The sequence below is a fragment of the Kaistia dalseonensis genome, assembly GCF_030814715.1.
Taxonomy (GTDB): domain Bacteria; phylum Pseudomonadota; class Alphaproteobacteria; order Rhizobiales; family Kaistiaceae; genus Kaistia; species Kaistia dalseonensis.
Genome location: NZ_JAUSVO010000001.1, coordinates 1,258,818 through 1,316,488 on the forward strand (window position 1 = coordinate 1,258,818; position 57,671 = coordinate 1,316,488).

The following is a 57,671-nucleotide window of genomic DNA, read 5'->3' on the forward strand; positions in this document are numbered from 1 at the left end:
CGATCTGAACCGCACGCCCGGCGGGTCCTCGGCCGGTGCCGCCGCCGCCGTCGCGGCCGGTTTCGTGCCCTTCGATATCGGCTCGGATATTGGCGGCTCGATCCGCGTTCCCGCGCATTTCTGCGGCCTCTATGGCCATAATACCAGCTATGGCGTGATCCCTTTGCGCGGCCATGTGCTGGAGGGACGGCGCGCCCGCATCGACTTCTCCTGCCCCGGTCCGATCGCGCGCTCCGTCGCCGATCTCGAGCGCGGCCTCGCCGTGATGGCGGGTCCCGATGAGGATGAAGCCGTCGGCTACAGCCTGACGCTGCCGCCGGCGCGCCACCGTGCCCTGCGCGACTACCGTGTCCTGGTGCTGACGCAGCATCCGCTGATCCCGACGGATCCCGAGATTTCCGGCGCCGTCGAACGGCTGGCCGGCGCGCTCGGGCAGGCTGGCGCCAGGGTGACCGCGGCCGAGCCGATCATTCCCGATCTCGCCATGCTGACGCGCAACTATATCGAGCTCCTTTCTGCGGCGCTGACCGTGGCCGACACCGATGAAGGCGCGGCGCAGCGCGCCGAGGCGCTCGCCGCTCTGTCACCCGACGACCAGAGCTTCCGTGCGCTGCGCCTGCGCGGCGCCGGCACGGCGCATTATGAGTGGCTGCGTGCCAATGAGGTCAGGGCCAAATTGCGGCACGCCTGGCGCCAGGTGTTCATGGATTATGACGTCCTGATCTGCCCGCCCTTCCCGACCACCGCGCCGACCCATGCCGAGAGTGCCGAGCCGACCATCACCGTTGACGGCCGGATGATCGACCGCAGTGACCAGATCGCCTGGTGCGCACCGGCGACCGGCTCGGGCCTCCCCGCCACCGTCGCACCGATCGCGCGCAGCCGAGCGGGCCTGCCGATCGGCGTCCAGATCATCGCGCCCTATCTGGAGGACTATACCGGGCTCCGTTTCGCCGCGCTGATCCGCGAGCTGACGGGGTGAACCGGATTGACAGTTCCGGGAACCGCCTCGAAACTTGTTTGACTACGAACAAGTTTGGGAGCGCTCCATGGCACCGCGAAAACTGATCCTCGACGTCGACACCGGCACCGACGACGCCGTCGCCATCATGCTCGCGGCGCTGCACCCCGATCTCGAACTGGTCGCCTGCACGACCGTCAACGGCAATCGCGAGATCGAGCACACGACGGAGAACACGCTGCGCACGCTCGACCATATTGGTCGCGGCGATATTCCCGTTCATGCCGGGCTGGCGCGCCCGATCGCGCGGCTCGATTTCCCGATTCCACGCGCCCAGCGCGATCCCGGCGTCCATTTCGTCGAGATGCCGCTCGCCAAGGCGACATCGAAGGTCCAGGCGACGAATGCCGTCGATTTCCTGATCGATTTCTACCGCAACACGACCGACGCAGTGACGTTGGTTCCCGTCGGACCGCTCTCGAACATCGCGACCGCGCTGTCGCTGTTCCCGAAGCTGGTCGATTATATTCCCGAGGTGATCATCATGGGTGGCGGCCATGCCATCGGCAATGTGACCTCCTCGGCCGAGTTCAACATCTGGGCCGATCCCGAGGCCGCGGCCATGGTTTTCGCGGCCGGCTTTCCCAACCTGACGCTGGTGCCGCTCGACGCCACCCACAAGGCCGTCATCAGCCTCGACCAGTGCAAGACCTTGCGTGCGTCCGGCAAGCCGGCGGCGGAAGCCGCGGCTATCTTCGTGGAGAAGCGCGTCGAGGGTTACCGAAACTACCAGCGGCTCGACAATCCCGATGCCGCGCCGATCCACGACGCGCTCTGCATCGCCGCGATGATCTACCCTGAGGTGATCACGACGGAGGACTATTTCGTCGATGTCGAGACAGAGGGTCGGCTCACGGTCGGCCGCACCGTGCTCGACGTGAACAAGCGCGCCAAGCGCGACCCGAACGCCCATGTCGCGATGACGGCCAACACGGCGCTGTTCGGCAATTTCGTGCTCGATACGCTGATCAACAACTGACGGAGCGCCCGAGCGCTTCCAAACGAACTGGACTTCGGCTCGCGTGAAGGAACCGCGATCGATCGAATTTAGGTCGCCGGCTTCCTGATCCGCGCGATCGTCTCTTCGAGATCCTGCCAGCTCGCGCGATCCGGCGCGAAGCGCTGGCGGAGATAGCGGATCAGATCGGCGAGCTGCCTGTTGTCCAGCGCTGCGCCAAAGGCCGGCATGGTGCCGCTATGGCCCTCTATGCCGCCTAGGATCGCGCGGATGACATTGTCGGGCTTGGCGGCATGCAGATTGGTGTTGAAGCCGAGCGCCGGGCCGGCATTGACCAGGATCGCGCCACGCCCCGCCTCGTGGCAGGAGGCACAGCCACCGTCATAGAATCGTGCGCCGGTCGACGAGGGTGGCGCGGCGCTCACCGATGTCGCGGCGCTGATATGGGCGGCGCGGCTCTCGACCTCGTCGAGCGCCATCGGATCGCTGAAGCTCGCCAGATAGACCGACATGGCGCGGATATCCTCATCCGGCAGCGCGCGCAATTCGGCTACGACCGGCGCCATGGGACCGGCAGCCGTGCCGTGATGCAGCGATTTTCCGGTTCGGAGATAGCGATAGATGTCGGCCTCGGTCCACGGGATCGGCGCATGCGAGAGGTTCGTCAGCGCCGGCGCCTCCCACCCTTCGGCGACGCCACCGGCGAGATAGGACGCGCCCGTCTTCTCGGCGCCGAGCGCGTTGCGCGGCGAGTGGCAGGCGCTGCAATGGCCGAGCCCGTCGACCAGATAGCGGCCGCGATTCCAGGCCTCTGATTGCGCCGTGTCTGCCTCGATCGTTCCCGGCCGGTTGAAGAGCAGGTTCCAGCCGGCCACCAGCGGACGGATGTTGAACGGAAAGGTCATCCGCGTCGGCGCATTGGCCTTTGCCACCGCCGTCTGGCTCATCAGGAAGGCATAGAGCGCCTGGAGATCCGCCTCGTCGGCCTTGGCGAAGTTTGGATAGGGGAAGGCCGGATAGAGATGGCGGCCATCACGATGCAATCCCTCGCGCATGGCTCGCTCGAAGGCCGGATAAGACCAGTTGCCGATGCCGGTGGAGACATCGGGCGTGATGTTCGTGCTCATCACCGTTCCGAACGGAGTCTCGATGGCGAGCCCGCCGGCATAGGCAGCGCCACCCGGGGCCGTGTGGCAGACGGCGCAGGCGCCGAGCGACGCCATCACCCGGCCGCGCTCGATCGTCGAGGCGGAATAGGTCGTCGGATCAGGGCGCGCGATCGGCGGGATCGCCGCGCGGATCGGCAACGCCATTGCCGCGAAGCCCGCCAGCCCGACCGCGAGTGCGCCGAGCCCGCCGAAGAATGCAAAACGGCGTCGCTTCCTGGCCGGCGCCGCCGTCTTCTGTGGCAAGCGGCCGAGACCGGCCAGCACGCGCTCCGGCGTCAGCGGCAATTCTCGAAAGCGCACGCCCGTGGCGTCATAGACAGCATTGACGATCGCGGCGGCGCTCGGGACCGAGGCGGATTCGCCGGCGCCGAGCGGCGGCTCATATTGCCGGTCCATCATCAGCACGTCGACCGAAGGCAGGTCGGGAAAGCCCAGGATCGGATAGGCGCCCCACTCCCGGCTTGCGACGGCCGTGGTCTCGCTGAAGGACACCTCCTCCTTCAGCACCCGGCTTGTCGACTGGATGACATTGCCGTGGATCTGGTGGCGCACGCCGGCCGGATTGACCATCATGCCGGTATCCTGGCCGACCACGACGCGGGTGACGTTCACCTCGCCCGTCACGCGATTGACAGCGACCTCCGCTGCCCATGCCGACCACGCCGCCGCCGTTCCCGGCCATTTGCCATGGACATAGCGGGCTTGCGCGAAGCCGCGTCCGCGCACGATCTCCGTGCCGTCTTCCTGCGGCGCCGGACCGACGCGCGGTGTCCAGCCCGCCCGTTCGGCGGTCGCGCGGGTGAGCTCGGCAGCGCGCGGATCGGTCAGATGATCGAGGCGGAAGGCGACAGGGTCGGCGCCTGCCTCTTCGGCGAGTTCGTCGATGAAGCTCTCATGGGCGAAGACATTCGGCATGGCCGAGACACCGCGCAGCCATGAGGCGCGGACGATCGGCGCCATGTCATGAACCGTGACGCGGATGTTCTCGTAATCATAGGCGGGGCGGCTGGTGCGGTCGCCCATCTGCGCAATGAAGGGACGCGGCGACACTGCGCCGGTCAGCAGCAGCGCCAAGGTCGGCGCCAGATTGGAGGGATAGCGCGTCTCGAAATCATAGGCCGCGAGCGATCCGCCCGGCCCGAGCGCACCCGAGACATCGATCAGCTGGGCCGCACCCTTCGGCTCCCAGAGATGCTCCTGCTCGCGCGTCAGCTGGACCCTGACCGGACGACCGACGCCGCGCGAGAGCAAGGCCGCGTCGGCAGTGACGTCATCGGCGCAATTGCGGCCATAGCAGCCAGCCGCCTCGATGCGGATCACCTCGATCCGCTCTTCCGCGAGCCCCATCAGCAAAGCGAGATCGGTCCGCATCGGATAGGGGTTCTGCGTGCCGGACCAGACGCGGAGGCCATTCGGCTGGAAGTCGGCAACCGCGCAGGACGGGCCGATCGAGCCATGCATCTGATAGGGCCAGACATAGGTCCGGTCGAGCCGATGCCCTGCGATGGCGAGCGCGGCGTCGACATCGCCTTCATCGACCAGCCGGCGCGACTGGACCGGCTGAGCGCGCAGTGCGTTCTCGACATGGCCGAGATCGGCACCGGCAACCCATGGCTTCCATGTTACCTTGAGGGCGGCGGCCGCCTCGATCGCCTGCTCCTCGCGCTCGCAGACGACGCCGATGAAATCGCCCTGCACCACCACCGCGACGACACCTGGCACATGAGCGATCGACGCCTTGTCGACCTCCTCAAGGCTGCGCCCGACGAAGTCGCCGGCATCGATGCCTGAATAAGGCGGGCGGACCACACGGCCATGCAGCATGCCCGGCACGCGGACATCATGCACATAGACGAAGCTGCCGGTGACCTTGTCGGGAATATCGACCCGGCCGACCGATCGGCCGACAATCCGGTAATCCGCGACGTCCTTGACCGGCGTTTCCGGGTCGAGCAGCAGATGGATCTGGCGGTTCTGCAGCAATTCGCCAAAGGGGAGCGCGATGCGCGCGTCTTCCCTGGAGCGCAGAATCCCGTCGCGGATAACGAGATCGTCCGTTGGCCGGTCGAGCATGTCCGCGGCAAGGCCGAGCAGATGAAGCCTTGCCTGCGCGGCGGCGATGCGCAGCGGACGCGCGCTGATCTGGATCGTCTCGCTCGCGATCGTCGGGCCCTGGTCGGGCGTGTTGTCGGTGTCGCCGAGCGCCATCGTGACGGTGTCGATCGCGACATCAAGCTCCTCGGCGACGATCTGCGCGAGGGCGGTCCGGATGCCTGTCCCGAGATCGACATGACCATTGAAGGCGTAGACCGCTCCTTCCTCGGTCAGGCAGAGATGGAGATCGAGCGCGTCCGGATCGAGAGCATCGGCGGCACTGGTACGCCGCTCGACAATGGCGAGCACGCCGCTGCGCTGCAGCAAGGCCCGGCGGTATGGCGTCTCCATGCGGGTCGGCGTTTCCGTCATGGCGCCGCGCTCGCGCCTTCGCGCATCCGCCGCGCGGCCGTCATCACCGCGCGCAGGATCTCGATATGCGTGCCACAGCGGCAGAGATTGAAGCGCAGTTCATTGCGGATCGAGGCCTCGTCGGGGTCAGGATCGCGATCGAGCAGCGCCTTGGCCGTCATGATCATGCCATTCAGGCAATAGCCGCATTGGGCAGCCTGCTCCTCGATAAAGGCCGCCTGCACCGGATGGAGGTGGTCGATCGTCCCGAGACCTTCGAGCGTCACGATCTCGCGCCCTTCGGCCGAGGCGGCCGAAACGACGCAGCTGCGCGCCGCGATGCCATCGATGATGACCGTGCAGGCGCCGCACTCACCGAGGCCGCAACCATATTTCGGGCTGTTCAGGCAGAGATCGTTGCGGAGCAGGAAGAGCAGCGGCGTGCGTGGCTCGGCCTCGACGACATGCGCCTGACCGTTGACGCGGAGCTGGATCGGCCGCGCTGCCCTCATGGCGCCTCGTACCCATGGCCGGCCATCGCCCGCCACGGTTTCCCGATCAGCCACCACCCTCGCCCAGTACCAATCCCCTCGCCTGCCAACATGGGCGGCGCCCCTGCATTTTTGTTTGTACACACACAAGATGACCCAAGCCGCGGAGACTGGCAATGCGTGGCGCCATCTCAGATGCCTACGCAGGAAAGCCGACTTATCGCTTGGTGCATTCTCGGCTAAACTCCGTCTCTTCGACGCCTTTTGGGCGGCGGCGAGGGGAAGGAAAGTCGTCGGTAGAGGGATCGCATGTCGGGCATGACACAGCATCCCGGCGCAAGAACTTGGCGGGATAGAGGTTTCGAGCGACATCGAAGCTTCAAACAAGCATGGTAGCGTTCACGATAGACGGCTTATTATCGACGGGTCAGGGGACCCGCTCGGGGAACTTCGGCGACTATTCGCCAAAGGGAGAAAGAAGAATGACGACGAACTGGATGCGTTTGACGGTTTCGGCGCTCGCGATCTGCGCCTCGACCAGCCTGGCCTTCAGCCAGAGCCTTGACGAGCTCGTTGCGGCCGCCAAGAAGGAAGGCTCGCTCACGACCATCGCGCTGCCGCATGACTGGTGCGGCTATGGCGACGTGATCGCCGGCTTCAAGGCGAAGTATGGCCTCGAGGTCAACGAGCTCAATCCGGACGCCGGTTCGGGCGACGAAATCGAGGCCATCAAGGCCAACAAGGGCAATACCGGCCCGCAGGCTCCCGACGTCATCGATGTCGGCCTCTCCTTCGGCCCCTCGGCCAAGGCCGAAGGCCTGATCCAGCCCTACAAGGTCTCGACCTGGGACACGATTCCCGACAGCGCCAAGGATGCCGACGGCTATTGGTATGGCGACTATTACGGCGTGATGTCGTTCGAAGTGAACACCGACATCGTCAAGGACGTGCCGAAGGACTGGGCCGACCTGCTGAAGCCGGACTACGCCAACGCGGTCGCGCTCGCGGGTGATCCGCGCTCGGCTAACCAGGCGATCCAGGCCGTCTACGCCGCGGGCCTCTCCGCCGCCAAGGGCGACGCCGCCAAGGCCGCCGACGAGGGCCTGAAGTTCTTCGCCGAACTGAACAAGGCCGGCAATTTCGTGCCCGTCACGGGCAAGGCCGCCTCGCTCGCCCAGGGCGCGACGCCGATCGTGCTGCGCTGGGACTATAACGCGCTCGCCGACAAGGACACGCTCAAGGGCAACCCGCCCGTCGAAGTCGTGATCCCGGCCTCCGGCGTCGTCGCCGGCGTGTACGTCCAGGCGATCAGCGCTTTCGCGCCGCATCCCAACGCCGCCAAGCTCTGGATGGAGTATCTCTATTCGGACGAAGGCCAGCTCGGCTGGCTGAAGGGCTATTGCCACCCGATCCGCTTCAACGACCTCGCCAAGAACGGCAAGATCCCGGCGGACCTGCTGGCCAAGATGCCCCCGGCCGAAGCCTATGCCACCGCCGTGTTCCCCTCGCTCGCCGAGCAGAACGCGTCGAAGGAGATCATCGCCAAGCAGTGGGACACCGTCGTCGGCGCCAGCGTGGCGAAGTAAGTTCGTTTGCGATGAAAGGCCTTGCAAGGATCGCGGCTTCGGTCGACCCTTCCCGGGGTTGACCGCTGGTCGGGCTTATCCTCGCAGGGGCCGTAGTGTCCGGCTCCCTCGCCTCGGCGGGGGAGCCTTCATGTGACAGGTCGATATGACGAACAGTTCGATTACCGACACGAATTTCAGCACCGCGGCCGTCCGGCCGCGCCCGATCTCGTGGTCGTGGCTCGGTGTCGTTCCGTTCCTCCTCTTCACCTTGATGTTCCTGCTGCTCCCGGCGGCAAACCTGATCATCGGCGCCTTCCAGGACGCTGCCGGCAATTTCACGCTGCAGAACATCGCCAATCTCTCGCAGCCGACGATCCTGCGCGCCTACCAGATGTCGATCGGCATCAGCGCCGCCTCGGCCTTTCTGGGCGCAGTGATTGGTTTCGCGCTGGCGCTCGCCGCCGTGCTCGGCCGCCTGCCGCGCTGGGTGCGGCCCTCGCTGATGACGTTTTCGGGCGTCGCCTCGCAATTTGCCGGCGTGCCGCTCGCCTTCGCCTTCCTCGCGACGCTGGGGCGCACGGGTCTCGTCACCGCCCTGCTCTTCAACATCTTCGGCATCAACATCTACCGCTACGGCTTCAACCTCCTGAGTTTCTCCGGGCTGACGCTGACCTATCTCTATTTCCAGATTCCGCTGATGGTGCTGATCCTCACGCCCGCGCTCGATGGCCTGAAGCGCGAATGGCGCGAGGCATCGGCGATCCTCGGCGCCTCGACCTGGCAATATTGGCGCATGATCGCGCTGCCGATCCTGTGGCCGAGCCTACTCGGCGCCTTCATGCTGCTCTTCGCCAACTCCTTCGGCGCGATTGCGACGGCCTATGCGCTGACCGGCTCCTCGCTCAACATCATCACCATCCTGCTCTATGCGCAGATCCGCGGCGACGTGTTGCATGATCCCAATCTCGGCTACGCGCTGGCGCTCGGCATGATTTTGATCACCGGCATCTCCAATGGCATCTATATCTGGCTGAGTTCGCGCACCGGGCGGTGGATCCGATGAAACAATCCCGTATCGCGCCCTGGATCGGCGTCATCTTCGGCGCGATCTACTTCCTCGTTCCGCTGATCGCGACCTTCGAATTCTCGCTCAGGATGGAGCGTGGCCGCTATTCGTTCGAGGCCTATCGGATCGTCCTCGGCGACCCGAATTTCCAGGCGAGCTTCGGCTATTCGGCCTTCATCGCCGTGTGCACGATCATCGTCGGCGTCGCGCTCGTCGTGCCGACCGCCTATGTCGTGCAGCTGAAATTGCCGAAGCTACGGCCGGTGATCGAATTCCTGACGCTGCTGCCGCTCGTCATTCCGGCGATCGTCATCGTGTTCGGCTATCTCCGCATGTATAATTCCTCGTCCTGGCTGCCCCTGACCGGCAGCGCGCGCGGAACCGATGTCCTGCTCACCTTCAGCTATGTCACGCTCGCCCTGCCCTACATGTATCGCTCGGTCGATACGGGCCTGCGCGCGATCGATGTGCGCACGCTGACGGAAGCCGCGCAGAGCCTGGGCAGCTCGTGGCCGCGCATCCTGCTGACCGTGATCCTGCCCAATGTGCGCGTCGCCGTGCTGTCGGGCTCGTTCCTGACCTTTGCGATCGTGATCGGCGAGTTCACCATGGCGAGCCTGTTGAACCGCCCGGCCTTCGGACCGTATCTCCAGCTCATCGGCGCCAATCGCGCTTATGAGCCCGCGGCACTGGCCATCATCGCTTTCGCCATTACATGGGCTTGCATGGGCCTGATCAATCTTTTCGGCGCCATGGGTCAGCAGACCCAACGCCGCTGATATCTCTCCAAGGAATCGAACATGGCATTCCTGTCGATCGAGAAGCTGGTCAAGACCTTCGGAACGCAGACGACGGTGAAGGGTGTCGACCTCGCCGTCGAGCGAGGCGAGTTCGTGACCCTGCTCGGGCCGAGCGGCTGCGGCAAGACGACGATCCTGCGCATGGTGGCGGGATTCGAGACCGCGACGAGCGGCACGATCCGCATCGACGGCAAGGATGTGACCGATCTGAAGCCGAACCAGCGCAATATCGGCATGGTGTTTCAGGCCTATGCGCTGTTCCCGAACATGAGCGTCGCCGACAACATCGCCTTCGGCCTGAAGGTCGCCAAGAAGTCCTCGGCCGAGATCGCGGCGCGCGTCAAGGAAATGCTGGAGCTGATCAAGCTGCCGCAACTCGGCGAGCGCTACCCCTATCAGCTTTCCGGCGGCCAGCAGCAGCGTGTGGCGCTTGCCCGCGCGCTGGCCGTCAAGCCACAGATCCTTCTCCTCGACGAGCCGCTTTCCGCCCTCGACGCCAAGATCCGCATCTCGCTTCGTGACGAGATCCGGGCGGTGCAGCGCTCCCTCGGCATCACGACGATCTTCGTGACGCACGACCAGGAAGAAGCGCTGTCCATGTCGGACCGCATCTGCGTGATGAATGAGGGCCACATCGAGCAGCTCGGCACGCCGTTCGAAGTCTATAATTATCCGACGACGCGTTTCGTCGCCTCATTCGTCGGCACGCTCAACATCGTCAATGGCAAGGTGGCGGATTCGGCCACGGGCAAGCTGCTGGTCGACGGGCAGGAAATCGTGACCTCGCGCAGCCTCAATGGCGCCAGCACGGGCGATGCCCTCTCGCTCGCGCTCCGACCCGAGGCGCTGACCATGGGCCGAGCCAACGGGCTCAGCAACAATCTCGACGGCACGATCGACGAGGTGCATTTCCTCGGCTCGGTCGTGCGCATCCGCGTCAAGTTCAAGGACAGCGCGATCTCGCTCGACACCTTCAACAAGCCGCACCTGCCCCCGCCCGAGCGCGGCCAGCCCGTGACGGTGAACTTCGGCCGTGAGGACATTCTCGTCCTCGACGGCGCCCCGAACTGAAAGCGCGGCTTAGGCCGCCGCCTTGTCCCGGTCGAGCAGCCGATCGATTTCGCTCATCACATCCTGAGCAAGCGGCCCCTTGTGGAGCGCGCCGGCATTTTCCTCGATCTGCTGTGGCGTGCGCACGCCGGGAATCGGCAGCGTCGTAGCCGAGCGCGCCCAGAGCCACGCGATCGCGCCCTGCGTCAGCGAGCGTCCGTCCGATTGCAGCAAGTCGCGGATCTGTGCCAGCCGATGCGCAAAGGCCGGCGCGACCTGACCATCCTTGAAATAGGTCAGCCATTCGAGCCCGGCCACGCGGACATCATTGGCCGGCAGCCGCGCGCCGTGATCGAACTTGCCGGTGAGAAGGCCCATCGCCAGCGGCGAGCGGTTGATCGACGTCAGCCCTGCCCGCTCGATCAGCGCGATCATCTCGTCCGCGGGATCGAAGACGTTCATGGCATGCTGGATGGAGACGAACCCATCACGTCCGGCAAAAGCCGCAGCGCTCTCCGGCGTATCCGTGCTCCATCCGAAGGCGTCGATCTTGCCGGCTTTTCTGAGACGGCCGAGCGTGTCAAAGACCGACTCGGCATCGGCGATGCTCAAGCCGCCGAGATGAAGCTGCAGCAGATCGATCCGCTCGCGACGCAGCCGCTTCAATGAAGTCTCGACGCTCTTCTCGATATAGGCGGTGGAGTAATCCTCGCCCGTCATCTGCCGCGTCGCCGGATCGGAGACATAGCCGAACTTGGTCGCGATGATCGCATCGGGGTGGCCGGCGAGCGCCTCGCCCAGGACGACTTCGGAATGGCCGGCGCCGTAATTGCTCGCCGTATCGAAGAACCGGATGCCGAGATCGAGCGCCCGGTGAATGGCCGCGATCGACGTGCGATCATCGACATCGCCCCAACCGAGCGGAACCGAGCCGGCAAAGAACGGCCCGCCAATGGCCCAGCAGCCGAAGCCGAGCGCCGGGATCGTCCGGCCATTCCAGAGAGTTCGTGTGAGCATGGCGCAATCCTTGTTCGCTAAACCGGCATATTACAGAATTGGAACGATGATCAGTCGAGAGTGCCCTTGGCGAAGCACTCGTGGGCGTTGAGACATGACGATCAACATTTCATTGGTATAGAACGAACCGCATTGCGGGCAAACCAACGATGCCGCAAGGATCATTTCAAAAATGAAAGACATCGACTGGCAGGACCTCAAACTGTTTCTCGCCGTGGCGCGCGCCGGCGGGCTCGGCCCCGCCGCGCGACTGGTCGACGCCAGCGCGCCAACGCTCGGGCGGCGCGTCACAGCCCTGGAACAGGCGCTAGGTCAACGGCTCTTCACACGTCGGCAACAGGGCTATGAACTGACCGAGGCGGGACGGAGCCTGCTCGTCCATGCGCAGGAGGTCGAGGCCGCGACAGCCGCAATCGAGCGCTGGCGGGCAGGAACCACCACGCGGCCGAGCGTCCGCATCTCTGCCGGTCACTGGATGACATCGTTTCTCGCCGACAATATCGCCGCGATCTGGACGACGGCCGATGCCTGGTCGCTGGACTTCGTGACGGCGAATGCACGGCTCGATATTGGCCGCCGCGCCGCCGATATCGGCATCCGCAACCGCCGACCCGAGGAGGGCTGGCTCGCCGGCCGCAAGGTCGCAGTCACGGCCTTCGCCGCCTTTTGCCGGCGCGGCGGGAAGGCGGAAGAGACCCTGCCGTGGATCGCTTTGGCCGGCGACGCAGCCATCACCCCCTCGGCGCAATGGGTGGCGCGCCATCATGGCGAGCAGGTCGCGATCAAGGTGAGCGACCCACGCAGCCTGTTCGATCTCGTGCGGAGCGGTGCCGGACAGGCGGTCATGCCCTGCCTCGCGGGAGATCGCGAGCCGGCGTTCGAGCGGGCCGGACCGCTGATCGGCGAATTGACGGCCGAACAATGGCTGGTCACCCATCACGAGGACCGTCATCATCCCGCCATCCATGCGACGGTGGAGCGCATCGCCCGCCTGATCGGCGCGCATCAGGGCCTCTTCGCGGGTCACGAAACGAAAACGGGCGCCCCATAGGGACGCCCGTCCTGATTGCCTGCTCCCTTTCGGGAAAGACTACGGCAGCGTGTAGGCCGTCTTCACGGTCGTGAAGAACTCGACCGCATACTTGCCCTGCTCGCGCGGGCCGTAGCTCGAACCCTTCCGCCCGCCAAACGGCACATGATAGTCGACGCCTGCCGTCGGCAAGTTGACCATGACCATGCCAGCTTCCGCATTGCGCTTGAAATGGGTCGCATATTTCAGGCTGGTCGTGACGATGCCGGCCGACAGGCCGAACGGCGTGTCATTGGCAACCGCGAGCGCCTCTTCATAGTCCTTGACCTTGATCACGCTCGCGACCGGGCCGAACACTTCTTCCTTGTTGATGCGCATGTCCGGCGTCGTCTCGGTGAAGAGCGCCGGCTGCAGGAAGAAGCCCGGATTTTCGCGGGTAACGCGATCGCCGCCGGCGACGAGCTTGCCGCCCTCGTCCTTGGCGATCTGGATGTAGCGCTCATCCTGGTCGAGCTGGCTCTGGTCGACGACCGGGCCGATATGCGTGCCCTGCTTGACGGCATCATCGACCACGAGGTCCTTGATGCGGTTGGTCAGCGCCTCGACATACTGGTCGTGAATCTTCTCGGTCACGATCAGGCGCGACGATGCCGTGCAGCGCTGGCCGGTGGCGAAGAAGGCGCTGTTCGCCGTGCTTTCCACGGCCGTCTTGAGGTCGGCGTCATCGAGCACGATGGTCGGGTTCTTGCCGCCCATTTCGAGCTGGAACTTGCGCATGACCTGGATCGAGGCTTCGGCGACCTTCTTGCCGGTGCCGACCGAGCCGGTGAAGCTGACGGCGTTCACCTTCGGCGATTCCAGGATCGCCTGGCCGACGACCGAGCCACGGCCCATGACCAGATTGACCACGCCCTTGGGCAGGCCGTTGCGGACGAGGATGTCGACGATCGTCCAGGCGCAGGCGGGAACCAGATCGGCGGGCTTGAGCACGACGGTGTTGCCGTAAGCGATCGCGGGCGCGAGCTTCCAGGCCGGAATGGCGATCGGGAAGTTCCACGGCGTGATCAGGCCGACGACGCCCACCGGCTCGCGGGTGATCGTGACATCGATGCCGGGGCGCACGCTCGGCAGGATCTCGCCTGCAAGGCGCAACGTTTCGCCGGCAAAGAAGTGGAAGATCTGCGCGGCGCGGATCGTCTCGCCAATGCCCTCGGGAAGGGTCTTGCCCTCCTCGCGCGAGAGCAGGCGGCCGATCTCGTCCTTGCGCGCCAGGATCTCGTCGCCGGTCGCCTTGAGGATGTCGTGGCGCTGCTGGATGCCGGAATGCGACCACGTCTTGAAGGCATCGGCCGCAGCGTCGATCGCTGCCTTGGCGTCCGCAGCGGTGCCCTGCGCGAACTCGCCGATCACTTCATTGGTGTTGGACGGGTTGATGTTCGGCCGTGCGTCGCCGCCGACCCATTCACCGCCGATATAGTTCTTGTGAAGCGCGCTCATCACGAAATCCTTGCAAACCGTTGAAATGGATGCATCGCCCCAAGTGATCGGGGCAACGTCGAGGCTGGGAGGAATTGGATTGGAACCGGGCCATCCTTCTATCCCTCCCCGCCCGCAAGGCCAACCCGCAAAGCGGTCAGCCTTCAAGAATGAGGGAAACCCTCAGAGCTGAATGACTTTAACGTCCTCGGCTGGCGCGAAGGCCAGCGCATTGCGCAGCGGCAGGCCGAAGGCCTCGGCCTCGATCTCGAACACGTCGCCCGGCTCCGTCTTGATGCCGGCCGCAACGCTCAGCGTCGCGGTGCCGTAGGTATGGACATGCACCTGGCCGGGGCGGCGGAAGAAATCATACTTGAAGTGGTGGTGCTCGAGATTGGCGAGCGTGTGGGACATGTTCGCCTCGCCCGAGAGGAAAGGCTCGTCGAAAATCGCCTTGCCGTCACGGATGACCTTGGAGCGGCCGCGCACGTCGTCGGGCAACGCACCGATCAGCAGCTCCGGTCCGACGGAACAGGGCCGCAGCTTGGAATGGGCGAGATAGAGATAGTTCACCCGCTCCATGATGTGGTCGGAGAACTCGTTGGCGAGCGAAAAGCCGATCCGATAGGGCTGGCCGTCATCGCCGACAATGTAGATGCCGGCGATCTCGGGCTCTTCGCCGCCATCCTGGGCAAAGGACGGCGCGGTCAGCGGCTTCTCAGGTCCGACGAGCAGCGCGCCGTCGCCCTTGTAGAACCACTCCGGCTGCACGCCCGTCTGGCCGGCGGCCGGCTTGCCGCCCTCGAGGCCCATGCGGAACATCTTCATCGAATCCGTCAGCGTCTCTTCGGCCGCCGCGACGGTCTTGTGCATCGCGTCGCGGGCCGAGGCGGAACCGAGATGCGTCAGGCCCGTGCCGGTGATCAGCAGATGGGCAGGATCGGGATGATCGATCGGCGCCAGCACGCGGCCCGAGGCCAGCAGCGCCGCACGATCGACGGTCTCGCTCACGCCCGAAATCGACGAATTCACCAGTGCCTCGATGCCGGTCTTTGCGGCGATCGCCGCCTTGGCGATCTCATAGACCGTGTCGTAGCCCGGCACGATCACGGAACGCTCGCCCACGGTAGCCACGACCGCGCGCTTGCCGGCTTCGGTCTCGATCTGCATCAGTCGCATCGATAGTCCTCCTGTCAGCCTTTGGCGGGGCCTTCGCCCTCCGCCATTATGAGAATGAGCCGCTTCCCACGGAGCGCTCAGCGGATTTCGTTGCCGTCCCCGGCCTCGACGCTGCGCCCGATCCAGATCGAATCGAACACATTGCCCTTGGCGTTGCGAAGCAGGCGACGCATGGCGAGATAGGCTTCGTCGGGATTGTGATCGCGGATCGCCTCATAGACGTCGCGGTGCTGAAACACGGCGTCGTCACCCATCACGGTGCGCCAGCCGAGCGAGAACGAGATGACGAGGCCTGATTCGATCAGCCCGCCGACCGAACGGATCATCGGATTGTGCGAGGCTTCGAGCACCGTCATGTGAAAGGCGAGATCGGCCTTGATCTGGTCGGCGCTGCCGCGGTCGCGGTTCTGGATGCCGTCGAGCGCAAGGCGCAGTGCCTCGATCTCGGCCGGAGTCGCCCGCTCAGCCGCGCGCGCCGCTGCGGCCGGCTCGATAATCTCGCGCATCTCGAACAGAGAATGGATGAACTCGTCGCTCGGGCGCTGGTCGATCTGCCATTTGAGCACGTCGGGATCGAGCATGTTCCAGTCGGTGCGCGGACGCACCTTGGTGCCGATCTTCGGCCGGGACACCGTCAGGCCCTTGGCCGACAGTAGCCGCACGGCCTCGCGCACCGCCGTGCGCGATACGCCAAACTCTTCCTGAACCTTGGGTTCGGTCGGCAAGGTCTCGCCGGGCTGATAATGACCCGATACGATCCGGCGCCCGATCTCGCTCGCCACCCTGTCCGACAGGCTGCCCGAGCGGTCCCGCCCCGGCGCCGTCCCTGGTCGCGTGGTATCGCCGCCGCCGCGCATCGTCAGTTCGTTTCCCCATCCTCGCGCCAAAACGCGGAGCGGCTCATCACGGCCACGCTATCATAGTATGTTTGATGGAGAATAGATTCAACCGGCCTGAGACACGCCCGCAGGAGCTACGCACAGCGCTCTCCAATCGGGCGGGTATCGCCGAAGCCGACGGAAGCGGCGAGACGAAATGGGAGTGTCCCCTGCGCCGCACATTCGTCGTATGTTTCTCAGCCGGACAGCAAGACAGCCTCGCAGGGGAACCCGCGAGGCTGCCTGGATGATTGAAGATCAGGTCAGCGGGCGCGCTGATTGAACAGGATCTTCTGCGCTTCCTTGTCATCGGCGAGGCTCAAGGGAGCGACCGGTGCCTTGACCGCCATGCCGCGCTGGACGCCGGGGCGCGCATTCATCGCGTCGATCCAGCGCTTCACATGCGGGAATTCCGACGTGTCGAACTGCTGGGTCTCCCAGCCAGCGGCCCAGCCGAAGATCGCCATATCGGCGATCGAATAGGCGCCGGCGACGAATTCATGGTTGGCGAGGCGGCGGTCGAGCACGCCATAGAGGCGGTGCGTCTCGTCCTGGTAGCGCTTGGTGGCGTAGGGAATGCGCTCGGGTGCATAGACCGAGAAATGGTTGCGCTGGCCGAGCATCGGGCCGAAGCCGGCCATCTGCCACATCAGCCATTCTTCGACGGCTACGCGCTCACGCTCGGCCGTCGGATAGAACTGGCCGAACTTGCGGCCAATATAGAGCAGGATCGCGCCGGATTCGAATACCGAGATCGGAGCGCCATCCGGACCTTCCGGATCGACGATCGCCGGCATCTTGTTGTTCGGCGAAATCTCGAGGAATTCCGGCTTGAACTGGTCTCCCTTGCCGATGTTGATGAACTTCAGCTCATAGGGAAGACCGAGTTCCTCGAACAGGATCGTGATCTTCTTGCCGTTCGGCGTCGGCCAGAAATAGAGATCGATCGGCTTGGTCTGCGTAACCGTCATGAGGCACCTTTGACTGAGGGAGACGAGTGAGAATTGGGCGATCGCGCGCTTATTCCAGGCCGAGCTTCTTCTTGAGGATGTCGTTGACGGCCTGCGGATTGGCCTTGCCGCCCGAGGCCTTCATGATCTGGCCGACAAACCAGCCGGCAAGCGTCGGCTTGAGCTTCACCTGCTCGACCTTGTCTGGATTGGCGGCGATGATGTCGTCGACGACCTTCTCGATCGCGCCGGTATCGGTCACCTGCTTCAGCCCGCGCGCCTCGACGATGACCTTGGGGTCGCCGCCTTCGGTCCAGACGATCTCGAACAGGTCCTTGGCGATCTTGCCCGAGATAGTGCCATCGCTGATCAGGTCGACGATGCCGCCCAACTGATCGGCCGAGACCGGGCTCTCGCTGATGTCCTTGCCGTCCTTGTTGAGGCGTGCAGCGAGCTCCTGCGTCACCCAGTTCGCGGCAAGCTTGGCATCGCGCCCCTTGGCCACCGCCTCGTAGAAATCGGCCGTGTCCTTCTCCAGCACCAGGACGTGCGCGTCATAGGGCGAAAGACCGAGATCGGCGATGAAGCGTGCCTTCTTGGCGTCTGGCAGTTCCGGGAGATGGGCCGCGAGGTCGTCGACCCAGGCCTGGTCGAGCACCAGCGGCAGCAGGTCGGGATCGGGGAAGTAGCGGTAGTCATGCGCCTCTTCCTTGGAACGCATCGACCGGGTCTCGCCCTTATTGGCATCGAACAGACGCGTTTCCTGCGTGATCATGCCGCCATCCTCGATGATGCCGATCTGGCGCCGTGCCTCATAGTCGACCGCCTGGCCGACGAAGCGGATCGAGTTCACGTTCTTGATCTCGCAGCGCGTGCCGAGCGGGTCACCGGGCTTGCGCACGGAAACGTTGACGTCGGCGCGCATCGAGCCTTCATCCATATTGCCGTCGCAGGTGCCGAGATAGCGCACGATGGTTCTGAGCTTGGTCAGATAGGCCTTGGCCTCGTCGGCCGAGCGCAGATCCGGCTTCGACACGATCTCCATCAGCGCGACGCCCGAGCGGTTCAGGTCGACGAAGCTCATTGTGGGATGCTGGTCGTGCAGCGACTTGCCGGCATCCTGCTCCAGATGCAGGCGCTCGATGCCGACGGTCACGCTCTCGCCGCCGTCGAGATCGATCACGATCTCGCCCTCGCCGACGATCGGCTGCTTGAACTGCGAGATCTGGTAGCCCTGCGGCAGATCCGGATAGAAATAGTTCTTCCGGTCGAAGACGCTGCGATTGTTGATGACGGCCTTGAGGCCGAGGCCGGTGCGCACAGCCTGGGCGACGCATTCGCGGTTGATCACCGGCAGCATGCCGGGCATGGCCGCATCGACGAGGCTGACATGCGAATTCGGCGCGCCACCAAACGCCGTCGAAGCGCCCGAGAAGAGCTTGGAATTGGAAAGCACCTGCGCGTGCACTTCCATGCCAATCACGACCTCCCAATCCCCGGTTGCGCCCTTGATGAGCTTCTTGGGGTCGGCGGTGCGGACGATGGCGTTCATGGGCAGGCTCCGGATTTCATTCGTTCAACGGGTTAGTGCCTCACGCCCGGCTCTGCAAGATGTCACGCGTGAGGGCCGGCGCGCTGCCTGTGCCGCGCACCGGCACCTTCGGCGCTTCAGTCGAGATAATCCTTGCACTGCACGGCCGGCTTGTCGCCCCACGGCATGATCGGAACCGTCGAGATCGAGTTCTTCGGGCTGCCGTCGACGAGCTTGTCGGAATAGACGAGGTAGACCAGCACATTGCGCTTGGCATCGCAGCCGCGCACGATCTGCATCTTCTTGAACCAGAAGGAACGGCGCTGGCGGAACATCTCGTCGCCCTGCCCGACCTTGCCCTTGAAGGCGATCGGCCCGACCTGGCGACAGGCGAGCGAGATATCCGAGGTCTCTTCCGCGACGCCGAACATGCCGGAGACGCCCCCCTTCTCAGGGGCCGCGAAATGGCAGGCGACGCCATCAATGTCGGGATCGTCAATGCCGTAGACAGCGATCTTGTCGTTCGGCGTCACCCATTTGAACGTCGTCGATTCCTTGAAGATGAGATCGGGATCTTCGGCGAGTGCGGGTCCACCGAGGACCAGCATGGCGAAGGTGACGACCGAAGCAAGCAGACCAAGGCGCATGACGCTCTCCCGCGACCAATGATGGCCGCTATATAGGCGCGCCCGATGACGGCGCGAAGAGCACCGCCATGAATGACCGGTCATTCATTCCAGACCGCAGTCAGGACGCCTCATAGGCGAGCCGCGGCGGCGTCTCGAGCCCGAGGCGCCCGCGCCTCAGCCAGCGGACCAGCATCAGCGTCGAGACGGTCGCGAGGCCGCTCGCAAGACCGATCCAGATGCCGATGCCGCCGAGCTTGAACCCGAAGCCGAGCAACACGCCGCTGCCGAGACCGACGCCCCAGAAGCCGATCGCCGCAAAGATCATCGGCACCTTGGTGTCGTGCAATCCCCGCAGCATGCCCGACCCGATCGCCTGCGCGCCGTCGAACACCTGGAACAGCGCTGCAATGCCGAGGAAGGACACGCCGATGGCGACGACCTCCGCATTGGCCGGATCGAAGCGATCGATGAAGATCCCGATCAACTGCTCCGGAATGAAGAAGATCGTCAGCGCGGTGCAGCACATGAAGCCGACGCCGAGCACGAACGGTGTCCAGCCGGCCCGGCGGATGCCCTCATGGTCGCGCGCGCCATAGGCAATGCCGACACGGACGGTCACGGCCTGGGAGAAGCCGAGCGGCACCATGAAGCAGAGCGCCGCGATCTGGATCGCGATCGCATGCGCCGCCACCGAAGCCTCGCTGATCAGACCCATCAGGAAGACGGCCGCGTTGAACACGGTCACCTCGAAGCCGACTGCGATGCCGATCGGCAGGCCGAGCTTCCAGAGGCCGACGAAGCGGGCCCAATCCGGCCGCCAGAAGCGGCCGAACAGATGATAGCGGCGAAAGCGACGATGGCGCATGCAGACGATCGCCATGCCGAGGAACATCACGGTGGAGGAAAGGCTGCTGCCGATACCGGCGCCGACGATGCCGAGCGCGGGAAAGCCGAACTTTCCGAAGACGAGCACCCAGACCGCCAGCGCGTTGAGCGCAACCCCGATCACGCCGACGACGACCGACCAGATCGGCTGCTCCAGCGCGGCCACGAAAGCCCTCAGCACCAGATACCAGAGGAAGGGCAGCATCGCCCATTGCAGGCCACGCATGTAATGCGCGGCGATGCTGGCGAGTTCGGGCTCCTGCCCGATGGCGATCAGGATCGGCTCGGTGTTCCAGAGGATGATCCAGAACGGGATCACCAGCGCCACGGCGGCCCAGAGCCCCTGCCGCACTGTGCGACGGACGTCGCGCACCGAGTGCTTCTTGCGGCCGATCTCCCGCGCGATCATGGGCGAGACGGCCGAGACGAGACCAATGCCGAAGATCAGCAGTGCGAAATAGAGATTGGTGCCGAGCGCGCCGGCGGCCAGCATGCGTGAGCCGAGCCAGCCGATCATGATGACGTCGGTGACGTTGATGAGGGTCTGGGCGAGATTGGTCAGGATCAGCGGAAGGGCGAGCGCAATGGTAGCGCGCGCCTCCTCGGCCCAGGGCCTGATCGGCGCATCGTCATGGGCGGCGATGTCACGTGCGGTCATGGAAATCGAACTCTCGGACGGGCCGCGGGGACATGCCCGCCGGCCGATTGAGCGCCCAATAGGCATATTGCCTCTGGAATGGCCACCAAAACATCGTGATGGCTGCGATCAGGCCCGTGAATGAATTCACAAGATCGTCAGTCCTGGGGGAGACTTCCGCCTTTGGGACGCCCTGCGGATGACCGCCGGGCACAATCATGCTAGGACCAACATGATTAAGGTCGATTTCTCGGTTGCGACCGGGGCCGTGATAGAGACCATAAAATGAGCGTCGATAGAGTATTCTTGCGTGTCGCCATCGCGGCGATGTTTCTGGGCATGGGCGGCGGTCTGGCCGAGGCTGCGTCGGCGGTCTGCAACAGCCTGGAATCACGCCTTTCTTCCCTGCAGCGTGGCCAGAGCGGCGGCGCCGGGCAGGCTGCCGCGCTCGATGGCGCGCTGAACCGCCAGCGCGCGGAGCTCAATGCGGCCAATGCGCAGGCGCGCAATGCCGGCTGCCGCGGCTTCCTGATCTTCAAGTCCAAGGCCGGCCCGGAATGCGCTTCGATCAACAAGAACATCGCGCGCATGGAAGGCAATCTGGCCAAGCTGCAGGGCCAGCGCGGTCGTGTGAACTACGATCCGGCGAGCAGCAACCGCCAGCGGTCGGAGTTGCTGCAGCAGCTCGGCGCCAATAATTGCGGTCCGCAATATGCGGCCTATGCCAACAGCCGCCCGCGCAATCTGCTCGACATGATCTTCAACCCGAATGGCAACGTCTACGCGCCGCAAGCGCCGCAGGGCGAGGTGGCTCGCATCGACCAGGGTGGCCTGACAGAACCCGGCGACAATACAGGCGGCTATGATCGCGGCTTCGGCGGCGGCAAGTATCGTACGCTCTGCGTGCGCACCTGCGACGGCTATTATTTCCCGATCAGCTTCTCGACCACCCGGGCCGGCTTCGCGACCGACGAGCAGATCTGCCGTCAGATGTGCCCCGGCACCGACGTTGCGCTCTATGCCCACCGTAATCCCGGGCAGGACAGCCGCCAGGCGCTCTCGACCACCGACACGACACCCTATAGCGAACTGCCAACCGCCTTCGCCTATCGCACCAGCTTCAATCCGATCTGCACCTGCGGCAAGCCTCAGGCGCTCGACAGCGTCGCGGGCGGCTATTCTCCGGCGGCGATCGGACCCTTCGCGTCCAATCTCGCGCCCGTTCCCGTCTCCGCGCCTTCGCTCGGCGAAGATCCGGAAACACTCGCCAACCGCGCCGGCAATCTGAGCCCTGTCGATATCGGCAAGCCGAACGTGGCGACGCCGGTCGCCGGCCTTACTCCGCTGCCGCCGCGGAGCGGAGCCGCTCGCCGAGTCGGTCCATCGTATTTCTACGCCCAATGAGCGGCAGCAGCGCGGCGAGCTCCGGCCCGTGATCGAGGCCCGTTAGCGCCAGCCTCAGCGGCATGAACAGCGCCCTGCCCTTGCGACCGGTCGCCGCCTTGATCGCGTCGGTCCAGCGCTTCCACGTCTCGCCGTCGAACGGCTCCTCGGGCAGCAGTTCGATCGCGGCCGCGAGGAGCGGCGCGTCGCCAGCGTCCGCCGGCGCCATCTCGACGAGCGGCCCGGTCACAACCTGCCACCAGCCGCGCGCGTCGGCGAGCTTCACGATGTTGGCGCGCGCAATATTCCAGAACGCTTCACCGCCGCCGACACCCATTGCTCCCAAACGGTCGGCCACCGCGGCAAATCCCGTTGCGTGCAACAGCTTGGCGTTGAGCCCGTCCAGATCCGCCGGGTCGAAACGGGCCGGGGACTTCGAGACCATGGAGAGATCGACCGTCTCGGCCAGCGTTACGAGATCCGGCACGGCCTCGACAGGCGCGGACGTGCCGATCAGCACGGCGAGCGAGGCAACTGCCATCGGCTCATAGCCCGCCTCGGCGAGCGAGCCGAGCGACAAGGCGCCCGTACGCTTCGAAAGCCCCTCTCCGCTCGCCGTGGTCAAGGTGTTGTGGTGGCCGAAGACGGGCACGAAATCCGAAAGCGCCTGGAAGATCTGGATCTGGACGCCGGTATTGGTGACATGATCATCGCCGCGGATGACATGCGTCACGCCCATGTCGACATCGTCGACGACCGAAGGCAGCGTGTAGAGGTAGGAGCCGTCCTCGCGGACCAGCACCGGATCGGAGAGCGAGCCGATATCGACGCTCTCATGGCCGCGCACCAGATCGTCCCAGGTCACATGGCCGGCCGTCTCGTCGAGCTTGAAGCGCCAATGCGGCTTGCGTCCTTCAGCCTCCAGCGCCGCCTTCTCGGCATCGCTGAGCCGCAGGCCGGCGCGGTCATAGATCGGCGGCAGCCCGCGCGCCATCTGGCGCTTGCGACGGCGGTCGAGCTCGTCCGCCGTCTCGTAGCAGGCATAGAGCCGGCCAGCCTGCTTAAGCCGGAGCACGGCCGCATCATAGGCAGCGGTCCGCAGCGACTGGCGCTCGAAGCGATGCGGCTTGATGCCGAGCCAGTCTATGTCGCGCAGGATCGCGTCGGCATAGTCCTCCCGCGAGCGCTCGCGATCGGTATCGTCGAGCCGCAGGATGAAGCTGCCGCCATGGCGGAGTGCGAACAGCCAGTTGAACAGGGCCGGACGCGCATTGCCGATATGGAGATAGCCGGTCGGCGACGGGGCGAAACGGACGGTGACGGATGAGTGGGGCGTGGCGGCTGAATGGGACATGGCGAGCGGTTTAGCGCGCGGCCACCAGCCACGCAATCAAGCCTAGCGCACGATCGTGATCTTCTCGGCGGCGCGCGTGATGCCGGTGTAGAGCCAGCGGTCACGATGCTCGCGAAAAGCGTAGCTCTCGTCGAAAAGGACGAGGTCATCCCATTGCGAACCCTGCGACTTGTGCACGGTCAGCGCATAGCCATAGTCGAACTCGTCCGAATTGCGCCGCTGCGGATAGGAAAGATCCTCGCCGCCATTTTCGAAGAAGTTCGGATGGACGGCGACCTTGACGGTCTTGCCGCCCTCCTCGGGCCCGACACTCAGGCGCAACAGGCTCTTGCGCGGCGCGCCGAGCGCCGAGACCACCCAGGTTCCGCCATTGAGCAGGCCCTTCTGCTTGTCGTTCCTGAGGCAGACGAGCTTGTCGCCGACAGCCGGCATTGGGCTGAGCAGTCCCTTCAGTTCGCGAATGCGCTGGTTGTAGAGCCTGCGGGTCTTGTTGGTGCCGACGAGGACCTGATCGGCGGAGAGGATCTGCGCGGCGTCGATCTCCTTCCGCGAGATCACACGGCTTTCGCCATGCTCGCCATAGTCGATCGTCTCGCCGGCGCGGACCTGCATGGAGAGGCGGATGATCGGATTGTCCTGCGCCTGGCGGTGAACTTCGGTCAGCATGTGGTCGGGCGGCGCCTCGGTGAAGAAGCCCCCGCCCTTGACTGGCGGAAGCTGCGCTGGATCGCCGAGCACCAGCACGGGCGTGCCGAAGGAAAGCAGATCGCGGCCAAGGTCTTCATCCACCATCGAGCATTCGTCGATGATGATCAGTTCCGCTTTCGATGCCGCACTCTCATGGTTGATGGCAAAGACCGGCTGCTCGTCATCCTCACCGGCGCGCGGCCGATAGATGAGGCTGTGGATCGTGCCCGCCCCCTCACAGCCCTTGGAACGCAGGACATGCGCCGCCTTGCCGGTGAAGGCCGCAAAGGCCACGGTGCCGTCAATATCCGCCGCTATATGCTTGGCGAGCGTCGTCTTGCCGGTGCCGGCATAGCCGAACAGGCGAAAGACCGGCGAATCGCCGCGTCGCAGCCACGACGCTACGGCACTCAAGGCGTCTTCCTGTTGGGGCGACCAGCGCATGGGTTCTCCTGACGAGTGATCCGCTCCTGATAGCCGATTCACGGCATGTGGCAGAAGCCCGACGGCAGTGATCTCGTGACATTTGAGCAACAGTCACGATGCTTGAATGCAACATGAGCCAAAAAGTCTTTGCGTGCCTTGGTTTCGGCCAATCTCGGCCGCAGAGAGACATGATCGAAGAATGAGACGTTTGCAGCCTCGATGATTGATCTGTCCTGTGGCGGAATTGTCATTGCGGCGACGGTGGAAAGCAATCAGTAAGGATGCATGTCATTTATTGGAGCAAGCGCCGTGGCGACCCGGCGAATCAGTTGGCCTTCTGGGCCGACTCGCTGGTGATGTCATTGTATTCTCTCAATTCTTCCCCACTTCGTGCTGAAAGGGACAGGCTTTGAACGAACCGAAGCCTCTGAAGACGACTGGCAAGCTCAGCCGTCGTGCATTTGTGATCGGCATGCCTGCCCTGCTCGCTGCCTGCCAGACCTCCCAGACCACCGCGCCCGGCATCGCCGCGGCCAGCCAACCCGCATTCATCGATCAGGGCTTTGCCCAGATGTATGCCGCCATCGATACGGAGCCCTTCCCGGTTCCCGCGGTCGACGTCTCCAAGATGGATCCGCAGTTCCTGCGTCAGGTGGTGTCGATACCGGCTGGAATGCAAGCCGAGCCCGGCACAATCGTCATCGATCCGCCGAACCATTTCCTCTATCTCGTCTTCGAGAACGGGACCGCCATCCGCTACGGCGTCGGCGTCGGCCGCCAGGGCTTTGCATGGTCGGGTGACGCCTCGATCCAGGCGAAGCGTGAATGGCCGAAATGGCATCCGCCCAAGGAAATGATGGCCCGCGACCCGGAAGCGGCGAAGTGGCCCGACGGCATGCCCGGTGGCCCCGGCAACCCGCTTGGCGCCCGCGCCATGTATCTCTACCAGGGCAAGGTCGACACGCTCTATCGCATCCATGGCACGACGCAGCCCTGGTCGATCGGCAAGTCGCTCTCCTCGGGTTGTATCCGCCTGATCAACCAGGACATCATCGACCTCTACAGCCGCGTTCCGATCGGCACACGGGTGACAGTGCTCGGCAATGTCGAGCCGGATCCGGTCGCCGTCTATCAGAGCCATGGCGGCGCGGTCCCGGACCCCGTCGTGCCGCGCACATCGTCCAATACGACGATGCCGTCCGGTGGCGCCAACGGCTGATCGCCGCGCCCATCCAACGATTGATCAAGGCCCTCTTCGGAGGGCCTTTTTCTTTTCGGGTATCCCTGCCTGGAAAAGACGCGGCGCAGCCGGGATTTGCGGTTGAACAGTCGGGGCGTTGCCTCCACTTTCGAGGGGCCCTCGATCCACCCGAACCGAAAGCTGATACGTGCCGCACTACACGCCGCTCATCGCGACGATCGTCATTGGTCTCGTTCTCGCCTTCATCCTGGGGCTCATCGCCCACAGGTTGCGCATTTCTCCGCTGGTTGGATATCTCCTCGCCGGCGTGCTGGCCGGACCGTTCACGCCGGGATTCGTCGCAGACCAGAACCTCGCCAATGAACTCGCCGAGATCGGCGTCATCCTGCTGATGTTCGGCGTCGGATTGCACTTTTCGCTCAAGGACCTGATGTCCGTCAAAGCGATCGCGGTGCCCGGCGCCATCGTGCAGATCGCGGTGGCCACGCTGCTCGGCGTCGGCCTCGGCTGGGCGGTAGGATGGTCCATCGCCGGCAGTGTCGTCTTCGGCCTGGCGCTGTCGGTCGCCAGTACCGTGGTGCTGCTCCGCTCGCTGCAGGAACGGCGGCTGATCGACACGGATCGCGGCCGGATCGCCGTCGGGTGGCTCATCGTCGAAGACCTCGCCATGGTGCTGGCACTGGTGCTGCTGCCGGCGCTGGCCGAGATCCTGACCGGCGGACAGGCCTCCGGCGCCGGCCTCGCCGCACGCAGCGGCTATGGTCTGATTGGCATTCTGGCCATCACGATCGGCAAGGTCGTGGCCTTCGTCGCGCTGATGCTGATCGTCGGACGGCGGGTCATCCCCTGGCTCCTGCACTATGTCGCCCATACCGGCTCACGCGAATTGTTCCGCCTGGCGGTGCTGGCCATAGCGCTTGGTGTTGCCTTTGGCGCCGCAACGTTGTTCGGCGTTTCCTTTGCGCTCGGCGCCTTCTTCGCCGGCATGATCCTGAGCGAATCCCCGCTGTCGCAGCGCGCCACCGAGGAGACGCTGCCGCTGCGTGACGCCTTCGCAGTGCTGTTCTTCGTTTCGGTCGGCATGCTGTTCGATCCCAGCATCGTGCTGCGCGAACCGCTGCTGCTGGTCGCCACGCTCGCCATCATCCTGGTCGGCAAGTCGATCGCGGCGTTCCTGATCGTGCGCGCCTTCGGCTATGCGAAGTCGACGGCGCTGACGATCTCCGCCAGCCTCGCGCAGATCGGCGAGTTCTCGTTCATCCTCGCAGCGCTCGGCGTCGATCTCGGCCTGCTGAACCAGACCGGCCGCGATCTGATCCTCGCCGGCGCCATTCTTTCGATCCTCCTGAACCCGCTCGCCTTCGCCTTCGCCAAGCTGATCCTGCAGCGGAGCGATGAGAAGAAGAAGGACGCGCCGACGGTGGCGCCGCCCGCCGAGGCGCCCGCCCCGGCCCCCGCCGCCGAGGCGCCCGTTCACGAGGACGCCCCGGCCCTTGTGCCGACGGCGCTGACCGATCACACGATCGTCGTGGGTTTCGGCCGCGTCGGACGCATCGTGACGGAGAAGCTCAAGGAGGAAGGCCGCGCCTATCTCGTGATCGAGAATGGCGGCGAGCGCGCCAAGGAGGCCCGCGAGGCCGGCGCGGAGGTCATCGTCGGCAATGCCGTCGAGGCCGAAGTTCTCGCGGCGGCGAACCCGACTTCGGCACGCCACCTGCTGGTCGCCATTCCGGACGCCTTCGAGGCGGGCCAGATCGTCTCCAAGGCCCGGGCGATCAACCCGCTGATCGAGATCATTGCGCGCGGCCGCACCGAGGCGGAGGTCGCCCATCTGGTGAGCTATGGCGCCAATCTCGCCATTATGGGCGAGCGCGAGATCGCGCTCGGCATGGTCGCCTGCATCAACCAGGTGCCGGAGGGCGCCCCGACCTCCGCATCAGAGCCTGGACCCACGACAGAGGCCCAGCCGCCGGCATCGGACGATATCGCGGCTACCGACGTCACCAGTGCGGCCGAAGCCCCTGGAGCGGAGACGCCGTCCGAGATGCCGGAGGCAGCCAGGGAAACCATCGAGGCCGGCGAGCCGGAACCGCTCGGCGGGAGCCCCGAAAAGGGCACCGAGCCGGCCTGACAGGTCCGCTCGGCCCAAAGCGGCTTCGATCAGTCGAAGCGGTACATATCCATGGAAAGCGCGCCATATTCATAGGAATTATGGATGCGCGTTCCCTTGGCGTCCTTGCCCGCCGCGCCGAGCGCGACGAAGAACGGCAGGAAATGATCGTCTTCCGGATGCGCCATGGCGGCATGCGGCGCGCGGGCGCGGTAATCGATCAGGCTTTCCGCATCGCCCACTGCGGCGCGGGTGGCGACCCAGTCGGCAAACTCCTTCGCCCAATCGACCACCGGCGCATCGACGTCCGGTCGGCCGGCCGGGTTGCGGAAGAAGAGCCCCAGATTATGGGTGGCGGCCCCGGTGCCGATGATCATCACACCCTCGGCGCGCAGCGCCTCGAGCGCTCGGCCGAGCGCATAATGATAGGCGGCATTGCGGTGCGGCTGGATCGAAAGCTGCACCAGCGGCACCTTGGCATCCGGCCAGATCAGCGAGAGCGGCACCCAGGTTCCGTGATCGAAGCCGCGCTTCGGCGCAACATCGGCCGGCAGGCCGGCCGCCTTCAGCAGATCGTAGACCTCCTGCGCAATGACGGCATCGCCGGGCGCCGGATAGACGATCTCGTAGAGCGGCTTCGGAAAGCCGCGGAAATCATAGATCATGTCGGGGTGCTGGTCGGCGACCACCGTCGGCTCATCGGTCTCGAAATGGGCCGAGACGACCAGAACCGCGCGCGGACGCGGCAGGCTGGCGCCGAGCGTCTGCAGGAAGCGGTGCGCCGACGTGTCGGTGAGCGCGAGCATGGGCGAGCCATGCGAGAGAAACAGGGTTGGGAGAGACATGAAAGCCTCCTTGGCTTGCTGCTTCCAGATGTAGTGCAGACTTGCGGTAGCCGTAAGATGCACGATCGAGCACGCAGCGTTCAGCCATATTGACCAATCCGGAAGCCGGCCCGGGCGTCGCTCAGAGGCTGGCGGCGATCAGCCGATCCGCGACGATCGCGACGGATCGCGCCGGCCCGCCCTCGCCGAAGAGCTGCCCGGAAACATAGGCGCCCTCGATCAGCAGCAAGAGGCCATCGCCGAGGACCTCCGGTTCGGCGGCGCCCATGGTGCGGGCCATCTCGACCAGCCGCCGGCGCAGCTCGCGCTTGTTCCCCTCCGCGACGCGGCGCGCGGGCGTCTCCGGCTCGGGATATTCGACCGCGGCGTTGGTCATGCCGCAGCCGCGATAGCCGTTCAGCGTCGCGCGCAGGGCGAGCGGCTCGAGAAAGGCGCGGATCTGTGCGCGCGGATCGCCTGGATGGAGCGCCACCGCCGCATCGAAGCGCACCCAGAATTCGGCCTCGTAATCCCGCATATAGGCAGCGGCGAGTTCATCCTTGGAGCCGAAGCTGCGATAGAGCGTCGGCTTGGTGACACCAGCGCGCGCGACGATCTCGTCCACGCCCACCGCCCGGATGCCCAGACGATAGAACAGGTCTCGCGCCGTCGCCTTGATCCGGTCCGCTGCACGTGGCGACGGCGCAACAGCCCCCGCGTCAATCTCCGACTTGCCCGACATGGCCTTCCGAAATCCATCTTGACGATGTAACAGACCGGTACGTATCATAGCGCATCATCAAATGGAACGGTCTTCGCCATGAAGTCAGTCGTCAAGCGGCCATTTGGCCAGAAATACGCCTTTGTTGTCGCCGGCGTCATTTTCGTGGCCCTTCTGGCCTCGGCAGGTTCCCGTGCAACGCCTGGCGTCCTGATGCTGCCGCTCGAAGGTGCGTTTGGCTGGGACCGCAGCACGATCTCGCTGGCGGCGGCAATCGGCATCTTCCTCTACGGGCTGACCGGCCCGTTCGCCGCAGCCCTCATGCAGACCTTCGGCGTTCGCCGCACGCTCATCTGTGCGCTTCTGCTGATGTGCGTTTCGACCGGGCTCAGCGCCTTCATGACCACGCCCTGGCAATTCATCGCCACCTGGGGCGTGCTGTCGGGCGTCGGCTCGGGCGCGGTGGCGCTCGTCCTCGGCGCCACGATCGTCAACCGCTGGTTCGTGACCAATCGCGGCCTGATGATGGGCCTGCTGACGGCGAGCACCGCCACCGGTACGCTGATCTTTCTTCCGGGTCTGGCGGCGCTCGCCACCTGGGGCGGCTGGCAGGCCGTGGTGATCACGCTGTCGATCATCATGGCCGCCCTCGTGCCGCTGGCCTATTTCCTCATTCCCGAGCGGCCGGAGGATGCCGGCCTCGTGCCCTATGGCGCCGATCCGGACGCCCCGCCGGCAGCAGCTGCGCCGCAGGGCAACGCCTTCGCCAATGCCATCAATGCGCTGGTCGAAGCCTCGAAGACCAAGGTCTTCTGGTATCTCTTCGCCACCTTCTTCATTTGCGGCTTCACGACCAATGGCCTGATCGGCACCCACATGATCGCCTTCTGTGGCGACATGGGCATTCCCGAGGTTCAGGCCGCCAGCATGCTCGCCATGATGGGCCTGTTCGACCTGATCGGAACGACCGGCTCGGGCTGGCTCACCGACCGCTTCGATCCCCGCAAGCTGCTATTCATCTATTATGCCTTCCGCGGACTCTCGCTGATCTACCTGCCCTTCACCGATTTCTCGTTCTACAGCCTCTCCTTCTTCGTCGTGCTCTACGGCCTCGACTGGATCGCCACCGTTCCGCCGACCGTGAAGCTCGCCAACGAGGCCTTCGGCGATCGCAGGGCACCGATCGTCTTCGGCTGGATCGCGGCCGGCCACCAGCTCGGCGCGGCCTGCGCCGCGTTCCTGGGTGGCTATATGCGCACGGTGCAGGGAAACTATTTCGACGCTTTCATCATCGCCGGCTCGACCGGCCTGATCGCCGCCGTCCTCGCGCTGATGATCGGTCGCCAGAAGCGCGCGGCCGAACCTGCCGTAGCGTGATCGCGACTTTCGGAGGTATCCGACGCTACGGAATGTTGACGGATTCCGCTCCGTGCTGCATAGCAGACAAAGTTGCTGCGACGCAGCACGGCGCTAGATTGCTCAACTAGCCAACGGTCGAGGCGGACATGGCGACTATAACGGGAACCAGCGGAAACGATACCCTGACGGGGACCTCCGGTACCGATATCATCAACGGCCTCGAAGGTGATGACATCATTCATGGCGGCGCGGGCAATGATATCATTGATGGCGGCCCCGGAGCAGACCAGCTTTATGGCGATGACGGCAATGACATCATCAAGTCATGGCGCTTCGAAGGGCCTGACTATATCGATGGCGGCGATGGTATAGACCAGCTGTGGCTGAAGCGCAGCTATGTCTATATCAACGAACAGATCGATATATCGACGGCCGACAAGATCGCGACAGTTCAAGACCTCGGCGACGGCACACTCATCGTCAACATTGAACAGCTCAACGTCACCGGCGGCTATGGCGACGACTGTTTCGTTGGCGGGGCGCTCGACGATACGCTTTATGGCTGGCACGGCAACGACACACTGATCGGCAATGACGGTAACGACTATATCGATGGCGGCTCTGGCGACGACGTCATCTATGGCGGCAGCGGCCACAACACGCTGATTGGCTATTCGGGCAACGACACGATCTATTCGGGGCCGGATGCGGTCGACAAGATCGATGGCGGCACCGGCATCGACCTTCTCGTGTTCGACCGGACCGGATCGAACATCGGCATTACGCTCTCCATGGCTATCGATCCGGCCGTGGTGCAGACCCTCGCCGACGGCAGCACGGTGACCGGTATCGAGCGTCTCGAATTTCATGGCGGCAGCGGCAATGACGTCGTCACGGCCGGAACTTTGGCCGCCGTGATCTACGGCGGCGACGGCAATGACGAATTGCACGGCGGCGACGGCAGCGACGTGCTGAGTGGCGATGACGGCGATGACTGGATTTTCGTCAGCGCCGGGGCTGGATCGCATGACGTCATCAGTGGGGGCGCGGGCAGCGATACGCTGGACTTCTCCGCGATCACCGGTGGCGTCACTTTCGCACTCGCAAGTTCCGGCACTTTCGTGGATGAGAGCCAGAACATCAGCTTCGACTATTCGGGCATAGAGAACGTCACCGGCACGAGCAGCGATGATATCCTCACAGGGAATAGCGGTTCCAACGTTCTGAAGGGCGGGGCCGGTAACGATGTCCTCGTCGTCACGGCGGGAGCCGGATCGCACGACGTGCTCGATGGCGGCACCGGCTCCGACACGCTCGACTTCTCGAATATCGCCGGCAGCATCCGCTTCACGCTGGCCGATTCCGGGAACTTCACCGATACCGCCCAGAACATCAATTTCGACTATGCGGGGATCGAGAACGTCACCGGCACGCGGGGGGCCGATATCATCGTCGGCAATGACGGGGCCAATATTCTGCTCGGCGGTGCCGGCAACGACAACATTACCGGCGGCGCCGGTAATGACGTCATCGATGGCGGGCCGGGCATCGATTTCATCGATGGCGGGCTGGATGCCGATATTCTTTCGGGCGGCGACGGCGACGACATCATCAAGTCATGGTTGAAGAGCGGTCCCGACCAGATCGATGGCGGCAACGGCATCGACTGGGTCTGGATCGCGCGCAACGATCTTTCTGTCGCGATGACGCTCGACCTTTCGACGCCTGAAAAGATCGCCTCCGTCCAGAATCTCGGCGACGGCACGACGATCACCGGCATCGAGCGGCTGAACTATGTCGGCAGCAATGGCGTCGACATCATCACCGGCGGCGCCTTTGCCGACAGCATTGATGGTGGCCGCGGCGATGACATCATCAATGGCGGTTTGGGCGATGACCTGATCAAGGGCGGCGCCGGCAATGACGACCTGACCGGCGGTGGCGGCAACGACGCGATCTATGGTGGCGACGGCAATGATATTGTCAGGGTCAACGGTGAGCTGTCCTATGCCGATGGCGGCAACGGGACAGATTCGCTCTATCTCTATCTCACGGCCGATCAGTACGCTGACGGCAACGTCCGGCAGGACCTAGCAGCCTATCAGGCCCTGATCGACAACTCGTCGTCGAGCGAGACCTATACCTTCAGCCACTCGTTCGGGCTGACGGTCACGGGTTTCGAGAGCCTCACCGTTTTTGTCGACGGCGTCGCCCAGGCGATCCCCCAAGCCGATTCCAGCTCGGATTGGCTGCTCAGCTAGCGGCGACCCAAGCCCGTCTGGTTTAATGAGGTCAGGTGCCGCGCGGCCTGCGCTGCCTTCTTGGGTGGCTCTATACGCACGGTGCAGGGAAACTATTTCGACGCCTTCATCATCGCCGGCTCGACCGGCCTGATCGCCGCCGCTATCGCTTTGCTGATCAAGCGGCCGCGCCAGCAGGCCGTCGCCGTTGGCGCCGCCTGAAAGGGAGACAGGCTCCTTGATCTTCTCGCCCTACCTGACGCGCTGGCGGCTCACAGCCGACGGTGCGCCGATCGAGACGGCGACGAGCCACCTGCTGCCGGTCCTTCATGCCGGCAACCCCGCCATGCTCAAGCTGCTCAAGCCTTCGAGCGATGAGGGCCCCGGCATAGCGGCCCTCGGCTGGTTTGGGGGCGCCGGCGCGGTGCGTCTCATTGCAGCGAAAGACGATGCGGTGCTGATGGAGCGGGCCATCGGAACGCGCTCGCTCACAGAGATGGCGATCTCCGGCGACGATCAGGGCGCAATCCGCATCATCGCGGCGGTCGCGATGCAGCTCCATGCGCCCCGCGCCACGCCGCCGCCCGCCCTGCCCGACCTGACGCGCCGATTTCGTGCCCTGTTCGAGACAGGCGCCTCCCATCCGGTATTGCCCCGATGCGCGGCGATGGCACGGCGCCTTCTCGCCGCGCCGCGCTCGGTGGGTGTCCTGCACGGCGACCTGCACCACCAGAACGTGCTCGACAGTCCACGCGGCTGGGTCGCCATCGATCCAAAGGGCGTCTCCGGCGAGCGCGCCTATGACGTTGCCAACCTGTTTCTCAATCCCGTCGACGTGGATCGGCTCGTTCTCGACCCCGCTCGCGCCCTGCGCCTCGCGAACACCGTATCCGATGCGCTCGGCATTGAGCGGCCACGCATCCTCGGCTTCGCCTTTGCCCATGCCGGCCTCTCCGCGGCCTGGTGCATTGAGGACGGGATCAACCCTCGGCTCGCCATCGAAGCCGCCGAAATGCTGGAGCCGCTGGTCGGAGAGGTTGGCTAGACGGAACTGCGACCTCAGTCGTCGCCCTCGAACTGCGGGGCGTCGGCTTCGACTTCATAATAGTCGCCTTTCTCGGCGACGAAGATGTGGCGTCCGATGGTGGCGCCGGTCGGCAGGTCGAAGCCGCCCATGGCGATCGCCACGCGGTCGCTGCCATTGCGCCGCCGCCAGAACAGGACGGAGCCGCATGTGCCGCAGAAGCCGCGCTCGGCCTGTTCCGACGATTGGTACCAGCGCACGTGTTCGGCGCCGGAAAGCGCGAGGTCCGCTGCGGCCGCGTTGGTCGTGGCGAGAAAATGGCCCGTTTGGCGCCTGCACATAGTGCAATGGCAGATGACGATCGGCTCGAGCTCGACCGCGACCGCATAGGTCACGGCCCCGCAAAGACATGAACCCGTATGCGTCGACGGGTTCGCCATCGTTCAGATTCCCGCGACGGCGATCTTCCGCGTCTCGCCATGCCGGCTCGCCTTGAGCAGCTCGGCCACCAGGAAGGCGAGTTCCAGCGCCTGATCGGCATTGAGGCGCGGATCGCAATGGGTGTGGTAGCGATCCGACAGATCCTCGTCGGTGATCGCCCGCGCGCCGCCGGTGCATTCCGTCACGTTCTTGCCGGTCATCTCGATGTGGATGCCGCCCGGATAGGTGCCCTCGGCCGCATGCACCTCGAAGAAGCTCTTCACTTCCTTCAGGATCAGCTCGAAGGGCCGCGTCTTGTAGCCGGTGATCGCCTTGATGGTGTTGCCGTGCATCGGATCGCACGACCAGACGACGGAGCGTCCTTCCCGCTCGACGGCGCGGATCAGCTGCGGCAGGTGATCGAACACCTTGTTGGCACCGAAGCGGCAGATCAGCGTCAGCCGGCCGGCCTCGTTCTCGGGATTGAGGATGTCGATGAGCTTCAGCAGGCCGTCGGCCGAGAGCGACGGACCGCATTTGAGGCCGATCGGGTTCTTCACGCCGCGCATATATTCGACATGGGCATGATCGGGCTGGCGCGTGCGATCGCCGATCCAGAGCATATGGCCGGACGTCGCATACCAGTCGCCGGAGGTGGAATCGACGCGCGTCATCGCCTGTTCGTAGCCGAGCAGCAGCGCCTCGTGCGAGGTGAAGAAATCGGTCGAGCGCAGCGAGGGCGCCGTGTCCGGATCGATGCCGCAGGCGCGCATGAAGGCCATCGCCTCGGAGATGCGATCCGCGATCTCCTGGTAATGGTGGCCCTGCGGGCTGTCCTTGACGAAGCCGAGCATCCACTGGTGGACATGCTCGAGATTGGCGTAGCCGCCCTGCGCGAAGGCGCGCAGCAGGTTGAGCGTCGCGGCGGACTGGCGATAGGAATCCTCGATCCGGCGCGGGTCGGGATTGCGCGATTCCGGCGTGAATTCGATGCCGTTGATGATGTCACCGCGATAGCTCGGCAGTTCGATGCCGTTCATCGCCTCCAGCGGCGCCGAACGGGGCTTCGCGAACTGGCCGGCAATACGGCCGACCTTCACCACGGGCATCTGGCCAGCGAAGGTCAGCACGACAGCCATCTGCAGGAAGACGCGGAAGAAATCGCGGATATTGTCGGGATGATGCTCGGCGAAGCTCTCGGCGCAATCGCCGCCCTGCAGCAGGAAGCTCTCGCCACGAGACACGGCGGCAAGGCCCTTCTTGAGCTTGCGCGCTTCGCCGGCGAAAACGAGCGGTGGATAGCTGGAAAGCCGTGCCTCGACTGCCGCCAGCGCGGCAGGATCGGCATAATCCGGCACCTGCTGGATCGGCATTGCGCGCCAGCTGTCAGGCTTCCAGGTCGTCGTCATGGCCGTCACTCCACACCCTGCCCTGTCTTCAGGCCTTGCAGATCAACAGCTGCCAGAGCCTTTGCGGGCTTCGAAAAGGTGGCGCCTTATACACGCGCGGACATGCCGACGCCACCTGAAACGGCCCGCTGGCGTGGTCGCGCCCCTCAGGCCGGATCGGCGAGGCTCGCCCAGAGATGGGCCGTCGCGAGGCTGCGATGCGGCGCGAACGGACGCATCGCGATCTCCTGCTGCTTGGCGTCTGGCCGATCGGGGAGCGCGAGCAGGCGTTGCAGCGCGGTCGCAAGACCGGAATCGCCGATCGGCGCGACATCGGGCAGGCCGAGCCCGCGCAGCATGATGTAGCGCGCCGTCCAGGGGCCGACGCCGCGAATGGCACAGAGCGCGGCTTCGGCCTCCACCGGGCTTGCTGTGGCGAGATGGTCGAGCAACAGGTCTCCGGCTGCGATCAGCCCGGCCATTCCGACCAGATAGCTCGCCTTGGATCGCGAGAACCGCATCGCCGTCAGCACGGCCGGATCGAGCGCCGCAACCTCGGCCGGGCCCGGATGAGCGCGCAGCCCGCTCGCGCCCACGACCGGTCCGAGATGTTCGATCAGGGCACGGCGCAGCGCGGCGGCGAAGGAGAGATTGATCTGCTGCCCGATCACCGCCCAGCAGACCGCCTCCCAGCTATTGGCGGTCAGCGGAATGCGCAGGCCCGATCGGCCGCCGATCAGCCGCGCCGCGCCCGACATCGCCTCAAAGGCGAGCGGATCGCTCTTGAGACCGAGCATGCGCGCGACGATGCGCTCCAGCGTCTGCCGCCCGGCTTCGGAAACGGGCCCTTCGATACGGTAGCGCGCACGGGAAAGAGACGAATCCTCGGCCTGCCCAAGGTCGACCTCGACGAGGCGCGGACCGCCTTCGAGCCATACCGGCTTGGCGATGGTGGCGCCGGTCACTCGCTCGCTGACGCTGAGCGCGTCCCGCCCATGATAGGCGAGGATGGGGCCCGCTCTGTATCCGGGCGGAAGCGCGAGCGTAAACTCGACGCCGCTCATGCCGACCGCGCCGCATCCGACATCGCCGGCGCATCAGGCCGGCACCGCTTGCAGGCGCGCAGGCCAGCCGCCTCGGCATCCGCCGCCGTGACGAAGAAGCGCGTGTTCTTTGGCAAAGGCGGCCGCGACGGACAGGCCGGCCGACAATAGATGCCGGTTGTCACGACACCGTAGAAGGCATGGCCGGCGGGAACAGGTTCAATCGTGCTCATGGGCGCCATTCTCATCCCGCAGGCGCGCTTGGGCCACCCGTTTCCTGCACAGCCGATTTCGCCCGCCGCGCCTGTCCATGTTCAACACGTCGAGTGCCACGTTCAGTCTGCCTGCGCGGTCACGCTGACGGTGGAGTGCAGCGACATGCCGATTTCAAAGAGCAAACAGCCGCGCCAACGAAGACACGAGCATTGGCACGACAGTCGACCGTTCGAGTTCCACCTTCGTCAACCACACATTCGACGCGAGAACTGCTTGGACTCTCAGGCGACATCCTATACGACATCGCCCGTGGGAGTTGCCTTCAAGTGAAATCATCAAGCGGCTTGAATGGTTTGGAGCAGAACGTGAATATTGAACTAACGATCCTGATGCCGTGCTTGAACGAGGCAGAAACTCTTGCGATCTGCATCCGCAAAGCCAAAGCGTTTCTGGTCCAGACCGGGATAGCCGGAGAAGTGCTGATCGCCGATAATGGCTCGACAGATGGCTCCCGTGCAATCGCCGAGGCGGAAGGAGCACGCGTGATTCCCGTTGCAACGAAAGGCTATGGAGCGGCCTTGCGCGGCGGCATAAGCAGCGCAAGCGGCACCTTTGTCATTATGGGTGACGCAGACGATTCTTATGACTTCAGCAGCTTGATGCCCTTTGTCGAACGGTTGAGATCCGGCGCGGATATCGTCATGGGAAACCGCTTCCAAGGGGGTATCGCTCCTGGAGCTATGCCGTTTTTGCATCGCTATTTGGGGAACCCGGTCCTGAGTTGGATCGGCCGACTGTTCTTCAAGATCAAGGTCGGCGACTTTCACTGCGGCCTGCGCGGCTTCAATCGAGAGAAGATCCGAGATCTGGAACTGCGCACAACGGGCATGGAATTCGCCAGCGAGATGCTGGTCCGCGCCTCTCTCGAAGGCTACGAAATAGCCGAGGTGCCGACCACGCTGAAGAAGGACGGGCGATCACGCCCTCCCCATTTGCGCACATGGCGCGATGGCTGGCGCCACCTCACATTCCTGCTGATGTACAGCCCGAAGTGGCTCTTCATCTATCCAGGCCTGTTCCTGCTGGTCTTTGGCCTCGTCGCAGCTTTCGCGCTCCTGCCCGGCACGCTGCGCATTGATGACGTCAGTTTCGACGTTCACACCTTTATCGTCGCGTGTTTCTCTGTGCTGATCGGCATTCAGGCCCTGAGCTTTGCCGCCCTCGCGCACCGTTTTGCCGACAAGAACAAACTCATCCCGATTTCGGGACGTCACTCCCGGCTACTGGACTGGCTAACGCTCGAACGCGTTCTGATCGGTGGCGGCATTCTGTTCGTGTTGGGCGCGGGTGGAACAGGCTGGTGTGTGGCACAATGGGCGTCTGTCAGCTTTGGCCCACTTGTCTATGCCTCGCTCCTGCGCGTTCTGCTTCTTTCAGTGACGTCTATGGCGATCGGCCTGCAACTGGCGTTCACGGCATTCCTCTCGGCCATCATTGAAATTCCGACGCGCTGACATCGGACGATGCCTGACGCGCCTGACGCGTAAGCCCATCGTTTACGGCGGGCTCTACGCTGGGCGGGTCGGCACCGGAGGCCACAAAAGGCACCAGATGGACACTACGGCGGTTATCAACGCGATATAGGAGGCAGGAGCGCAGTAGGTATAGGCTCTTGCAGCTGGAAACGAACTAACGTCGATCAGCGCCAGAATGACAATTCGGCCTGCGACCAGCGCCCAGCCCGCCGTCGCAAAAATGAGGACCGGTGACCACCGTCCGGTTAGCCAGGACAACAAGAATGCCAGGAACCCAGCCCCCAAAAGCACAGGCACTGTCATCATGCCGAAATTTGACAGCATCGTTCTGATCTCGATCGCGGCTGAGAACGGCCAACCGGTGGTGGAATCATGACGAAGAAAAATCGGCTCGGGCTGATCGACATTGTCGACCAGCCAAATTGCTGATCCGGCCTGAACGCTGCGAGCTCCGGCCCTCCGTTCAAGCTTCATTGCAAGGCTCTCCAGCCCCGGCCTGACCGCGAACAGAGTGCAAACATCAGGACAGTCAAATGACATCGCAAAACGGCTGCGCGACGCCGCGGGACCGAAATGAGCGATGAGGTCGGGGCTGTCCTGACGCTCGACAGCTACCGGAATTACCCTGCCGGCCTGCGAAAGTGCAGCCCATACCGGCCAGTCTGAGCCACTTGTATCGAAGAACCACCCACTCAACTTGACGCGTCGATCGACTTTTGGCCCATCCGGCCCAAAGGGAGCCGGGGTGATGGGGTAGTTCAGGAACCCCCAAAATCGATAGAAGTCGTCGACGTCATTATCGGGGGAGATCGAGGCCGGCGAAGCAACGTCACCCGGCGCTTGAACGAAACTGACGGTTTGCACTGCGGCCAGGATCGACGCCGGCAGACCGACCTTCCACTGTTCGTCCGACATAGGTGGAAGATACCCGATGCCATCCTTGCGGCATGAAAGACGGCCATCCGCGCAAGCCTGCTTTAGCTCGGCGCCCAACTCAGCAAAAGCTAGCGAGGCATCGGACGGTGAGCCGTAGTGTCCGGACCACGCGACGGCCTGGCGTAGCGCCCACATGTAATAGCCGCCCGTTATCTCCCCGCAAGTGTGAGGAAAGTAGGTGCAGCCCAGCCTCTCCCAGCCATTTAAGACACCGCCTGGAGCGAGCAACTCTTCAACGGTCCGATAAGATGGAACAACCGCGGCAATCTTCCTCCGCGCCTGCAGTGAGACAGGCACCAGAGGAATCCGCGGGCCCTCTTCGACCGACTGCAAGATACCCAGCGCCTCTTCGAACCTTCGTTCCTTGAAATCAACGCCGATGAAACTGTGATAGGCGATGGCGTTTGCAGTCATGAACAGCACGTGAACCAACCCAAACGACAGAACGGCCGCCGCAGCGCCCATCAAGATGCTTCGCCGAGCCCCCGGTCCGAATTCTCGGGTTTGGTTCGATCTAGCCTTGGGTGTAGTGCTGAACGGCCCCCCTAAGCTCCAGTTCGACGGGCGATAAAGCACCGCTGCACCGAGGAAGAGCAGCAAAAGGCCCGGTGCGAACCAGATCCCCTCTTCACGTGAGAGCCAAGTCCAGCCAAGCAGGAGACCCGCGACAACGCCAAGCAACAATGCGTGCAGGGTCCGGCTCGGCGGCGCGAGGAACAGGACTGCGAAAATCGAGAATACTGCGACCGACTGCGACCAATAGATCTGGTCACGAAGAATTCTCGAAAAATCAGACAGATATGCAACCGGATTGATGATCAGGACAACGAAGAGCGCGCAGGCGACGTTCATCGATCTCGTTAATCTGAGCACAGCCCAGCAGGCGGCGGCGATGGCGAAAAGCTGGAATAGCGCTATCGTCAGTGGCAAGGGCATCCCACTCAGGTGACTGAGCGCGAGGAACAGAGGATACCCAGGGCCCTTGGCAAGCGTGAGCTCGTTGTAAGGGCCAAGCCAATTGCCATTTGCGATATTCAATCCAAGGCGCAGAAACAACGCGTCGTCATGGATCGCGAAAGGCAGAATGATAAGGGGCAGATAGGCCGCCAGGAAAAGCTTGAGCGCGATGCCGACGACGAAGATCAAAATGTGAACGGCTGTTGCACGCGCGCGCGATCCGTCGTCGATATTCAGCACCGTCTATCTATCCCTTTGCCATCGCCCAACAATGATAACAACCAGTCGAATGCATCGGAAGTCGGAGCAAACATGTTCCGACTGGCCGCTATGAAGCACCACAAGCCAGGCGTGGCGGCAAGAATGTAGCCACAACGATGTCAATGGTCCTGTCTCCCAAGCAGGCCTGGGTTCAAGGCCCATGTTCAGGCCGCATCGTCGAGCAAGCAAAGCCGCCTCGCTCAGGCGAACTTCCTCGCCGAAAGCCAGAGGCCGACGCCGACGCCCATCACGCAGAGAGCGGCGAGATAGTGCGCGTGCGCCATCGGGTCGACCTTGAGCGCCAGCGATACCAGGAGCGGGGTCAGGCCGCCGAAGATCGCGTAGGCGATGTTGTAGGCGAAGGAGACGCCGGTGAAGCGCACCGCCGGCGGGAACGCTTTGACGAGCACATAGGGCACCGCGCCGATGACGCCGACCGAGAAGCCGGCCAGCGCATAGAGCGGGAAAAGCAGCGACGCGTCGGTGCGGATCAGATTGTAGAAGAGATAGGTCGAGGCACCGAGGAAGAGGCTGCCGAAGGTCAGGAAGCGGCCGGGCCCGACCTTGTCGACCAGGTAGCCGGAGAGAATGCAGCCGAACGACAGGAACAAAGTCGCGATCGAATTGCCGGCCAGCGCCTGCTTCGGCGGGATCTGATAGAGCGTCTGCAGCAGGGTCGGCGTCATCAGGATGGTCACGACGATGCCGGCCGAGAGCAGCCAGGTCAGAAGCATCGAGATGACCGTCGCGCTCCTGTGATCGCGGATGACGGTCTTCAGCGGCAGTTCCGAGGCGAGCGCCTGGCGCTGCTGCATTTCCTTGAAGATCGGCGTTTCCTGCAGCCATTGGCGCAGATAGACCGCCACGAGGCCGAATATGCCGCCGAGCAGGAACGGGAAGCGCCATGCATAGGCGAGGATATCGTCAGGCGTATAGAGCCAGTTGAGCCCGGTGGCGACGAGCGAGCCGAGCAGGATGCCGGCCGTCAGGCCCGAGGTCAGGATGCCGCAGGCGAAGCCGATGCGGTTCTCAGGCACATGCTCGGCGACGAAGGTCCATGCGCCGGGCACCTCGCCACCGATCGCCGCGCCCTGGAGCAGGCGCATGACCAGCAGCAGCACGGGGGCGGCAATGCCGATCGTCGCATAGGTCGGGAGTGCCGCTATGCCGAGTGTCGACAGCGCCATCAGGAAGATGGAGAGCGCGAACATGCGCTTGCGGCCCAGCTTGTCGCCAAAATGGGCGAGCACGATGCCGCCGATCGGGCGCGCCAGATAGCCGGCGGCGAAAATGCCGAAAACCTGCAATTGCTGCACCCAGACCGGGATTTCCGGTGGGAAGAACAAATGTCCGATCGGAGCGACGAAATAGACGAAGATGATGAAATCGTAGAACTCGAGCGCGCCACCGAGGGCGGAAAGGCCGAGTGTCTTGTAGTCGTCGCCGGCGAGCAGGCGATGACGGGGAGCAGCAATAGCGGACATGATCTGAACTCTGGGCCGGTCGGATGACGCCCGGCGCACTCTTGATTGTGAGAATGCGTCTCAATGCCCCCGCCGGACGCCATTTTCAACAAGGAATATGCGTCTCGGCTTATTGCTTTGGTCGGGGGCCGCGTTCAGCGGCGATGCCGGATCGTCGGCTCGCGCATGGTGACCAGTTCCTCGGCGACGGTCGGATGCAGCGCCATGGCCGAATCGAAATCCGCCTTGGTCGCGCGCATCTTGAGCGGGATCGCCACGATCTGCGTGATCTCGGCCGCGTCCACGCCGAGGATGTGGCAACCGAGCACGCGGTCGGTCTCGGCATCGACGATCAGCTTCATCAGCATCTTCTCGTCGCGGCCGGTCAACGTGTGCTTCATCGGCCTGAAGGTGGCGCGATAGATGTCGACGGCGGCGAACTCCGCCAGCGCCTCGGCCTCGGTGAGCCCGACCGAGCCGATCTCGGGCTGCGAGAATACGGCCTTCGGAATGCCGAGATGATCGACCGAAACACGCTTGCCGCCAAAGACGGTATCGGCAAAGGCGTGACCCTCCCGGATCGCGACCGGGGTCAGGTTGACGCGATTGGTGACATCGCCGACGGCATAGATCGACGGCACGTTCGACTGCGAATATTCGTCCACGATGACGGCGCCGGCGCCATCCGTTGCAACGCCGGCATTTTCGAGCCCGATGCCACGCGTATTGGGCTGCCGTCCCGTCGCGATCATCACCTCGCCGGCGGGCAGTGCGAGCCCGCCCTTCGTCCGTGCAACGAGGCCGTCCGCGCTCTTCTCGATACCCACAAGTTCATCGCCGAGGATGACGCGCACGCCCTTCTTCTCGATCTCGTCCTTCAGCATGTGGCGAAGATCAGCATCGAAGCCGCGCAGCAGCGCATCGCCACGATGTATCAGGGTCGTCTCGACGCCCAGCCCGTTGAAGATGCCGGCGAACTCGACGGCGATGAAGCCACCGCCCACGACGACGATCTGCTTGGGCAGACGCGGCAGATGAAACGCCTCGTTCGAGCTGATCGCCAGTTCGCGCCCCGGCAGATCGGGATCGATATAGGGCGCGGCGCCGGTCGCAACGAGAATGTACTTCGCCGTCACCACCCGACCATCGGCGAGGCGGACGGTGTGCGGATCCTCGATGGTCGCGCGCATCGCGACCAACGTCGCGCCGGAGCGCTCGAGATTGCGGATATAGATGCCGTTCAGCCGGTCGATCTCGCGATCCTTGTGCGCCAGCAGGGTCGGCCAGTCGAACTGCGTCTCGCCGACGGTCCAGCCGAAGCCGACCGCGTCCTCGAATTCCTCGGTGAAGCGCGAGGCATAGACGAACAGCTTCTTGGGCACGCAGCCGCGGATCACGCAGGTGCCGCCGACGCGATACTCTTCCGCCACCATCACGCGGGCGCCATGGCTCGCGGCAATGCGGCCAGCGCGCACGCCGCCGGAGCCCGCCCCGATGACGAAGAGATCGACGTCGAATTCAGTCATGACAATCCGCTCACAGCAAAATGGCCGATCCCGAGCGAACCGGCCATCGCGTCTATGTCGTTGTTTTATCGGGTTTCCGCAAGCCGCTCCGCGATGCGCGAGCGGCCTAGAACTCGATTCCCTTCTTCTTCAGCTCTTCGCGCGACTTCTCGTAGAGTTCCTCGCCGACACGATCGGACCAGCCCTTCACGGATTGCAGCGTTTCGCCGACGACCTTCGGGCCGATATCGGCGAGCTTGGAGCCGGCCGGGCTCTTGTAGAAGGTCGCGATCGCGTTCAACTCGTCCTCGGTGAAGTATTTCGCCCAGATCCGCGCGACGTCATTGTCGAGATCCTTGCGGCGCGACACCAGCTCCAGCGCCTCGGCATCGACGACCTGCGAGATGGCCTGATGCTGGTCGGGGCGCATCCGGATGAGCTTGTTCTGGGTCTGCTGCGACAGGAGCGGCAACAGGTTGTCGAAACCGCGCGAGGTCTTGGCGGCGACCACCGCATCGAGTGCGGCCGCCAGATGCGCCTCGGTGATCTCCTGCGCCCTGGCGACGCCGGCGATGCCGATCGCCAGGCCCACGGCCAGCGCGACAGCGCGGATGGAGGAGCGGATGAATGTCATGAACGGACTCCCAATGGGCGAATGACGTTTAAGCGGACAGCCAGAGCAGGCCTTCTGGGCGGGCGATCACGGCGGCGGTGGCAAGGCCGATGAAAAGGCCATGCTCCACGACCCCCGGAATCGCGGCAAGAGCAAGACTCAAGGCTTCTGGCTCTTGAATGAGGCCAAAAGATGCATCGATGATGGCGTGTCCACCATCGGTTACGAACGGCTTGCCGTCGGCGCCCTGGCGCCGCGCCAGCTTCGGCGGCAGCCCGAGCCGGGTCGCGGCGGCGGCGATCGCCAGGACGGTCGCACCCAGTCCGAAATGATTGACCTCGATCGGCAGCGGAAACGCGCCGAGCGTATCGACGAGCTTCGTTCCGTCGGCGATGACGATCATGCGATCCGAAGCGGCCGCGACGATCTTCTCGCGCAGCAATGCCCCACCGCCGCCCTTGATCAGGCGCAGCGCATGGTCGAGCTCGTCGGCGCCATCGACCGTCAGATCGAGATGCGGCGTTTCGTCGAGCGTTGTGAGCGTGATCCCTTCGGCGCGGGCGAGAGCAGCTGTGCGCTCCGAAGTCGGCACGCCGATAATGTCGAGACCACCCCGGACCCGCTCGCCGAGACCACGGACGAAGTGTTCCGCGGTCGACCCCGTCCCGATGCCGAGCCGCATGCCGGGACGGACATGCTCCAACGCCGCCAGGGCGGCCTGCTTCTTGAGATCGTCGCTTGAAGCCATCGGGAACGGTTCTAATGAGAGGAATGGGCGCGGCTTGTTAGCATGAGCGGCCCGGCGCGCCAACGGTCCGCAGCGCTTCGACGCCGGCGTAAGGTCGTGCCGGCGTGTCGTCTGCTGCTCATTGCGCTTTCGGCGCGGATGATCAGGCGCTAAGACCGTGTGGTCCCACCCCTCATCGCTCCCGGACCAGCATGCGCCCCACTCTCGTCTTCGACCTCGACGGCACGCTCGTCGACACCGCCGCCGATCTCGTCGCGACGCTCAACGTGATCCTGACGCATGAAAATCTCGCGCCCGTCCCCTATGCCGATGCGCGCTCCATGGTCGGGCATGGCGCCCGGGTGCTGATCGAGCGCGGCCTCGCCGCCAATGGCGCCAGCCGCGACAGCGCGGCAATCGATCGCCTCTTCGACGCCTATATCGCGCATTACAGCGCCCATATCGCCGATCACAGTCTGCCCTTTCCCGGCGTCACCGACGCTCTCGATCATTTCGCCGCCGAAGGCTGGCTGCTCGCGGTCTGCACCAACAAGCTCGAAGGCCTCTCCGTGCAGCTCCTCGATGCGCTGAGCCTCTCCAGCCGTTTCGCCGCCATTTGCGGCGCGGACACCTTTGCCGCCCGCAAGCCCGACCCGATCGCCCTGACGGGCACGATCGAGCGCGCAGGCGGCGATCGCCGACGGGCCATCATGGTGGGCGATTCGAAGACGGATATCGATACGGCCCTCGCCGCCTCGGTTCCGGTCGTGGCGGTCGATTTCGGCTATACGCCCGTGCCCGTGACCGAGCTCGGCCCCGACCTCGTCATCAGCCATTTCGACGAACTGGCCGCGGCGGTAGCGAAGCTCACGCCCTCGCGCGGATAGGCGGGCCTCGGTTCTTGCTAGCGGCACTTCCTGGCGCCGACCTTGGTCGGCTTCAGATCGAGCTTGACCAGCTTGCCGGTCAGGACGAAGTCGCCATAATCGAGGCGCATGCGCCGCGTGATGCCGTTTTCGTAGAGAATGAACGACAGCTCGTAGGACGGCTTCTGCTCGCCATCCGACGTGCCGTGGAAATAACTGAGCGTCACCGGCCAGTGCCGCACATTGGCGACGCCGGCCGCCTTGGCGACCGCCTCGTCGCCGAGATCGTCGCCGCCGCTGTTGAGCGCGCCGATCACCGCCGACGTCGAATAAGGCATCGTTCCCTTTTCCGAGCCGTCGAAGAGATCGATCTGCTTGAAATGCTCGCCGGCGATGGCGGCGCTGATCAGCGTCTTCATATGCTGGTTCGGGAACTGGAACGTCGGCGCCAGCTCGAACTTGCGGCCATCGGGCTTGGCGATCGTCACGCGGATATCGGAGCCCTGCCGCTCGGCCGAGCCGGTCGAATCCTCGGAAATGGCGCCGTCGACATAGCTCTTGGTGGCGAAGGAAAAGCTCTTGCCCTCGTCATCCTCATAGGTCGACGTCGCGACGTCGGTCAGGCGCGAATTGCCATCGCCATCGCTGATCCGCGTCACGAAGCGCAGCCGTGTCGTGTAGCCGTCGCAGGCCGAGCCGGTGAAGTCATAGACCATGCGCCCTTCGGCATCGCTCACCGAATCGGAGCCGCCATCGTCGAGTTGCAGGTCATAGACGGCCTGATGGGCGATCATCGGCATCGACGCGGGAAGAGCCGCAGCCGATCCCGCTATCATTGCCCAGGCCAGAGCCACACATCCGGTCAACGCGAAACGTCTGCCGTCCATCTCGATACCCGCCGCGTTCATACCGACTCCCTTGTCGTCAGACCGACATGAGCCTGAACTAGATGACATTTCAAACAGCAAATCCGGCAAAGGTCCACGCGCAAGCGCGCCCGGCTCGGAACAGCCTTAACATTCACCGCATCGGCTTGCGGCCAGCCCGGAAACGCGCGAAACCGGACCGAGCCCACCCCTTGCCGGAGCAATCCATGACCAGCCCCATCGAAGCCCGCCTCGCAGAACTCGGCGTCACCCTGCCGACCCCGGTCGCGCCTGTCGCCAATTACGTACCCTTCGTTGTCAGCAAGGGCATGCTCTATATTTCTGGCCAAATTCCGGTCGGCCCGAACGGCGTCGAATATGTCGGCAAGCTCGGCGACACGCTGAGCATTGAAGACGGCCGCGCGGCCGCCCGGCTCTGCGCCATCAACATATTGGCGCAGGCCCGGGCTGCTCTGGGAGATCTGGAGCGCGTCGCCCGCATCGTCAAGCTGACCGGCTTCGTCAATTCGGCCGCCGATTTCGGCGACCAGCCCAAGATCGTGAACGGCGCCTCGGATTTCTTCGTCGAGGTGTTCGGCGACAAGGGCCGCCATGCGCGCTCGGCCGTCGGCGTTTCCGGCCTGCCCTTCGGCGTGGGCGTCGAGGTCGAAGCCGTCATCGAGATCGCCTGACCGATCATGGCGCTCTCCTGGCTCACGCAACGACCGATCGCGCACCGAGGCTATCATGATGCCGCGAGCGGCCGGATCGAGAACACACTCTCGGCCGTTCGCGCCGCAATCGAGCATCGCTTCGCGATCGAGGTCGATCTGCAACTGACCCGGGACGGCACCGTGGTCGTCTTTCATGACGAGACGGTCGACCGATTGATGCAGGCGAGCGGCCGCGTCGACAGCTTCACGCTGGCCGAACTGAAGGCGATCCCCTTCAAAGCCGGGGCGGACCGTGTGCCGACGCTCGCCGAACTGTTTGCGACCGTGGCCGGCAAGGTGCCGCTCGTCCTCGAGCTCAAGAGCGAGTTCAAGGGCGATCGACGCCTCGAAAAAGCCGTGGCGCCGATCCTCGCCAATTATGGCGGCCCGGCCGTTGTCATGTCCTTCGATCCGGAATCGATGGCCATGATGAAGAAGCTGCTGCCGGTCGTACCGCGCGGCATCGTGGCCGATCGCTATACCGATCTCAACGATTGGGGCTTCCTGACCGCGCGGCAGCGCCTCTCCTTCCGCCATCTGCTTTCGGTGCCGCGCGTCGGCGCGAGCTTCGTCTCCTATGATTTGAACGGTCTGCCCTCGCTGGCGCCGTCCCTCGTCCGCCTGTTCGGCCTCACCCTGATCTGCTGGACAGTCCGCACGCGGGAACAATGGGAAAAGGCGAAGCGCTATACCGACCAGATCACCTTCGAAGGGTTCGATCCCGACGCCTGATCGGCTGCGACAAAGTCGACGCCCCCAGAGACTGAACCAAACGCATTCCGCCACCGTATCCATGTCTCGACGCCTGAAGCGGGCCGTTGCGTCATGGGGGAGCTTGTGCTTGCCGTTCAGCGCCTTAGATGGTGGGATGATGTCTCCCGCCCACCATGCGAGTCCATTTCACCGATGAGCGCTTCTGACGATGCGCGCCTCAAGGTCCTGGCATCGCTCGATGATGTCGAGCGCGCCGATTGGGACGCCTGTGCCAACCCCGGCTGGGATTCCGACCGCCCCTTCGGCGATGACGCATCCGCCTTCCTGAAAGCTATCAATGCCGACGCGCAGCCTGACGGCGAGACTTCTCATGCTTCACATGAGAAAACACCCTACAACCCATTCGTTTCATATGATTTTCTGAGCGCGCTGGAAAAGTCCGGCTCGGCCACGGCCCGCACGGGTTGGCAGGCGCGGCACATTGTTCTGGAGGGGCCGGGCGGCAGCACGTCCGGCGTCGTACCCTGCTATCAGAAGGCTCATTCGCAGGGCGAATATGTGTTCGACCAGGGCTGGGCCGACGCCTATGAGCGGGCCGGCGGCAGCTATTATCCGAAGCTGCAGGTCTCCGTGCCATTCACGCCGGCGACCGGCCCGCGCCTGCTCGTACGGCCCGAGGCGGGCTTCGAGGCGCGCTCGACGCTCGCGGCCGGCCTCGTCGCGCTGACGCGCCAGCTCGGCCTCTCCTCGGTCCACGCCACCTTCCTGCAGGATGTCGACGCGGAGATCCTGGAGGCGGCCGGCTTCCTCGCCCGCAACGACCAGCAGTTCCATTTCGAAAATCCGGGCTATCGCGATTTCGATGATTTTCTCGACGCGCTCGCCTCGCGCAAACGCAAGACCATCCGCCGCGAGCGGCGCGAGGCGCTGGAAGGCGGCATCGAGGTCGAGCTGCTCACCGGCAAGGACATCACCGAATCCGCCTGGGACGCCTTCTTCGCCTTCTACATGGATACCGGCTCGCGCAAATGGGGCCGGCCCTATCTCAACCGGCGCTTCTTCTCCATGGTGGGCGAGACGATGGCCGATCGCATCCTGCTGGTCTTCGCCAAGCGCGGCGGCAGGCCAATTGCCGGCGCGCTGAACTTCATCGGGTCTGACGCCCTTTATGGCCGCTATTGGGGCGCGACGGAGGAGGTGCCCTTCCTCCATTTTGAGATTTGCTACCATCAGGCCGTGGACTGGGGCATAGCGCACCGCCTGCCCCGCATCGAGGCCGGCGCGCAGGGCGAGCACAAGCTGGCGCGTGGCTATAAGCCGATCGTGACACGCTCGGCGCACTGGATTGCCGATAAGGGTTTCCGCCGCGCCGTCGCCGACTATCTGGAGCGTGAACGCGAGGCCGTAGCCGCCGAACACGAAATCCTCGACGAACACACGCCCTTCAAGGCCGAGACCCCATCCGAATGAACGCCTTCATCCCCTGGGCTGCCGCGCTATGGGGCGTCGCGCTCGCAATCGTGCTGGCGACCGAGTTGCGCCCTGCCCGCCTTCCCTTAACAATCGCGGCCTTCGCCTTGCTGACGGCGCTCATCCTGCTGATCGTGGGTGACCTGCCGCGCGCGACCTTGCTCGCCCTGTTCCTGGCTCTCACCATCGTCGGCGCCTCGGCGGTGAAGCACCACCATAGCGGCATGAAGCTCGCGGTGGCCGATCTCGGCCTCACCTTCGCTGGCACCATTCCCTTCATGCTGAAGCAATATCGCGCGACCGCCACCAAGACGATCGCCGGTGCGATCGTGCTGATCCTGCTGGCCGTCGGCACGCTCGTCCTCGTGGAAGGCCCGACCGTTCCCTTCGTGACGCGGTTGGCCGTCCTCGCCGTGACGGCACTGCTGGCCGCAGGAACCTATTGGCTCGGCGGCGGCGCGGCCTATTTCCGGCCGGAAGTGACGCGGCGCAACCGCTTCTTCTCGTTCTTCATGGCCTCGCTGGTCGATATTCCGAGCTGGTGGCCGACGGGTGGCCTGCGCATGCTCGACGTCGCCGACCAACCGCTGCCGCTCGCGCGGCCCCAGCCGGCCCGCTCGACGATCCGGCCGGATATCATCGTGATCCAGCACGAATCCGTCTTCGACCCGCGCCTTTACGGGCTGCCGGTGGATGAACGGATCGCCGAACTGCTGACGCCCTCGGGCGGACATTCCGGCCGGCTGCATGTCGATATTTATGGCGGCGGATCCTGGCAGACCGAGTTCAGCCTCTTGACCGGCCTCTCCTCGGCGAGCTTCGGGCCGGACTCCTATTTCCTGTTCAAGAAGGGCGTCGGCCGCTTCCGCCATTCCCTGCCCTCGCAGCTCGCGGGCCTCGGCTATCGCACCATGCTCTCGACCAGCTGCCGGCGAAACTTCATGAATTATGATGCCTTCTATGCCGGCATCGGTGTCGACGACCGCGTCTTCTCCGACGAGTTCCCCCCGCCTTTCGATCTCGCGGATTTCGAGATCAACAATTCGGATGCGGCCTTCTTTGCGGCGACAGCAGATGCGTGGGACCGCGCGCTCGACAGCGATCCGACGCCGCGCTTCCTGATGGCGCTGACCAATTTCAACCATGGCCCGCATGAGAGCCGCCTTGTGCCGCCCGGGCGCTACGAGGCCGAGCGCGCGACCGCGCTCGCGGCGCTGCCGGACCCGAATTACGGCGAATATTATGCGCGCCTCTCCGAAACGGCGGAGAGCTATGCCGTCTTCCGTCAGGCGATCGCCGCGCGCGGCCGTCCCGCCCTGATCGTGCGCTATGGCGACCACCAGCCGACCATGACGCGGGCGATCGAGCAGGCCCATCGCATTCGTTCCGACGATCCGCGCCAGTTCGAGACCTTCTTCGCGCTCGAGGCGGTGAATTTCGAGGCCGATCTCTCGGACCTGCCGGAACATATCGATATCGCGATGCTGGGCACCATCGCGCTCCGCGCCTCCGGCCTGCCGCTCGACGCGATCACGGCCACGCGCCTCGAACTGATCCCGGAAATCGGCGCGCGCTATATCGCGACGCCTTCAGAGCGCAAGCGCCGTTTCCATCGCACGCTCGTCGATGCCGGGCTGATCGAGCTCGGCGCGACGCCGGCCGTCTTGCCCGTTGCGACCGAACGCGCTTAAGACAGTCGCAACCACGGGAGATCGGCCATGACGAGCTATGACGACGGCAATATCTTCGCAAAGATCCTGCGCGGCGAAATCCCCTCGCATCGGGTCTATGAGGATGCCGATACGGTCGCCTTCATGGATGTGATGCCGCAGGGCGAGGGACACCTCCTCGTCGTCCCGAAGGCGCCTTCCCGCAATCTGCTCGACGCCTCGCCCGAGACGCTCGCCAAGCTGCTCCCCGTCGTCCAGAAGCTCGCGCGTGCCGCCAAGACGGCCTTTGCCGCCGACGGCGTCACGATCCTGCAGTTCAACGAGCAGGCCGCCGGGCAGACTGTGTTTCACCTGCACGTGCATATCGTGCCGCGATTTGAAGGCGTGCCGCTCCGGCCGCATTCGGGCACGATGGAGAAGCCGGAGATCCTCGCGGCCAATGCCGAGAAGGTCCGCGCCGCACTGTCTGCCGGCTGAGGCGCGCCGCCGTCGCGCACGCCCTCAATGGATGCCGCTGACGGTCTCCGGCGCGACGCGATGGGCGAGCGGACGACCGGCTTCGGCGTCGGCGATATTGGCGAGCGTCGTGCGGGCGATCGCGCCCAGCGCCTCGACCGTGAAGAAGGCCTGATGCCCGGTGACGAGGACATTCGGGAAAGTCAGCAGGCGCTGGAACACATCGTCCTGGATGATCTCGTTCGATAGATCCTCGAAGAAGAGATCGCCCTCCTGCTCATAGACGTCGAGCGCGACGCCGCCGACCTTGCCGCGCTTCAGCCCGTCGATCAGCGCCTCGGCGTCGATCAGCGCGCCGCGGCTGGTATTAATGATGATCACGCCGGGCTTCGCCCGCTCGATCGCCTCGGCGTCGATGAGATGATGCGTCTCGGGCGTCAGCGGGCAGTGGAGCGTGATGATATCCGCTGCCGCGATGAGGTCCGCGCGCGGCCGATACGCGACGCCAATGGCGTGCAACTCCGGATCCTCGTGCTGGTCGAACGCCAGAACGGTGCAGCCGAAGCCGAGCTTCAATATGCGCGCGACGATGCCGCCGATGCGGCCAGTGCCGATGACGCCCACCGTCTTGCCGTAAAGATCATGGCCGATCAGCCCATCGAGCGCGAAATTATTATCTCGCACGCGCGACCAGGCGCGCGGAATGCGGCGGTCCATTGAGAGCAGCAGCGCGATGGTGAATTCCGCCACCGCATGCGGCGAATAGGCCGGCACGCGCACGACATCGATGCCGAGGCGCTCGGCCGCCACCAGATCGACATTGTTGTAACCCGCAGCCCTGAGCGCCAGCAGCCGCGTGCCACCGGCCTGGAGCACCGCCAAGACGGCCGCATCGACCACATCGTTCACGAAGACACAGACGCCGGCAAACCCATGCGCGAGCGGCGCGGTGGTCTCATCCAGGCGCGGCTCGAAGAAGACCAGTTCGTGACCAAACGCGACATTCGCCTCGTTCAGGAACTGGCGATCATAGGGCTTGGTGTTGAAGACGGCGACGCGCACGTTGGAGTCTCCCAGGCAGGCTTGCCGTAGGGCAGCGGCAGAAACGCAACCTTGTGTGTCGTCGAAGCCGCCTGCAACAATAGGGATCTGGTCGAGTCACGGACCCAGCGTTTGGATCAGCGCAGGCGCGACCAATCGGTTGTGCGACAGCCATCTTCTGGAAATTGATAACATAGCTGCGACTATCGACAAATAGTACGGGTTCTTCGAAAGATAGAGGAAATTTAACGTAATGGACTCTGTACATTCCGTCGCGGAAATTTTCAAACATTTGGACGGTGACAATATAGAAGCCGCCACGATGGCCTGCTTGCGCGTTGCGCGAGCGTCTCAAGATCACCTAAATGCTGCATTCTTTTTGCGCGAGCTTTATCCGAGAAAGACAGAAGTAGAACGCATCCTTTATGAAGATATGCGGCACTTGAAGGAGGAGGCACTGAAGTTCGTTCTGAAGCACTCGCTGGAACGCTGGCTCGAAGTCCACACGATGGACTACCCTCTCGTGCACGAGGAAGACGAGGATAACGAGCGGACGGTGTTGGAAGTGGCAACCGGTGAAATCGAATCGCAACTAAGGCAATGGGGCGCAGTCATTGCCGAACTTAAGCCGCCGGCAGGCCTCACCGCGTTTGATGCGGCGGCATTTCATGATGCGGCAAATAGAGAGCGTGCAACTATTAGACTACGTCTTTCCGCATTGCAGACAATTAAAGCGCGACTTAAGATACGCTGCTTGAACTACGCTATCCAGATGGAACGGCAGCTGTTATCCCAAGATCGCAATCAAGCCCTACTCTGGACCGTTCAGAATGATGTGAACAATTATTTCAAAGAACACAGTTCAGACGTCTTCTACAAACTTCAGAAAGCTTCCGATCTTGCAGGATCAGATGATGAAGAGGATACAGCGTTGCTGTTGACGGAGGTGAGGCGCGCCTTGAAGGCAGCTGCCGATCACTTCTATCCGCCGCGATCGGAGCTTGTCATTTGCACAGACGGCAAAGAACGGATGCTCGCGGATGATCGCTACCTCGATCGCCTTCACGAGTATCTTGCTCAGCATATGGGTTCGTCCAAGGCGGGCGCGCTAGCAAAGGCAGAACTAGATCTGCTCGCTGCGTTCATGCGTAGGCTCAACAGCCTCGCCTCAAAAGGGGTTCACGACGCTGTAACGCAGGCAGAGGCACGGCAGGGTCTTGTGAGCCTCTTCTTGTTTTTGTCGACGGTGACTCAAACCGCGCCTAGCAATCGGAACGACTGACGCCCATTCCCGCTCTGCCGCTATAGTATTTGGAACCCCGTCTCGACGGAGGGGTTGGGGCCGGCCGGACGGTCTACCCGTTGCCCCAACCGCTTCCTCAATAGACCACCACGCTCCGGATCGACTTGCCCTCATGCATCAGGTCGAACGCCGTATTGATTTCGTCGAGCGGCATGGTGTGGGTGATCAGGTCGTCGATGTTGATCTTCCCTTCCATGTACCAGTCGACGATCTTCGGCACGTCGGTGCGGCCGCGCGCGCCACCAAAGGCCGAGCCGCGCCAGACGCGGCCGGTGACGAGCTGGAACGGGCGCGTGGAGATCTCCGTGCCCGAGGGGGCCACGCCGATGATGATGCTCTCGCCCCAACCGCGATGGCAGCATTCCAGCGCCTGGCGCATGGTGTGGACATTGCCGATGCATTCGAACGAGAAGTCCGCGCCGCCGCCGGTCAGGTCGACGATCGCCTGCACGACCTTGTCGCGACCGACCTCGTCCGGATTGACGAAATGCGTCATGCCGAACTTCTTGGCCATTGCGACCTTGGACGGGTTCAGATCGACGCCGATGATCTTGTCGGCGCCGACCATGCGCGCGCCCTGGATCACGTTCAGGCCGATGCCGCCGAGGCCGAACACCACGACATTGGCGCCCGGCCAGACCTTGGCGGTATGGATCACCGCGCCGATGCCGGTGGTGACGCCACAGCCGATGTAGCAGATCTTGTCGAAGGGCGCGTCCTCGCGAACCTTGGCGACGGCGATCTCGGGCAGCACGGTGAAATTCGAGAAGGTCGACGTGCCCATATAGTGGAACACGGTTTCGCTCGAGCAGGAGAAGCGCGACGTCGAATCGGGCATCAGGCCCTGGCCCTGCGTGCCGCGAATGGCCGTGCAGAGGTTGGAGCGCTGCGACAGGCAGGTTTTGCAGTTGCGGCATTCGGGCGTGTAGAGCGGAATCACATGGTCGCCCGGCTTGACCGACGTGACGCCGGCGCCGACTTCACGCACGATGCCCGCGCCTTCATGACCGAGGATCGCCGGGAACTTGCCCTCCGAATCGAGGCCCGACAGCGTGTAGGCGTCGGTATGGCAGACGCCTGTCGCCATGATCTCGACCAGCACTTCACCGGCCTTCGGGCCCTCAAGGTCGATCGTCTCGATCGTCAGCGGCTTGTTGGCTTCCCAGGCGACGGCGGCGCGGGTTTTCATCGAACGGCTCCTATAGTCCTGCTTCCGCGAGCGGCGGCTCGCCTGGCCGGACTTTATACGTCGAGCCGATTGACCGAAAGCCGAACCGTTCGACGTCGTGGCGACCATTGTGGAGTGCCCACATTTCCCGGCGAAGAGCGGTGTCCTATGGTGACATTTCGCAGTCGGGGGAGCGATCGATGGCAAGGCTGTTCGGGGTCGAGCGCGGGGCAATCGCGCGGGAGAATGCAAGCGTGCAAGCGGCGGGCGCGAAGCTCCCGGCTCCCAACCCCTGGCCCATCGTTGCGATCACCTGTATCGGCTCGGCTATGGGCCAGTTCGACGCCAGCGTGGTTCAGCTCGCCCTGCCCGACCTCGCCGTGGTCTTCCAGACCCGTGAGACGATGGCGAGCTGGGTGGCGCTGGCCTATGTGCTCGCCTTCTCCGCCGCCCTGCCCGTGTTCGGCCGCCTTTGCGAAATGTTCGGGCGCAAGCGTCTCTACCTCGCCGGAATCCTGGTCTTCGCGCTCGCCTCGGCGCTCTGCGCCACGGCGACGACGCTCGGCGAGCTCATTTTCTTCCGCGTCCTGCAGGGCATAGGCGGCGCATCGCTGGGCGCAAACTCGATCGTCATCCTGACGCGCGCTTCCGGCAAGGAGCTGCGCGCCCGCGCCATGGGCTATTTCTCGGCGGCGCAGGCGGTCGGCGTCAGTCTCGGGCCGATCGTCGGCGGGCTGCTTCTCGGCGCGTTTGGCTGGCAATCCATCTTCTGGGTCACCGTGCCGCTCGGCATCATCGGCGCGCTGCTCGGATGGATCATCCTGCCGGACGACACTGAACGCGACCCGCGCCCGTTCGACTGGCAGGGCGCCCTCATGCTCGGCCCGGCGCTGGCCTGCCTCGTGCTCGTCCTCAATCACATAGCCGACTGGGGCATCGCCTCGCTGCCGACGATTTCCTTCACCATCGGCGGCATTGCGCTGCTCGTCCTCTTCGTCTGGCGGGAAAGACGGACGCCGTCGCCCTTGCTCGATCTGCACATCTTCAGCTCGCAGCCATTCTCGCTCGGCGTCATCGCCGTGCTTCTCTCCTATGCGCTGCTCTACGGCATGTTCTACCTGATGTCCTACGCGGCGATCCGCGGCCTGCACGAATCGCCCGAACGTGCCGGGCTCCGTCTTTCAGCCGTGCCGATCGCGCTCGGGATTGCCGCGCCATTCGCCGGCGCATTGGTCAAGCGCCATGGAACATCGACGCTGGCGCTGTTCGGCATGGTGCTCGCCGCCATCGCGCTTCTGACGCTCTCGCTGGTTGCGCTCGAATCGACACCCTCGCGCGCGATCGGCATGGTCGCACTTGCCGTCTTCGGGGCGGGGCTCGGCTTCTTCATGGCGCCGAACAACAGCGCCACCATGGGCGCCGCGCCGCCCGCGCTGTCCGGCGAGGCCGGCGCCCTCATCAATCTCGCCCGCATGCTCGGCGTGAGCCTGGGCATCGCCAGTTGCGCTTCGATGCTGCATTGGCGCGTCACCGTCATCACGGCGGCGACCGACCCGAACGAGCTCTTCTTCGGAGACCCCATCCTCGGCGCCGTCGAGACCAGCTTCGCCCTGCTGCTGGTCCTCGCCATGATTGCCGCGATCGCAACCTGGTTGCGCCGCCGCCTCGCGCCGGAAAGCTGAGGCTCAGGCCGAGGGCGGAGACACGGCCTGATAGATCTCCTTAAACACCGACAGCGCCTCGCATTCGGCCGAGAGTGCGGCGAGGCGCGGCCAGCTCTTGTCGCCGAGCAGGCCCGGATGTGATTCGTTCAGGAAGTTGAGCGCGCAGGCGACCGCGATATCGGCATGTCCGATGCGATCGCCAAACCACCAGGGCGAAGGCCGGTTGGAGCGGTCGAGTTCCAGCGCGTCGAGCACGTCGCCGATCTGCGTCTTGCAGCGCTCGACCCAGACCTTCGACGTCTCGGGCCGCAACACGCGCTCATAGACGAGGCTGACCGCCTTGTCGGCCATGCCGGTCGCCAGCGCGCAGACCTTGAGCGCGCGCCGCCGCTCCGGCCCGTATTCGGCCATCATCGCATCGTCCGGCTCGACCTGCTCGTCGAGATAATCGAGGATCGCCGCGCTCTCGATCAGCACCTCGCCCGTATCGAGCACGAGCGTCGGCACGCGGCGCAGCGGATTATAGAAAGCCACCTTCTCGGCATCGCCGAACACCGACCAGGGCCG

50 protein-coding genes (2 of these 50 cut by a window edge) are annotated in these 57,671 nt (G+C 64.3%); 23 read left to right on the plus strand and 27 right to left on the minus strand.

The window, feature by feature from the left end:
* Positions 1-982 carry the 3' portion of an amidase gene (locus QO014_RS05790; protein WP_266347665.1) on the plus strand. Its footprint begins 431 nt before the window's first position, so the window shows 982 of its 1,413 coding nt (coding positions 432-1,413); the start codon falls outside the window, past its left edge; the stop codon is at positions 980-982.
* 67 nt (positions 983-1,049) lie between these two features.
* Complete coding sequence (locus QO014_RS05795; RefSeq protein WP_266347666.1) at positions 1,050-2,000, plus strand: nucleoside hydrolase; 951 nt, start codon at positions 1,050-1,052, stop codon at positions 1,998-2,000.
* Between the two features lie 68 nt (positions 2,001-2,068).
* Here QO014_RS05795 and QO014_RS05800 read toward each other — a convergent pair whose 3' ends face one another.
* Both QO014_RS05800 and QO014_RS05805 read right to left on the minus strand, forming a co-directional pair.
* Complete coding sequence (locus tag QO014_RS05800) at positions 2,069-5,614, minus strand: molybdopterin cofactor-binding domain-containing protein (protein ID WP_266347667.1); 3,546 nt, start codon at positions 5,612-5,614, stop codon at positions 2,069-2,071.
* Complete coding sequence (locus QO014_RS05805) at positions 5,611-6,105, minus strand: (2Fe-2S)-binding protein (RefSeq protein WP_266347668.1); 495 nt, start codon at positions 6,103-6,105, stop codon at positions 5,611-5,613. The genes QO014_RS05800 and QO014_RS05805 overlap by 4 nt, the downstream gene beginning before the upstream one ends.
* Positions 6,106-6,566: 461 nt before the next feature.
* Between QO014_RS05805 and QO014_RS05810 the strand changes: the two genes are divergently transcribed.
* The 4 genes from QO014_RS05810 (at position 6,567) to QO014_RS05825 (ending at position 10,589) form a co-directional block, all read left to right on the plus strand.
* The gene (locus QO014_RS05810; protein ID WP_266347669.1) at positions 6,567-7,670 is read left to right on the plus strand and encodes an ABC transporter substrate-binding protein; all 1,104 of its coding nucleotides are present in this window, start codon (positions 6,567-6,569) and stop codon (positions 7,668-7,670) included.
* A gap of 145 nt (positions 7,671-7,815) precedes the next feature.
* Positions 7,816-8,715 carry an ABC transporter permease gene (locus QO014_RS05815; protein WP_266347670.1) on the plus strand — a complete coding sequence of 300 codons (900 nt, stop codon included), beginning with the start codon at positions 7,816-7,818 and terminating at the stop codon, positions 8,713-8,715.
* On the plus strand, positions 8,712-9,497 hold the full coding sequence (locus tag QO014_RS05820; RefSeq protein ID WP_266347671.1) for an ABC transporter permease: 786 nt from the start codon (positions 8,712-8,714) through the stop codon (positions 9,495-9,497). Before QO014_RS05815 ends, QO014_RS05820 begins: the two co-directional genes overlap by 4 nt.
* Before the next feature lie 21 nt (positions 9,498-9,518).
* Positions 9,519-10,589 carry an ABC transporter ATP-binding protein gene (locus QO014_RS05825; RefSeq protein ID WP_266347672.1) on the plus strand — a complete coding sequence of 357 codons (1,071 nt, stop codon included), beginning with the start codon at positions 9,519-9,521 and terminating at the stop codon, positions 10,587-10,589.
* Positions 10,590-10,598: 9 nt separating this feature from the next.
* Here the strand turns inward: QO014_RS05825 and QO014_RS05830 are convergent, their stop codons facing one another.
* On the minus strand, positions 10,599-11,585 hold the full coding sequence (locus tag QO014_RS05830) for an aldo/keto reductase (RefSeq protein WP_266347673.1): 987 nt from the start codon (positions 11,583-11,585) through the stop codon (positions 10,599-10,601).
* Positions 11,586-11,757: 172 nt separating this feature from the next.
* Here QO014_RS05830 and QO014_RS05835 point away from each other — a divergent pair, with 172 nt between their 5' ends.
* Positions 11,758-12,636 carry a LysR family transcriptional regulator gene (locus QO014_RS05835; protein WP_266347674.1) on the plus strand — a complete coding sequence of 293 codons (879 nt, stop codon included), beginning with the start codon at positions 11,758-11,760 and terminating at the stop codon, positions 12,634-12,636.
* Between the two features lie 39 nt (positions 12,637-12,675).
* Here the strand turns inward: QO014_RS05835 and QO014_RS05840 are convergent, their stop codons facing one another.
* The 7 genes from QO014_RS05840 to QO014_RS05870 form a co-directional block, all read right to left on the minus strand.
* Positions 12,676-14,112 carry an aldehyde dehydrogenase family protein gene (locus QO014_RS05840; RefSeq protein ID WP_266347675.1) on the minus strand — a complete coding sequence of 479 codons (1,437 nt, stop codon included), beginning with the start codon at positions 14,110-14,112 and terminating at the stop codon, positions 12,676-12,678.
* Between the two features lie 162 nt (positions 14,113-14,274).
* On the minus strand, positions 14,275-15,270 hold the full coding sequence (araD1, locus tag QO014_RS05845; protein ID WP_266347676.1) for an AraD1 family protein: 996 nt from the start codon (positions 15,268-15,270) through the stop codon (positions 14,275-14,277).
* A 77-nt stretch (positions 15,271-15,347) separates the two neighbouring features.
* Positions 15,348-16,127 (minus strand): FadR/GntR family transcriptional regulator, encoded by a 780-nt coding sequence (locus QO014_RS05850; protein ID WP_266347677.1) that lies wholly within the window; start codon positions 16,125-16,127, stop codon positions 15,348-15,350.
* A gap of 284 nt (positions 16,128-16,411) precedes the next feature.
* Positions 16,412-17,119 carry a glutathione S-transferase N-terminal domain-containing protein gene (locus QO014_RS05855; RefSeq protein WP_266347678.1) on the minus strand — a complete coding sequence of 236 codons (708 nt, stop codon included), beginning with the start codon at positions 17,117-17,119 and terminating at the stop codon, positions 16,412-16,414.
* A 49-nt stretch (positions 17,120-17,168) separates the two neighbouring features.
* On the minus strand, positions 17,169-18,650 hold the full coding sequence (gene gatB / locus QO014_RS05860) for an Asp-tRNA(Asn)/Glu-tRNA(Gln) amidotransferase subunit GatB (RefSeq protein ID WP_266347679.1): 1,482 nt from the start codon (positions 18,648-18,650) through the stop codon (positions 17,169-17,171).
* 116 nt (positions 18,651-18,766) lie between these two features.
* Positions 18,767-19,276 carry a CreA family protein gene (locus tag QO014_RS05865; protein WP_266347680.1) on the minus strand — a complete coding sequence of 170 codons (510 nt, stop codon included), beginning with the start codon at positions 19,274-19,276 and terminating at the stop codon, positions 18,767-18,769.
* Positions 19,277-19,376: 100 nt separating this feature from the next.
* Complete coding sequence (locus tag QO014_RS05870) at positions 19,377-20,801, minus strand: MATE family efflux transporter (RefSeq protein ID WP_266347681.1); 1,425 nt, start codon at positions 20,799-20,801, stop codon at positions 19,377-19,379.
* 264 nt (positions 20,802-21,065) lie between these two features.
* Between QO014_RS05870 and QO014_RS05875 the strand changes: the two genes are divergently transcribed.
* Positions 21,066-22,184 (plus strand): DUF2865 domain-containing protein, encoded by a 1,119-nt coding sequence (locus tag QO014_RS05875; RefSeq protein ID WP_266347682.1) that lies wholly within the window; start codon positions 21,066-21,068, stop codon positions 22,182-22,184.
* On the opposite strand, the gene gltX is transcribed toward QO014_RS05875, so the two are convergent.
* Together gltX and QO014_RS05885 are read right to left on the minus strand one after the other, a co-directional pair.
* Positions 22,117-23,517: a glutamate--tRNA ligase gene (gene gltX, locus QO014_RS05880; protein WP_266347683.1), complete on the minus strand. Its 1,401-nt coding sequence runs from the start codon at positions 23,515-23,517 to the stop codon at positions 22,117-22,119. The genes QO014_RS05875 and gltX overlap by 68 nt on opposite strands.
* Positions 23,518-23,559: 42 nt before the next feature.
* Positions 23,560-24,648: an ATP-dependent DNA helicase gene (locus QO014_RS05885; RefSeq protein WP_266347684.1), complete on the minus strand. Its 1,089-nt coding sequence runs from the start codon at positions 24,646-24,648 to the stop codon at positions 23,560-23,562.
* Between the two features lie 391 nt (positions 24,649-25,039).
* On the opposite strand from QO014_RS05885, the gene QO014_RS05890 reads away from it, so the two are divergent.
* The gene (locus QO014_RS05890; protein WP_266347685.1) at positions 25,040-25,849 is read left to right on the plus strand and encodes a L,D-transpeptidase; all 810 of its coding nucleotides are present in this window, start codon (positions 25,040-25,042) and stop codon (positions 25,847-25,849) included.
* Positions 25,850-26,018: 169 nt separating this feature from the next.
* A complete protein-coding gene (gene ybaL, locus QO014_RS05895; protein WP_266347686.1) occupies positions 26,019-27,962 on the plus strand; it encodes a YbaL family putative K(+) efflux transporter in 1,944 nt (647 codons plus the stop codon).
* A 29-nt stretch (positions 27,963-27,991) separates the two neighbouring features.
* Here ybaL and QO014_RS05900 read toward each other — a convergent pair whose 3' ends face one another.
* The gene (locus tag QO014_RS05900; RefSeq protein WP_266347687.1) at positions 27,992-28,786 is read right to left on the minus strand and encodes a DODA-type extradiol aromatic ring-opening family dioxygenase; all 795 of its coding nucleotides are present in this window, start codon (positions 28,784-28,786) and stop codon (positions 27,992-27,994) included.
* 121 nt (positions 28,787-28,907) lie between these two features.
* The gene (locus QO014_RS05905; protein WP_266347688.1) at positions 28,908-29,507 is read right to left on the minus strand and encodes a TetR/AcrR family transcriptional regulator; all 600 of its coding nucleotides are present in this window, start codon (positions 29,505-29,507) and stop codon (positions 28,908-28,910) included.
* Between the two features lie 78 nt (positions 29,508-29,585).
* On the opposite strand from QO014_RS05905, the gene QO014_RS05910 reads away from it, so the two are divergent.
* From QO014_RS05910 to QO014_RS05925, 4 genes are all read left to right on the plus strand, one after another.
* Entirely contained in the window at positions 29,586-30,863 is a 1,278-nt protein-coding gene (locus QO014_RS05910) for an MFS transporter (RefSeq protein WP_266347689.1), read from the plus strand.
* Between the two features lie 128 nt (positions 30,864-30,991).
* Complete coding sequence (locus tag QO014_RS05915) at positions 30,992-33,106, plus strand: calcium-binding protein (protein WP_266347690.1); 2,115 nt, start codon at positions 30,992-30,994, stop codon at positions 33,104-33,106.
* Positions 33,107-33,166: 60 nt separating this feature from the next.
* A complete protein-coding gene (locus tag QO014_RS05920) occupies positions 33,167-33,307 on the plus strand; it encodes a hypothetical protein (RefSeq protein ID WP_266347691.1) in 141 nt (46 codons plus the stop codon).
* A gap of 16 nt (positions 33,308-33,323) precedes the next feature.
* The gene (locus QO014_RS05925) at positions 33,324-34,130 is read left to right on the plus strand and encodes an aminoglycoside phosphotransferase family protein (RefSeq protein WP_266347692.1); all 807 of its coding nucleotides are present in this window, start codon (positions 33,324-33,326) and stop codon (positions 34,128-34,130) included.
* Between the two features lie 14 nt (positions 34,131-34,144).
* Here the strand turns inward: QO014_RS05925 and QO014_RS05930 are convergent, their stop codons facing one another.
* From QO014_RS05930 to QO014_RS05945, 4 genes are all read right to left on the minus strand, one after another.
* The gene (locus tag QO014_RS05930) at positions 34,145-34,549 is read right to left on the minus strand and encodes a GFA family protein (protein ID WP_266347693.1); all 405 of its coding nucleotides are present in this window, start codon (positions 34,547-34,549) and stop codon (positions 34,145-34,147) included.
* Positions 34,550-34,552: 3 nt separating this feature from the next.
* Complete coding sequence (locus QO014_RS05935; RefSeq protein WP_266347694.1) at positions 34,553-35,938, minus strand: class II 3-deoxy-7-phosphoheptulonate synthase; 1,386 nt, start codon at positions 35,936-35,938, stop codon at positions 34,553-34,555.
* 146 nt (positions 35,939-36,084) lie between these two features.
* Positions 36,085-36,981 carry a DNA-3-methyladenine glycosylase 2 gene (locus QO014_RS05940; protein ID WP_266347695.1) on the minus strand — a complete coding sequence of 299 codons (897 nt, stop codon included), beginning with the start codon at positions 36,979-36,981 and terminating at the stop codon, positions 36,085-36,087.
* A complete protein-coding gene (locus QO014_RS05945) occupies positions 36,978-37,193 on the minus strand; it encodes an Ada metal-binding domain-containing protein (RefSeq protein WP_307257633.1) in 216 nt (71 codons plus the stop codon). Before QO014_RS05945 ends, QO014_RS05940 begins: the two co-directional genes overlap by 4 nt.
* Positions 37,194-37,502: 309 nt before the next feature.
* Here QO014_RS05945 and QO014_RS05950 point away from each other — a divergent pair, with 309 nt between their 5' ends.
* Positions 37,503-38,690 (plus strand): glycosyltransferase family 2 protein, encoded by a 1,188-nt coding sequence (locus QO014_RS05950; protein ID WP_266347696.1) that lies wholly within the window; start codon positions 37,503-37,505, stop codon positions 38,688-38,690.
* Positions 38,691-38,744: 54 nt separating this feature from the next.
* On the opposite strand, the gene QO014_RS05955 is transcribed toward QO014_RS05950, so the two are convergent.
* From QO014_RS05955 to rpiA, 5 genes are all read right to left on the minus strand, one after another.
* On the minus strand, positions 38,745-40,844 hold the full coding sequence (locus QO014_RS05955; RefSeq protein WP_266347697.1) for a hypothetical protein: 2,100 nt from the start codon (positions 40,842-40,844) through the stop codon (positions 38,745-38,747).
* 221 nt (positions 40,845-41,065) lie between these two features.
* The gene (locus tag QO014_RS05960) at positions 41,066-42,349 is read right to left on the minus strand and encodes an MFS transporter (protein WP_266347698.1); all 1,284 of its coding nucleotides are present in this window, start codon (positions 42,347-42,349) and stop codon (positions 41,066-41,068) included.
* A gap of 134 nt (positions 42,350-42,483) precedes the next feature.
* The gene (gor, locus tag QO014_RS05965) at positions 42,484-43,854 is read right to left on the minus strand and encodes a glutathione-disulfide reductase (protein WP_266347699.1); all 1,371 of its coding nucleotides are present in this window, start codon (positions 43,852-43,854) and stop codon (positions 42,484-42,486) included.
* A gap of 106 nt (positions 43,855-43,960) precedes the next feature.
* Positions 43,961-44,467, minus strand: a complete 507-nt coding sequence (locus QO014_RS05970; protein ID WP_266347700.1) for a DUF2059 domain-containing protein — start codon at positions 44,465-44,467, stop codon at positions 43,961-43,963.
* 28 nt (positions 44,468-44,495) lie between these two features.
* Complete coding sequence (gene rpiA, locus QO014_RS05975; protein ID WP_266347701.1) at positions 44,496-45,194, minus strand: ribose-5-phosphate isomerase RpiA; 699 nt, start codon at positions 45,192-45,194, stop codon at positions 44,496-44,498.
* Positions 45,195-45,385: 191 nt separating this feature from the next.
* Here rpiA and gph point away from each other — a divergent pair, with 191 nt between their 5' ends.
* The gene (gene gph, locus QO014_RS05980) at positions 45,386-46,060 is read left to right on the plus strand and encodes a phosphoglycolate phosphatase (protein WP_266347702.1); all 675 of its coding nucleotides are present in this window, start codon (positions 45,386-45,388) and stop codon (positions 46,058-46,060) included.
* 17 nt (positions 46,061-46,077) lie between these two features.
* Here the strand turns inward: gph and QO014_RS05985 are convergent, their stop codons facing one another.
* Positions 46,078-46,833 (minus strand): cell envelope integrity EipB family protein, encoded by a 756-nt coding sequence (locus QO014_RS05985; RefSeq protein ID WP_266347703.1) that lies wholly within the window; start codon positions 46,831-46,833, stop codon positions 46,078-46,080.
* Positions 46,834-47,132: 299 nt separating this feature from the next.
* On the opposite strand from QO014_RS05985, the gene QO014_RS05990 reads away from it, so the two are divergent.
* The 5 genes from QO014_RS05990 (at position 47,133) to QO014_RS06010 (ending at position 51,949) form a co-directional block, all read left to right on the plus strand.
* Positions 47,133-47,597 carry a RidA family protein gene (locus tag QO014_RS05990; protein ID WP_266347704.1) on the plus strand — a complete coding sequence of 155 codons (465 nt, stop codon included), beginning with the start codon at positions 47,133-47,135 and terminating at the stop codon, positions 47,595-47,597.
* Positions 47,598-47,603: 6 nt separating this feature from the next.
* Complete coding sequence (locus QO014_RS05995) at positions 47,604-48,350, plus strand: glycerophosphodiester phosphodiesterase family protein (protein ID WP_266347705.1); 747 nt, start codon at positions 47,604-47,606, stop codon at positions 48,348-48,350.
* A 174-nt stretch (positions 48,351-48,524) separates the two neighbouring features.
* Positions 48,525-49,802: a GNAT family N-acetyltransferase gene (locus QO014_RS06000; RefSeq protein ID WP_266347706.1), complete on the plus strand. Its 1,278-nt coding sequence runs from the start codon at positions 48,525-48,527 to the stop codon at positions 49,800-49,802.
* Positions 49,799-51,493, plus strand: a complete 1,695-nt coding sequence (locus QO014_RS06005; protein WP_266347707.1) for a sulfatase-like hydrolase/transferase — start codon at positions 49,799-49,801, stop codon at positions 51,491-51,493. Before QO014_RS06000 ends, QO014_RS06005 begins: the two co-directional genes overlap by 4 nt.
* Positions 51,494-51,520: 27 nt before the next feature.
* The gene (locus QO014_RS06010) at positions 51,521-51,949 is read left to right on the plus strand and encodes an HIT family protein (RefSeq protein WP_266347708.1); all 429 of its coding nucleotides are present in this window, start codon (positions 51,521-51,523) and stop codon (positions 51,947-51,949) included.
* A 24-nt stretch (positions 51,950-51,973) separates the two neighbouring features.
* On the opposite strand, the gene QO014_RS06015 is transcribed toward QO014_RS06010, so the two are convergent.
* A complete protein-coding gene (locus QO014_RS06015; RefSeq protein WP_266347709.1) occupies positions 51,974-52,990 on the minus strand; it encodes a 2-hydroxyacid dehydrogenase in 1,017 nt (338 codons plus the stop codon).
* 232 nt (positions 52,991-53,222) lie between these two features.
* Between QO014_RS06015 and QO014_RS06020 the strand changes: the two genes are divergently transcribed.
* Positions 53,223-54,251, plus strand: coding sequence for a hypothetical protein (locus QO014_RS06020; RefSeq protein WP_266347710.1), 1,029 nt, complete (start codon positions 53,223-53,225; stop codon positions 54,249-54,251).
* 97 nt (positions 54,252-54,348) lie between these two features.
* Here QO014_RS06020 and QO014_RS06025 read toward each other — a convergent pair whose 3' ends face one another.
* Positions 54,349-55,461: an S-(hydroxymethyl)glutathione dehydrogenase/class III alcohol dehydrogenase gene (locus QO014_RS06025; protein WP_266347711.1), complete on the minus strand. Its 1,113-nt coding sequence runs from the start codon at positions 55,459-55,461 to the stop codon at positions 54,349-54,351.
* 179 nt (positions 55,462-55,640) lie between these two features.
* On the opposite strand from QO014_RS06025, the gene QO014_RS06030 reads away from it, so the two are divergent.
* The gene (locus QO014_RS06030; RefSeq protein WP_266347712.1) at positions 55,641-57,122 is read left to right on the plus strand and encodes a DHA2 family efflux MFS transporter permease subunit; all 1,482 of its coding nucleotides are present in this window, start codon (positions 55,641-55,643) and stop codon (positions 57,120-57,122) included.
* A gap of 3 nt (positions 57,123-57,125) precedes the next feature.
* Here QO014_RS06030 and QO014_RS06035 read toward each other — a convergent pair whose 3' ends face one another.
* Positions 57,126-57,671 carry the 3' portion of a glutathione S-transferase family protein gene (locus QO014_RS06035; RefSeq protein ID WP_266347713.1) on the minus strand. It continues 84 nt past the right edge of the window, so the window shows 546 of its 630 coding nt (coding positions 85-630); its start codon lies beyond the right edge, outside the window; it ends in the stop codon at positions 57,126-57,128.

Coding starts and splice junctions, on each gene's coding strand:
- araD1 (WP_266347676.1), bottom strand. CDS start 15,270: ATGCGACTGATGCAGATCGAGACCGAAGCCGGCAAGCGCGCGGTCGTG.
- QO014_RS05825 (WP_266347672.1), top strand. CDS start 9,519: ATGGCATTCCTGTCGATCGAGAAGCTGGTCAAGACCTTCGGAACGCAG.
- QO014_RS05990 (WP_266347704.1), top strand. CDS start 47,133: ATGACCAGCCCCATCGAAGCCCGCCTCGCAGAACTCGGCGTCACCCTG.
- QO014_RS05935 (WP_266347694.1), bottom strand. CDS start 35,938: ATGACGACGACCTGGAAGCCTGACAGCTGGCGCGCAATGCCGATCCAG.
- QO014_RS05940 (WP_266347695.1), bottom strand. CDS start 36,981: ATGAGCGGCGTCGAGTTTACGCTCGCGCTTCCGCCCGGATACAGAGCG.
- QO014_RS05820 (WP_266347671.1), top strand. CDS start 8,712: ATGAAACAATCCCGTATCGCGCCCTGGATCGGCGTCATCTTCGGCGCG.
- gor (WP_266347699.1), bottom strand. CDS start 43,854: ATGACTGAATTCGACGTCGATCTCTTCGTCATCGGGGCGGGCTCCGGC.
- QO014_RS05985 (WP_266347703.1), bottom strand. CDS start 46,833: ATGATCGCCCATCAGGCCGTCTATGACCTGCAACTCGACGATGGCGGC.
- QO014_RS05915 (WP_266347690.1), top strand. CDS start 30,992: ATGGCGACTATAACGGGAACCAGCGGAAACGATACCCTGACGGGGACC.
- QO014_RS06020 (WP_266347710.1), top strand. CDS start 53,223: ATGGACTCTGTACATTCCGTCGCGGAAATTTTCAAACATTTGGACGGT.
- QO014_RS06000 (WP_266347706.1), top strand. CDS start 48,525: ATGAGCGCTTCTGACGATGCGCGCCTCAAGGTCCTGGCATCGCTCGAT.
- QO014_RS05900 (WP_266347687.1), bottom strand. CDS start 28,786: ATGTCTCTCCCAACCCTGTTTCTCTCGCATGGCTCGCCCATGCTCGCG.
- QO014_RS05870 (WP_266347681.1), bottom strand. CDS start 20,801: ATGACCGCACGTGACATCGCCGCCCATGACGATGCGCCGATCAGGCCC.
- QO014_RS05830 (WP_266347673.1), bottom strand. CDS start 11,585: ATGCTCACACGAACTCTCTGGAATGGCCGGACGATCCCGGCGCTCGGC.
- QO014_RS05810 (WP_266347669.1), top strand. CDS start 6,567: ATGACGACGAACTGGATGCGTTTGACGGTTTCGGCGCTCGCGATCTGC.
- QO014_RS05960 (WP_266347698.1), bottom strand. CDS start 42,349: ATGTCCGCTATTGCTGCTCCCCGTCATCGCCTGCTCGCCGGCGACGAC.
- QO014_RS05805 (WP_266347668.1), bottom strand. CDS start 6,105: ATGAGGGCAGCGCGGCCGATCCAGCTCCGCGTCAACGGTCAGGCGCAT.
- QO014_RS06005 (WP_266347707.1), top strand. CDS start 49,799: ATGAACGCCTTCATCCCCTGGGCTGCCGCGCTATGGGGCGTCGCGCTC.
- QO014_RS05945 (WP_307257633.1), bottom strand. CDS start 37,193: ATGAGCACGATTGAACCTGTTCCCGCCGGCCATGCCTTCTACGGTGTC.
- QO014_RS06025 (WP_266347711.1), bottom strand. CDS start 55,461: ATGAAAACCCGCGCCGCCGTCGCCTGGGAAGCCAACAAGCCGCTGACG.
- QO014_RS05875 (WP_266347682.1), top strand. CDS start 21,066: ATGAGCGTCGATAGAGTATTCTTGCGTGTCGCCATCGCGGCGATGTTT.
- gph (WP_266347702.1), top strand. CDS start 45,386: ATGCGCCCCACTCTCGTCTTCGACCTCGACGGCACGCTCGTCGACACC.
- QO014_RS05840 (WP_266347675.1), bottom strand. CDS start 14,112: ATGAGCGCGCTTCACAAGAACTATATCGGCGGTGAATGGGTCGGCGGC.
- QO014_RS05835 (WP_266347674.1), top strand. CDS start 11,758: ATGAAAGACATCGACTGGCAGGACCTCAAACTGTTTCTCGCCGTGGCG.
- QO014_RS06010 (WP_266347708.1), top strand. CDS start 51,521: ATGACGAGCTATGACGACGGCAATATCTTCGCAAAGATCCTGCGCGGC.
- QO014_RS05865 (WP_266347680.1), bottom strand. CDS start 19,276: ATGCGCCTTGGTCTGCTTGCTTCGGTCGTCACCTTCGCCATGCTGGTC.
- QO014_RS05800 (WP_266347667.1), bottom strand. CDS start 5,614: ATGACGGAAACGCCGACCCGCATGGAGACGCCATACCGCCGGGCCTTG.
- QO014_RS05995 (WP_266347705.1), top strand. CDS start 47,604: ATGGCGCTCTCCTGGCTCACGCAACGACCGATCGCGCACCGAGGCTAT.
- QO014_RS05930 (WP_266347693.1), bottom strand. CDS start 34,549: ATGGCGAACCCGTCGACGCATACGGGTTCATGTCTTTGCGGGGCCGTG.
- QO014_RS05815 (WP_266347670.1), top strand. CDS start 7,816: ATGACGAACAGTTCGATTACCGACACGAATTTCAGCACCGCGGCCGTC.
- gltX (WP_266347683.1), bottom strand. CDS start 23,517: ATGTCCCATTCAGCCGCCACGCCCCACTCATCCGTCACCGTCCGTTTC.
- QO014_RS05885 (WP_266347684.1), bottom strand. CDS start 24,648: ATGCGCTGGTCGCCCCAACAGGAAGACGCCTTGAGTGCCGTAGCGTCG.
- rpiA (WP_266347701.1), bottom strand. CDS start 45,194: ATGGCTTCAAGCGACGATCTCAAGAAGCAGGCCGCCCTGGCGGCGTTG.
- QO014_RS05855 (WP_266347678.1), bottom strand. CDS start 17,119: ATGACGGTTACGCAGACCAAGCCGATCGATCTCTATTTCTGGCCGACG.
- gatB (WP_266347679.1), bottom strand. CDS start 18,650: ATGAACGCCATCGTCCGCACCGCCGACCCCAAGAAGCTCATCAAGGGC.
- QO014_RS05910 (WP_266347689.1), top strand. CDS start 29,586: ATGAAGTCAGTCGTCAAGCGGCCATTTGGCCAGAAATACGCCTTTGTT.
- QO014_RS05905 (WP_266347688.1), bottom strand. CDS start 29,507: ATGTCGGGCAAGTCGGAGATTGACGCGGGGGCTGTTGCGCCGTCGCCA.
- QO014_RS05850 (WP_266347677.1), bottom strand. CDS start 16,127: ATGCGCGGCGGCGGCGATACCACGCGACCAGGGACGGCGCCGGGGCGG.
- QO014_RS05795 (WP_266347666.1), top strand. CDS start 1,050: ATGGCACCGCGAAAACTGATCCTCGACGTCGACACCGGCACCGACGAC.
- QO014_RS06030 (WP_266347712.1), top strand. CDS start 55,641: ATGGCAAGGCTGTTCGGGGTCGAGCGCGGGGCAATCGCGCGGGAGAAT.
- QO014_RS05970 (WP_266347700.1), bottom strand. CDS start 44,467: ATGACATTCATCCGCTCCTCCATCCGCGCTGTCGCGCTGGCCGTGGGC.